Here is a 55,800-nt window from a genome sequence, read left to right on the forward strand (position 1 = left end):
CGTTTCCGCTCGCCGATGCCCGAGCGGCGCACGAACGCGCCGCCCGAGGGCATATCCAAGGCAAGATCGTGCTCACGGTCGCCTAGGAGCGAGCCGTTCGGCCGCGTGGCGAAGGCGGAGGCATCGCTGCTCGGGAGGGGTCCCGGGCGGTCTTGAGCGGGTGGGGTTCACCCGCAAGAGGGTCACCAGGGACGCGGGGCCACCTCGACGCCGACCGGCTGGAGGGCGAGGGCCGGGCGGGGGTGGACGTGGTCCGGGGTGGTCAGCTCCAGCCGGAAGCGGCGCCAGATGTCGGCCACCAGGTGGACGGTCTCGGTGGTGGCCACGGCGGCTCCCACACAGACGCGCGGGCCGAGCCCGAAGGGGAAGTACGAGCCGCGGGGCACCGAGGAGGGGCCGTCGCCCAGCCAGCGCTCGGGGCGGAACGCCTCGGCCTCCTCCCAGAAGCGCGGATCGCGGTGGGCCACCCACTGGCTGACGGTGACGGTGGTCCCGGCGGGGATGAGATAGCCGCCGAAGTCGAGGTCCTCCCTCGCGTCCCGGCTGGTCAGCCAGACCGGCGGGTACAGGCGCAGCGCCTCGCGGACGACGGCGTGGGTGTAGGGCAGGGCCTCCATCCGGGACAGCCCGGCGGGGGTGGTGGCGAAGGCGGCGTCGGCCTCGGCCCGCACCCGCTCGGCGATCCGGGGGTGCCGGGCCAGCAGGACGCTCGTCCAGACCACCGCGTCATTGGTGGTCTCGAAGCCCGCCATGATCAAGGTGGCCAGCTCGTCCCGGAGTTCCTCGGGTGAGGGGGCGGGGGCGCCGTGGACGAGGGCGTGCAGCACGGGAGCGCGCTCCGGGTCGTTCGCGGCGGGGGAGACGGCCAGGGCGTGCAGGGTGCGGTCGATGCGGGCCATCGAGCGGCGGATGCGCAGCTTGCGCGGGGTCGGCACCCACTCGGGCAGCAGCACGGGCGAGGTCGACAGGTCCATGATGGGCGCCACCAGCCGGGCCACTTCGGCGGTGTCCCGATCGCTGAACTCGTCCCCGAACATCAGCTGGGTGACCAGCCGCAGGGTCACCACGGCGATGTCGTCCTGGAGCGTACGGGCCTGGCCGGGGCGCCAGGTGCGCAGCAGCTTCTCGCCCTGGGCGTCGACGATTTCGGCCGCCCGGGTGGACAGCGACCGCCCGAACGCCGGTTGCAGCCGGTGCCGTTTCGCCTTCCACCGGTCGCCGTCGCTGTTCATGGTGGAGTGCGGAAAGCCCTGCCGCCGCGAGCCGCGCCGGGTGTCCGCACTGGCCTTGGAGAACAGGGAGTCCCGGTCGACCAGCATCTTCTCCACGTCGCCGGGGTCGGTCAGCAGCACGTTGTTCTCGCCGAGCCGGACCACGTCGCCGTACCGGCGCGAACAGTCGGTCAGAAAGCTCAGCGGATCGGAGGAGAAGGCGTGCAGATTGCCGAGGTATTTGTCCCCGGCGGGGCCCGGCAGGTCGGTGCGGTAAGGAGCGGCGGTCATGGACGTCCCCTCGGATCGTGGCCGACGGCGGTGGCCGCGGCATCGAACGCCGCGGCCACCGCCTGCTCTCCCGCGCCGGTTTAGTAGTACGAGTAAGGCAGCGTGAGACGGTCCTTACGAGTGAGCCGGGCGAAGAGCGCTCCGGTGAGGATCAGCTTGCGCATGGCGAACACCTCCCTCTCGTTGGGGGCCGGACGCAGTGAGGCCACTGTGCCGACATGCGCTAGACAGTAAATATCCGCCGCAGAACTATCAAGAGTTGACAATTTCCATCAGAAGGTAGTGGATCGCTTAATTCCTTTTACCCGGTGGGTTATCCGCGTTTACCAGTTATCGAAAGGCGCTTCATTGTGTGAGTTCGCTTATGATCACGACGTGTCGCAGAACGACCCGCAGAACGACCTTCAGCGCATCATCGACTTCCGGATCTCCTTCGCCCGCCGACAGGCCGGTGAAGTGCGGGAGGTGCCGGGCGGTTTTCTGGTGCTGCACCGGGAGTACGAACGCTCCCATGAGCACAATCAGCTCCATATCACCGGGCCCGCCGATCCCGAGGGGCTGCCCGCGCTCGCCGATGAGGTCATGGCCTTCCTGCCGCACCGCCGGATCACGGTCCATGACGAGGCCCTGGGCCTGATCGCTGTGCCCGCGCTCGAACGGGCCGGGTACACCCATGTCACCGAGGTGCTGATGGTCCACACCGGGCCGGTGCCGGCGGCCGGGGCGGCCGATGTGGTGGAGCGGGAGCTGGGGCCGGATCCGCACGGGCCGCTGCGGCGGGCGGTGACGGCGCAGCAGTGGCGGTGGATGCCGGACGCGGACGAGAAGACCGTGCACGACCTCGTGGACCGGCGCGCCGCCCGGCGGGCCGGGGCCGAGGAGGTGCTCTTCCTCGCCGCCCATGACGACAGCGGCGAGATCGCCTCCTGGGCCGATCTGTATCTGGAGCCCTCCGCCGGGGTCGCCCAGATCGAGGAGGTGGCGACCGCCGAGCCGTATCTGCGCCGCGGCTACGCCGACGCCGTCCTGGCCGACGCGCTGCGCCGCGCGGCCGCCGCGGGGTGCGCGCTGCGGTTCCTCGTCGCCGACCAGGACGACTGGCCGCTGCGCTGGTACGGCCGCCGCGGGTTCACCGCCGTCGGGCGGGTGCATTCCTTCTCGCGGTTCTGAGGCCCTGGTTCAGCTTGTTACGGCTCCTTGTGCGGCGGGGCCTCCGACTCCGCCGCGATGAGCGCCGGGTCCAGCACCACGTCCTCCTCGCGGGCCTCGAGCGTCGGGTCCTCGGGGAAGTGGCAGGCGGACAGGTGGCCCTCGCGGTTGCCGTCCAGGCGGATGAGCGGCGGCTCCTCCCGCGCGCATTTGTCCTGGGCCTTCCAGCAGCGGGTGCGGAAGCGGCAGCCGGAGGGCGGGTTGATGGGGGAGGGGACGTCCCCGGCGAGCCGGATGCGCTCGCGGCGGGTGGTCCCCGCGGCGTCCGGGCCGTCCTCGGCCTCCTCGGCCATCACCACCGCCGCGTCCGGCACCGCGGACAGCAGTGCGTGGGTGTACGGGTGGCGGGGGCGGTGGTAGATGGACTCGCGGTCGCCCACCTCGACCACCTTGCCCAGGTACATCACGGCGACGCGCTGCGAGAAGTGGCGTACGACGGCGAGGTCATGGGCGATGAACAGGAAGGCGATGCCCAGCTCCCGCTGGAGTTTCTGGAGCAGATTGACGACCTGCGCCTGGATGGAGACGTCCAGTGCCGAGACCGGCTCGTCGGCGACGATCAGCTTGGGCTCCAGGGCGAGCGCGCGGGCCACGCCGATGCGCTGGCGCTGGCCGCCGGAGAACTCGTGCGGGAAGCGGTTGTAGTGCTCGGGGTTGAGGCCCACGATCTCCAGCAGTTCGCGCACCCGGGCCTCGCGGCCGCCCGGCGGATCGATGCCGTTGATCTCCATGGGGCCGGAGATGATGGTGCCGACGGTCTGCCGGGGGTTCAGCGAGGAGTACGGATCCTGGAAGATCATCTGGATCTCGGAGCGGATCGGGGCGAGCTCCTTGCGGCCCGCGCGGGTGATGTCCCGGCCCCGGTAGGTGATGGTGCCGCTGGTGGGTTCCAGCAGCCGGGTCAGCAGCCGGCCCGTGGTGGACTTGCCGCAGCCGGACTCGCCGACCAGCCCGAAGCTCTCCCCGGCGTGCACGGTCAGATCGACCCCGTCCACCGCCTGCACGGCCCCGACCTTCCGTTTGAACGGAAAGCCGCCCATGATCGGGAAGTGTTTGGTCAGCCGCTCGGTGACCAGGAGGGGTTCGGGTGTACCCGACTCGATGCTCATGCGTCAGCGCTCCTAAGCCCTGGTCCCTAGCCCAGCCGGGGCTTGATCTGCTCGGTGAAGAGGGTCTGTTTCCGCTCGGCGCCCAGATGGCAGGCGGCGCCGCGGCCGTCCGGCAGCGACGGCCGCTCGGTGGCGCAGCGGTCGCCCGACACCTGGTCGGTGTAGCGGCACCGCGGGTGGAAGGGGCAGCCCGGCGGGGGGCTGAGCAGGCTCGGCGGGGAGCCGGGGATGGGGCTCAGCGGTTCGTCCACGGCGGAGGTCAGCCGCGGCATGGAGCTCAGCAGCCCCCAGGTGTACGGGTGCTGGGGCGCCCGCAGCACCTCGCGGACCGTACCGCGCTCCACGGCCCGGCCCGCGTACATCACCAGCAGATCGTCGGCGGTGTTGGCCACCACGCCCAGGTCATGGGTGATGAGGATGATCGCGGAGCCGAACTCCTGCTGGAGGTCCTTGAGCAGGTCGAGGATCTGGGCCTGGACGGTGACGTCGAGGGCGGTGGTCGGCTCGTCGGCGATCAGCAGGTCGGGGTCGCAGACCAGCGACATCGCGATCATCGCGCGCTGCCGCATCCCGCCGGAGAACTGGTGCGGATAGTCGTCCACCCGCAGCCGCGGGTTGGGGATGCCGACCTTCTCCAGCATCTGGATCGCCCGGGAGCGGGCCTCGCTCTTGGAGGCGCCGGTGTGCTTGCGGTACGGCTCGGCGATCTGGCGGCCCACGGTGTAGTACGGCGACAGGGCGGTCAGCGGGTCCTGGAAGATCATCGCCATGGTGTTGCCGCGCAGCCGCTCCAGGGTGCGCTCCGGCGCGCCGGTCAGCTCCTGCCCGTCCAGCAGGATCTCGCCGCTGACGGTGGTGGTGCGCGGGTCGTGCAGGCCCAGGACGGTGAGGTTGGTGACGGACTTCCCGGAGCCGGACTCGCCCACGATGCCGAGCGTCCGGCCGCGTTCGAGGTCGAAGGAGAGGCCGTCGACGGCCTTGACGATCCCGTCCTCGGTGGCGAACCGGACGTACAGATCGCGTACGGACAGGAAGGCGCCGCCGCCGGGGGCCGGTGGCGGCGTCGCGCCGTCGTCGGGCTTGGTGAGTGTGGTCATCTCGGCAGCTCCGGGTCTGTCAGGCGAGGCGCACGCGCGGGTCGATGAAGGCGTAGGCGGCGTCGACCAGGATGTTGAACACCACGATGGCCGCGGAGCTGACCAGCATCACGCCCATCAGCATCGGCAGATCGGTGAGCTGGACGGATTCCACCGCCAGCCGTCCGATGCCGTGCAGGGTGAAGGTGTACTCGGTGACCATGGCCCCGCCGAGGAGCGATCCGAGGTCGATGCCGAAGATGGTGATGATGGGGGCGATGGCGCCGCGCCAGGCGTAGCGGAAGAAGACCGTGCGGCTGGAGAGCCCCTTGGCCCTCGCCGTGCGGACATGGTCCTCCTGCAGCTGCTCGACCATCTGGGAGCGGGTCATCCGGCTGTAGTTGGCCATGAAGATCAGCGAGAGCACCACCCAGGGCAGCAGCATCCCGCTGAACCACTTCGCCGGATTCTCGGTGAAGGGGTAGTAGGCGGGCTGGTCCATGATGCCCAGCCCGCTGACGAACCAGGCCAGGGCGAGCACCCCGACGAAGTAGATCTGCATCGATGCGCCGAGCAGCGACAGCGAGCTGAAGAACTTGTCGATCCAGGTGCCGCGCCGCCAGGCCGCGATCATGCCGATGCCGATCCCGCAGACCAGGAAGACGGCGGCGCCGCCGACGGCGAGCGAGAGGGTGGTCGGGAAGCGGTCGACGATGGTGCTCCAGACCGGCTCCTGGCTGACGAAGGAGTAGCCGAAGCAGGGTGCCGCGCAGTGCCCCACGGCGAAGTCCCGCCCGGCGACGATCCCCACCATGAACTTCCAGTACTGGACCGGCACCGGCTGGTCCAGGCCCAGATTCTTGTTGATCATGGCGAGCGAGGTGGGGTCGCAGTTCTTGCCGCAGGCGAGCCGGGCCGGTTCGGCGGGCAGGGCGAAGAAGAGGAAGAACGTGATCGCGCTGATCAGGATCAGGATCACGATCGCGCCGAGGGACCGGCGGGCGAGGAATCTCAACATGACGTCGGTGATCTTCCGCTAGGGGCGGGTCCCGGCCGCGTCCGCCGGAGCGGACGCGGCCGGGTGCCGCGCTGCCTGGGTGCGGCCGCGGCTACGTGGCGAAGACGGCTACTTGATGAAGACGGCCGTCGGGTCCACGGCGCCGTAGACCGTGTTGAACTTCACTCCGCCGATACCCGAGCCCCAGAGGGTGAACAGCCGGTTGTAGAAGGTCGGGACGGCGGGGATGTCATCGGTGAGGATCTTCTCGCTGAGCTTGATCCAATCCGAGGTGGCCCGGCTCAGATCGCTGACCTTCGTGACCTTGCCGATCTCGTCGTTGACCGACGGGACGTTGAGGTGCGAGTAGTTCGCGGAGTCGTCGTAGACGTTCTCGCCGCCGTACACCGGCGGCACCACGGTCGAGGCGGACGGCCAGTCGGCACCCCACGAGGACCGGTACAGGTCGAATTTGTTCTTGACCTTTCCGATCTGGGTGTAATAGGTCGACTGGTCGATCTCCTTCTTCTGCACCTTGAACCCGGCCCGCTCCAGGGCCTGCTGGACGACCACCGAGGCGTCCTGGTGGGTGTCGCCGTTGCCGTAGGCGTAGACGAGCTCGTAGTTCTCCTTGCCCGCCTCCTTCAGCAGCTCCCTGGCCTTCTTGGCGTTGCCGCCGGGGTACTTCTTCTTCTGGAACGGGTCGAACTTGGGGTCGTAGCCCTTGAGCGTGGGGCCGACCAGCCCGCCGCCGATCTCACCGGCCTTCGGACCGCCGAACTGCTGGAGGTACTGACCGCTGGGGAAGGCCCAGGCGATCGCCTCGCGCACCTTCTTGTCCTTGACCCGATCGGTGTTGATCGAGACGACATCCACATAGGGCTGCGTTTCGGTCAGCGACCGGGACATCGCCTCCTTGTCCTTGAGGACCGTGGAGATCTGCGAGGGGTCCACCGCGTTGGTGAACGTCATCCCGGTCCGGTCGGCCCCCTTGTTCGCCTGGAGCCGGCGGGTGGAGTCCACCCACTGATGGCCGAAGGAGACGTCGAAGGTGTTCACGTACTGATGGCGTATCGAGTCGGTCTTGGGGTCCCACTGGTCGTTCTTGACGAACTGGATGCCCTTGCCCGGCTTGAAGTTCCGGATCTTGTACGGGCCGGAGGCCAGCGGGGCCTTGTCGTACTTCTGCTTGGTGTCCTTGCCCGGCGGCACCGCGCCGATGTTCGGCATGGCGACCGCGAACGGCACCTCGGCGCGCGGCTGGTCGAAGTGGAAGACGATGGTCTTGTCGTCCGGGGTGTCCAGCACCGACTTGGGCAGGTGCTTGCCCTTGTAGGGGCCGTCCGGAAGCGCCTTGCGGTACTTCTGGCCCTCACCGGAGAGCCACTGCTGGAGATAGGTCGGCCCGGCGGCCTCGAACGGCGCGTAAAGCCGCTCGACGGCGTGCCGGACGTCCTTGGAGGTGATGGGCGAGCCGTCCTCGAACTTCAGCCCGTCCTTGAGGGTGTACGTCCAGGTGCGGCCGCCGTCGGAGGACTTGCCGGTGTCGGTGGCGAGGTCGCCGACCAGCTTGGCCTTGCCCGTCTTGTCGTCGAACTGGTAGTTCGTCAGCGTCCGGTTGAAGAGCGTCTGCATGATCAGCTCATCGCTGACATAGATCTGCCCCGGGTCCAGATGCTCGAAGGCGTCCCGCTGCAGCACCGTGACGGTGCCGCCCTTCTTGGCGCCCGGCAGGTCCTTGGCCGGTCCGGTGGAGTCGGCGGCGGTGCCGAGGGTGATGTCCTGGGACTCCATCTTGGGCTCGTTCGAATCCTTGGGGTTCGAGCCACCGCCACCGCTGCTGCACCCCGCGAGCGCCAGGGCCCCCGCGGCCAGGGCGACGGCGTAGGTACGGGCTCTGCGACTCTTCTTCGACCGTTCTTCGATGTTCACGTTGCCACTGCACCTGCCTCATCGGACGGAAGACTTGCCGTTCACTGCCTTGGGCCCGCCGGCCCCCCGGTCACCGCGTGGTCTTGGGGTCCATCGCGTCCCGGACCGAGTCCCCGAGCAGGTTGAAGGCGACCACGAAGACCACCATGGCGATGCCGGGGAAGAACATGTAGGTGATGTCGCCCTCGTAGAAGTTCGCGCCCTTGGCGAACATCCGGCCCCAGTCGGGGGTCGGCTCCACCACGCCGACACCGAGGAAGGACAGCGCCGCCTCCGTCGTCACGAAGTTCGGCAGCATCAGCGTGGACTGCACCAGGATGGGCGTGACCAGGTTGGGCAGCAGCTCCTTGCGGACGATCCGCCACGGCGAGGCGCCGGTCACCCTGGCGGCCTCGACGAACTCACGCTCCCTCAGGGACAGCACCTGGCCGCGCAGCAGCCGGGCCAGCTGCATCCAGCCCAGCAGCCACAACACCATCACCAGGGCCGTCACCCGGAAATAGGTGGGCGTCTCCTTCTGCGGGCTGACGAACAGCGCGGTGACCACCGGCATGAAGGCGACGAAGAACAGCTGCTGCGGAAAGGACAGCAGCAGATCGATGAGGCGGCCGAGGAAGTAGTCGGTGCGGCCGCCCGTATAGCCCGCCACCACGCCGATCACGATGCCGGTGAGCGTGGACAGCACGGTCGCGGCCAGCCCGATCAGCAGCGAGGTGCGGATGCCGTAGACGAGCTGGGTCAGCACATCGCGGCCCAGCTTGGGCTCGACGCCGAACCAGAACTCGCCGTCGATGCCGCCGTTGGGCTTCATCGGATAGCCGGTGAGGGGGTCCAGCAGCTCGGGCCGGTCCAGTCCGTAGGTGGTGTACGGATCCTTGCCGTACAGCCAGGCGATCACCGGCGCCAGCACGGCGACGGCGAAGAAGAAAACCACCACGCACGCGGAGATCACACCGGTGCGGTCGCGTCTGAAGCGCCGCCACATCAGCTGGCGGGGCGCCAGACCGGCCGGCGCCTCGCCCTCCGTGCCGCCCGGTGCGGTCTTCTCGACCACGCCGGTCTGGGATGGACTCGTCATCGCGTAGCGTCCCCCCGCACTGGTGTCACACCGTCAACTCGCGTTGTCTATGCGCGTCATGCCGCCGCCCGCTCGCCAGGGTGGTGCATGCGTGTCGGGTTGAGCGGACTTTCGCAATCGGGGAACGGCACAGTCAAGGGTCCGGGGAGGGTGGATGTGCCGCTCATTCGAACCTTGAGCGAACATTTGGCAGATCGAGGTCCGGGCGTGCTTGACAGAGATCCCCCATGGGGGACAAAGCGTGGACTATGGGCAGGAATCGCGTTAACACACCGGCAACTCATCTGTCGCAACACCGATATACGGACGCGTCAGGCTGAACTGCGTACGGCCGTGCGGGTGCCGTGGACCGGCCGGGGCGCGCGATGCCGCCCCGGCCGGTCGCACCACTTCGGGGGGTTCGGCCGGTCATGTCTCCCGGCGGTCTCCGGACGGTCACGATCCGCATTTTTCTTCCACGATCCGTATTTTTCTTCGGCCCGCGACGGTTGCCCGGGGTGCGAGGCGGGGGAGACCTACGGCTATGGGGCAGGGACGGATACTCAACAGCGGAGCGCGCGTCTTCGGGGCGCTCGTCTGCGCGGTTCTCGGGCTGATCTCGCTGGGATGGATCATCCACGACCTGGACAAGGCCGATGAGGCGAACCATCTGTGGTGGACCTGGGCGGGGCTGCCGTTCCGGGCCACCGGCGGGATCTTCGGCTCCTCCCTGCTCGACCTCGCGCTGCTGCTGGTCTACGCGGTCGTCGGGATCACCGCCCTGCGCTCACCGGCCGCCGCGGGCGCGCTCGGCGCGGTCGCGGTGGTGACCGTCGCGGTGCGCCTGCCCAGCCTGTGGAACCTGAACTCCGACTGGCTCCAGGGCATCCCCGGCGACCTGAAGACCCGGGCGAATGCCAGCGCCTGGGCGCAGGTGGTGCTCGCGGGGCTGCTGCTGGCCGTCGTGGCCGCCGCCCGCCGCCCCGCCGACCTCGCCGCCGAGCCCGGCCGGCCGGTCTCGCCCGCCGACCGGCCGCCGGGCCGCCCCGCGCCCGGGGCGGCGGTCGTCGGCGCGCTGTTCCTGGGCGCCATCGGGGCCGTCATGGCCGCCTGGCAGATCTACTGGGCCCAGGAGCGCGGCTGGGAGATCTACAAGTACCTGCTCACCGGCAAGCACACGCTGCCCACCCTGCTCTCGGCGCCCGGTGCCTGGGTCGCGTGGGCGGCGGTGGCGCTGTGTCTGGCCGGAGCGGCCGCCGCGCTCGCGCGCGCCCCGCTGGCGCGCCCGCTGGGGATGGTGGCGGCGGCGCTGGTCACGGTCACGGGGATCAGCGAGGCATCGCTCTACATCAAGCTGGACTATGTGGACCACCTCAGCGATCTGCCGACGGTGGGCGTGCTCAGTGTGCTCACCGGCTTCTTCGAGGCGATCGCGGGGCTGATCGCCCTGATCGTGCTGGCGCGGCGGGGCGTGGACGAGGACGCCGCAGGCCTCGGGGGCGCTCCGGCATACGGCGGCGGCTATGGCGGCTACGACGGGAGCTATGACGGGGGCTACGACCCCCAGGGGCCCGGGGGCTACGGGGACGGCTCCGGGGCCGGGGGCTACGGCGGCGGTTACGGCAACAGCGGCTACGGCGGCGGCTATGGCAACAGCGGTTACGGCAGCGGCGGTTACGCCCCGCCGCCGCCCGCCACTCCGCCGCTGGTGCCCCCGCCGCCCGGCACCCCGCCCACCGCACCCCCGCCGCCGCCCGCACCCCCGGCCCCGCCACCGGGCTGGTGACGGCGGTTCGCGCCCCGAAGGGGCGCGGGGCTGTGTCGATGTGCGGCTCCGCCGCGTGGGCGCGACCAGCCACGACGCAGCCGCAGACGATCGACGGCAGGTCGGGGCGTTTCCAGCGCAGCGCCTACCGAAGGCCGAGGGACCGCTTGAGGAAGTCCACCTGAAGCAGGAGCAGATTCTCCGCGACCTGCTCCTGCGGGGTCATATGGGTCACCCCGGACAGCGGCAGCACCTCATGCGGACGGCCCGCGGCCAGCAGCGCCGAGGAGAGCCGCAGGGTGTGCGCGGCCACCACGTTGTCGTCCGCCAGACCGTGAATGATCATCATCGGCCGGACGGTCTCCGCCGCGCCGGACAGCCCCTCGTCGGTCACCAGCGAGTTGGCCGCGTAGACCTCGGGCTGTTCGTCCGGCAGGCCCAGATACCGCTCGGTGTAGTGGGTGTCGTACAGCCGCAAGTCCGTCACCGGGGCGCCCACCACGCCCGCGTGGAAGACATCGGGGCGGCGCAGCACCGCCAGCGCGGCCAGATAGCCGCCGTAGGACCAGCCGCGGATGGCCACCCGGCCGAGGTCCAGCGGATAGCGCCCGGCGAGCGCCGTCACCGCCTCGACCTGGTCCTCCAGCGTGACCGCGGCCAGGTCGTCGCGCACCGCCTTCTCCCAGGCGGGGGAGCGGCCGGGGGTGCCGCGGCCGTCGGCGACGACCACCGCGAAGCCCTGGTCGGCGAACCACTGCGAGGTGAGATGGGCGTTGTGTGAGGCGATCACCCGCTGGCCGTGCGGGCCGCCGTAGGGGTCCATCAGGACCGGCAGCGGTCCGTCGCCCTCCTGATAGCCGCTCGGCAGCAGCACGGCGCACGGGATGTCCCGCTTGCCCGCGAAGACGAGCTCGGGGCGGGCGGTGATGACGGGCCGCTCCGGGTACGCGTCGAGCTCGGCGAGGCGCTCGGCCGCACCGTGGTCGGCGGGCCGGAGGAGCTCCACGCTCACGCCGGGCCGCTCGAGACCCGTGTACGACAGCGCGATCACCTCACCGCCGCGCACGGCGGAGTGGACCGCGGGGAAGGGCCGCTTGCCGACCGGCTCCCAGCCGCCCTGGTCGCCGCTGCCCCGGAACCAGGCGCGGTGGACGGCGATCTCGCCCGGCTGTTCGGGCAGCGGCGCACCGGCCCCGGGGGAGGCGGAGAACAGCACGTCGTCCGTGCCGATGTCGAGGACCGCGCGCACCTGGAGGGCGCTGGAGGTCAGCTTGCGGTCGCCGACCATCAGGACCCGGGCGCCCCCTTCGTCCGCGACGCGGACGAGTCGTCCGTCTTCGGTCCAGGCCGGCACCCCGGGGAAAAGATCCAGCCAAACCGCGTCCTCGTCCACATGGACCGTGCTGGTCCGGCCGCTGTCGGTGTCCACGGCCAGGTAGAGCTGGCTGCGCTGGTCCCTGGCCTGGACCAGAAGCAGCGGCGGACCGTAGGCCGACCAATGCACCCGCGCGAGGTACGGATAGCGCTCCCGGTCCCACTCGATCTCCGTACGGGAGCCGTCCAGACCGAGCAGAACCAGCCGCACCTCCGCGTTGGCGGTGCCCGCGGCGGGATAGGCGACCTCCGCGGGCTCCCGGCCGGGGTGGGCGGGGTCGGCGATCCACCAGCGCCGTACGGGGGACTCGTCGGCCCTGGCGGCCAGCAGGGCGTCGCTCCGCGGCGACCACCAGAAGCCGCGCGAGCGGTCCATCTCCTCGGCCGCGATGAACTCCGCGAGGCCGTAGGTGACGGAGTCCCCCTCCGGCTCGGCGAGCGCCCGGTCCCCCTCGCCGTCCGCGCCGGTGACCCGCAGCGCCCCGCCCGCCGCGTAGGCGATGTGGCGGCCGTCGGGCGAGGGGCGCGGGTCCACGACCGGGCCGGGGACGCGCAGCTCGCGGGTGGTGCCCGTGGGCAGCTCCGTGGTGAACAGCCGCCCGGAGAGGGCGAAGGCGGCCCGCTCGACCGCGGCGTCCACCGCGTAGCCGACCACCCCGGCCGACCCCTCGCGGCTGCGCTCGCGCCGCGCCCGCTCCTCGGGGGACAGCTGCTCGTCGGCGCCGCCGAGCAGCTCGGCCGGGTCGGCGGCGGGGTACTCGCGCCGCTCTGCGAGGTCGTACACCCACAGCAGGCCGGTCCGGTCGGTGCCCGAGCGGGAGCGCAGGAAGGCGACGCGTGAATCGTCGGGGGCCACGGCGAGGGCCCTCGGTGTTCCGAGGGTGAAACGTTGGGTGCGCGCGTGCTGCCGTGGGAACGAGAGCTGTCCGGTCATAGGGGGAGCGTACGGCTGTCGGATCATCGCGAGGGAGGGTACGGACCGGTAGGCCGGGCGGGTGTTGCCCCTGGCACGGTCCGGCCGGGACCGCGCCGGTGCCAAGCGGCCCCGGGCGTTGGCGAGATGGCGCATAACCAACGAGAAGTAGCCCCCGGGGCCGGGAAGTTCGTGCGATCAGGCATGCGCCCCTGTCATGCTCCCGTGCACCGAGTCATGTGCACACCGCCATAGTTATGATCGATTGCGCATAGTGGGTAGCCCCCCTGTGGCATCTATATGTTGTCCGTCCGAGTGCGTGTAACTGGAGGTGAGCCGCTGTGGCGCTCTCGATCTCGGTGTCAGTGCTGCTGCTGATCATCGTCTTCATGCTCGTGAACAAGGCGGGACTGAAGGCGGTTCATGCGGTCGTCTGTGTCCTCCTCGGCTTCTACCTGGCCAGTTCCTCGGTCGCTCCGACGATCGACGACCTCACCACCAACGTGGCGGACATGATCGGCGGCGTGAAGATCTGACCCCGAGCGGGGCCGGGGTGTGCGACCCATGGGCACGTGTGTGCGAATCGTAGGCTGTGCCCATGACCGTTCTTCCCGCCCGTCGTCTGCTGCTCGTGCACGCACATCCGGACGACGAGTCGATCAACAACGGCGCGACCATGGCGAAATATGCCGCCGAGGGCGCACATGTCACCCTGGTGACCTGCACCCTCGGTGAGGAGGGCGAGGTCATCCCGCCTGCCCTCGCGCATCTCGCCGCCGACCGCGACGACGCGCTCGGTCCGCACCGGATCGGCGAACTCGCCGCGGCCATGGACGCCTTGGGGGTCGGGGACCACCGCTTCCTGGGCGGGCCCGGCCGCTATCGCGACTCCGGAATGATGGGCGCCCCGCAGAACGACCGGCCGGACTGCTTCTGGCGGGCCGATCTGGACGAGGCCGCCGGGCATCTGGTGGCCGTGGTCCGCGAGATCCGGCCACAGGTCCTTGTGGCGTACGACACCAATGGGGGCTACGGCCACCCCGACCACATCCAGGCGCACCGCGTGGCGATGCGCGCCGTGGAGCTGGCCGCCGATCCCGGCTTCCGCCCCGACCTCGGCGAGCCGCACGACATCGCGAAGGTCTACTGGAACTGCGTACCGCGCTCGGCCGTCGAGGAGGGCTTCGCCCAGCTGCGGGCCGAGGGCCGTGACTCCCTCTTCCCCGGCGTCGCCACGGTGGACGACATCCCCGGGGTCGTGGACGACGCGGACGTCACCGCGCTCATCGACGGCGTCCCCCACACCGGGGCGAAGGCCGCGGCGATGCGCGCCCACACCAGCCAGATCGCGGTGGACGGCCCCTTCTTCGCGCTCTCCAACGACCTGGTCCAGCCGATGTTCCTGCACGAGCACTATCAGCTCGTCAAGGGCGAGGCCGGGGCGGACCGCGAGGACGACCTGTTCGCGGGGGTGACGGCATGACGGCCCCGCGCCTGGGCGGATACGCCCTGCTCGCCGTGGCCGGGGCGCTGGTCGGCGCCGCGGGCGCGCTGGTCCAAGCGGCGTGGTTCCCCGGCGGGTTGCTGCTCGCGCTGCTCGCGGTCGCGGGGCTGTGCTATGGCGGGGTCAAGGCCATGGGCGCCCGGATGGGCGGCGGAGTGCCCGCGGGGGCCTGGACGGTGGCCGTGTTGCTGCTCACTTCCTCCCGTCCGGAAGGGGATTTCCTTTTCGGCGCCGGGCTGGGGTCGTACGCTTTCCTCCTCGGCGGGATGTTCATCGGTGTGATGTGTGCCACGCTGCCATTGGTGCCGCAACCTCCTGGCCCGCCGGTCCGACTTGGTAAGTGACGTGACGTTTTTGGCACGACGTCCTCGGCACTCGGAGGCCCATCGGACACACGGCGAAGGGTGCGCCTCGGGCGTACCGGTTGCGGTGATCCGGCGGCCGTCAAGTGCGCGTCCGCACCGCCCAGTATGGTGGTGCCGCCGCCGAGCCGCCCGCGCGAGGTCTGACGGGCGGCGGAGCTAACTGGGAGAACCTGCTTTGAGCCGTGAATCTGACAGTTCGTCCTCCGGGCCCCGGGAGGGAAGCGGCGGTGCCGCCTACCCGTCGGGCACCCCGCCGTACGGATCCCGCCAGTACCCCTCGCCGAACCCCACGCAGGAGGCGCCGCAGGGTGCCGCCGAGGATGGGCAGGCGCGTGCCGCGGCCAAGCCGGAGGAGCCGAAGACCGAGACCACGCTGACGACCCGGATCAAGATCAACATTCCGGGGTCGCGGCCCATTCCGCCGGTGGTCATGCGCACGCCCGTCGCGGAGGACGGCGTACCCGCGCCGCGCTCCGGCGGGGACGACGACGCCGCCGAGCGCACCAGCGCCCTGCCCCGGGTCGACTTCACGCCGACCCCCGAGCGCGGTGTGCCGGCCGAGCCCGGCGGGGCGAACGAGCCCACCGAGGGCCGGGAGCGGAAGAGCGGCAAGGGCGACGGCGAGCGGACCAGCGACTGGTTCGCGCCCCGTAGGCCCAGAAGCGGCTCGTCGGCCACCGGCAGCACCCCCAAGCCGACGGTGCCCCCGGCCCCGGACACCACACAAGGGTTCCCGGCCCCGGACACCACCCAGGGATTCCCCGCGCCCGACACCACACAGGGTTTCCCTTCCCCGGAGACCACGCAGGGATTCCCCTCGCCGGAGACGACGCAGGGATTCCCGGCGCCGGACACCACGCAGGGGTTCCCGGTGCCGCAGCAGGGCGGCGGCCCCGTCGCCGATCTGCCGTACTTCACCGACGCCCAGGCGCCGTCCGGCCACCCCGAGCCGACCGGGCCCACCACCGGCCCGGTCACCGGCGACATGTATCTGCCGCCGTCCGGCCCCGGTGCGGGCCCGCACGACAGCGACCTGCTGGCCGCGCCCGGACCGGGCCCCGCGGGCGGCCCGTACGGCGGTGACCCGACGCCCCCGGGCGGAGTGGGCCCGCTGGCCGGCGGAGGCCCGGCCGGTCAGCCGCCGACCCCGCCGGGCGGCTCGCCGCTGTCCGGCAGCCTCGGCGCCACCACCGGCGTGGGCCCGCTGACCGGCCCCGGTGCGGGCCCCGCGGACCGTCCCGGAGCCGATCCGGCCCCTCCGCTGTTCCGCGACCCCGAGCCCACGCCGACCGGCGGCGTGCCGCCGGAGCAGATCTCCAGCGACACGCTGGTCAGCGGGGTGCCCGTGGTGCCCTCGGCCGAAGGCCGGGCCAAGCCGCCGTCCCCGCCCGTTCCGGGCGGCCCGGGGGCCCCGGCGCCCGGCGGCGACAGCGCCCCGGCGCCGTCCGCCCCGAAGGCCGGTAAGTCCAAGAAGAAGAAGGGCCGGTCCAAGGTCGTCATGGCCGGGGGCCTGCTGTTCGTGATCGCGGGCGGGGCCTACGCGGCCGGTCTGGTGATGAACCACGCCGATGTGCCGAACGGCACCACCGTCCTCGGCGTCGACATCGGCGGCACCTCCAAGGAGGTCGCCGTCGACAAGCTGGACACCGCGCTGGGCAAGCGCACCACCGCCCCGCTGACGGTGTCGGTCGACGGCCAGGAGAAGGAGATCAAGCCCTCCGTCGCGGGCCTGGCGCTCGACACCGAGGCCACGGTCCGGGACGTCGCGGGCCGGGACTACAACCCGGTCACCGTGATCGGCTCGCTCTTCGGCGGCACCCATGAGGCCGAACCGGCGGTCACCGTCGACGAGGAGAAGCTGCGGGACGCCCTGGAGCGGCTCGCGGGCGACTCCGGCACGGCCCGCGAGGGCGGCATCAGCTTCACCTCCGGCAAGGCCGTCCCGGTGTACGGCAAGGAGGGCAAGGGGCTGGACGTGGACAAGGCGGTCAAGGCCGTCTCGGACGGGTTCCAGCTGCGCGCCGAGACCGGCCAGAACAAGGCCATCACCCTGCCGGTCACCATCAAGCGCCCCACGGTCAGCAAGGCCGAGGTGGACCGGAAGCTGAAGACCTTCGGCGAGCCCGCGATGTCGGGGCTGGTCACGGTCCAGACGGACGCCCAGCACTCGATCCCGTTCGGCCCGGACAAGTCGCTGCCGAAGATCCTCTCCATGAAGGTGATCGACGGCAAACTGGTGGAGCACTACGACCTGGCCGTCCTCAAGCAGCTCTACGGCAGCACCTTCGACGGCGTTCTGCTCGAGCGGGGCGATGGCTCCAAGAAGCCCGTCACCCCGGAGGACGTGGAGTCGGCGCTGCGCCAGGCGCTGCTCGGCAAGACGCCCAGCGAGCGCATCGGCGTCATCGGCAAGGACAACTGACCGGGCCCGTCACGCGCGGTCGGACGACGCGGCCCCCGCCCGGCACCGGGCGGGGGCCGCGGCATGTCCCGACCTTTTGGGCTCTGTCCCGACCTTTTGGGCTCTGTCCTTTTCCGGGCCGCGTCACGCCCCCACCCATGACATCTGTCATCCCCAGGTCACGACCGCTGACACTGCCGGGCACCCCGGCCCTCGGCCAGTCTTATGGCCATGACCGCAACGACCGCTGTTTCCGCCCCCGGCACCGGGGCCGCCACCACGGGCGCCCCGCCCGTGGTCCGCTTCGAGAAGGTGAACAAGGCCTACGGCAGCGTGCGCGCCGTGACCGATCTCGATCTCACCCTGTACCCGGGGGAGACCGTCGCCCTGCTGGGCCCCAACGGCGCCGGCAAGTCCTCCAGCCTTGATCTGCTGCTCGGCCTGCGCCAGCCCGACTCGGGTCGGGTGGAGGTCTTCGGCACCACCCCGCGCCAGGCCATCGTCCGCGGCCGGGTCGGCGCGATGCTCCAGAGCGGCGCCCTGATGGACGAGGTGACGGTCCGCGAGCTGGTGGGGCTGGCCTGCGATCTGCACCCCAAGGGCCATCCGGTGGACGAGGTGCTGGAGCGGGCCGGGATCGCCGAGATCGCCTCCCGCAAGGTGAACAAGCTCTCCGGCGGCCAGGAGCAGCGGGTGCGCTTCGCGTTCGCCACCGCAGGCGCCTCCGATCTGATCGTGCTGGACGAGCCCACGACCGGTATGGACGTCTCGTCCCGGCAGACCTTCTGGGGCGCGATGCGGGAGCAGACGAGGCAGGGCCGCACCGTCCTGTTCGCCACCCACTACCTCGACGAGGCCGACGCCATCGCCGACCGGGTGGTCGTGTTGCACGGCGGCCGGGTGCTGGCCGACGGCTCGTCCGCCGAGATCAAGGCGATGGCCGGGGCCCGCCGGATCTCCTTCGAGCTGGACGGGCCGGTCGACGAGCCGGCGCTGCGCGCCCTGCCCGCGCTGAGCGGGATCGAGATTTCGGGGCGTACCGTACGGATACGGTCCACCGACGCGGACGCGACCGTTCACGCGGTCTACGGGCTCGGGCTCTATCCGCACGGGCTCGAGGTCACCGGCCTCGGCCTGGAGCAGGCGTTTCTCGCCATCACCGACGCCGCGACGGCAGCTGAGGAGTCCGCACGATGAAGGCGCTGGTCAAGCTGGAGATCGCGCGGACCCTGCGCAATCGCAAGTTCATGTTCTTCACGATCATCTATCCGTCCGTGCTCTTCCTGCTGATCGCGGGCAGCACCGACGCCGACGACCGCGTGCCCGGCACCCGGCTGTCGATGCCGCTCTACTACATGGTCGCGATGGCCTCCTTCGGGGCGCTGACCGCCGGGCTGATGGGCAACGGCGAGCGGATCGCCAAGGAGCGCGAGGGCGGCTGGACCCGGCAGTTGCGGCTCACCCCGCTGCCCGGGCGCGGCTATGTGGCGGCCAAGATCGCCGTGGGGGCGGTGGCCACCCTGCCGTCGATCGTGATCGTCTTCGTGGTGGCCGCGGCCGTCAAGGGCGTACGGCTGGACGCCGTCTGGGAGTGGGCGGCGCTGACCGGCGCCATCTGGGCGGGCTCCCTGGTCTTCGCGGCACTGGGGGTGGCCATCGGCTATCTGGCGACCGGGGACGCGGTACGGCCGCTGACGATGATCATCTACTTCGGTCTGTCGATCCTCGGCGGGCTGTGGATGCCCACCACGTCCTATCCGGAGTGGCTGCGGAACATCGGCGACTATCTGCCCACCCACGCGTACACCGCCCTCGGCCAGGCGATCGAGCTGGGCGGCGCCCCGCACGCCAAGGACGTGGCGCTGCTCATCGGCTACCTCGCGGTCTTCGCGGGCGGCGCGGCATGGCTGTACCGCAAGGACACCCGTAAGGCGTGAGGGATGCGGTACGGCGTGCAGCGCACCCGTAAGGCATGACCGAGGGCGTGGCCCGAGGCGTGATCCGAGGCGTGATCCGAGGAGAGAAGAACCATGGCTGACCGGTCCGAGTGGACCGACGGCGATCCGGAGTGCCGCCCCGGCGGCGATCCGGATCGCCGCCGCGGCGGGCGCCGCCGGCTGACCTGGTGGGCCGACGCTATGGCGTACGACGAGGAGAACGACCGGGTGGCCGCCATCGGCCAGCCCCCCGAGAACCGCAAACAGGCGCTGGTCAAGCTGATGTGGATCGGGATCTGGATGGGCTATATGGGCGCACCGGTGAGCGATCTCGCCGACGGCCACCACACCGCCCTGGGCACCGTGTGCGGCGGGCTCGGCCTGCTGGTCTTCGTCGCCGTCTATCTGGGGCTGGTCTTCCGGCACACCGGGCGGGCGCTGAGCCGGGTCGCGGTCATGGGGGCGCTGGGCATGATCTGCGCGCTCGCCGCCGTGCTCACCCTCACCATGGGCGACGACTGGCTGGTGCTCTCGGTGTATGTGTCCGTCGCCTTCGGGGCGGTGCTGCCGCTGCGGCTGTCGAGCTGGGCGATCCCGCTGAACACGGCGTTCATGGTGGGCATCGGGGTGCTCGTGCGCGGTTCGCACGGGCTGGTGTCCGCCCTGGTGATCCCCTCGCTGCTCGGCGGCTTCGCGATGAGCGCGGTGGGGCAGATGGTCCGCACCACCCGGGCGCTGCGCGCCGCCCGCGCCACCGTGGCCCAGCTCGCCGCCAACGAGGAGCGGCTGCGGCTCGCCCGCGATCTGCACGACCTGCTGGGCCACTCGCTCTCCCTGATCACGCTCAAGAGCGAACTGGCGGGGCGGATGCTGCCCGACAAGCCCGAGCAGGCGGCGCGTCAGGTGGCCGATATCGAACGGGTCAGCCGGCAGGCGCTGGTGGACGTCCGGGAGGCGGTCAGCGGCTTTCGACGCCCCACCCTGGAGGCCGAGGTCGCCGGGGCCCGTACCGCCCTCGCCGCCGGGGGCATCGCCGCCGATCTGAGCCGGGCCGGCATCCACCACCCCGACCTTCCGCCCGACCAGGAGGGCGCGCTGGCCTGGGCGCTGCGCGAGGCGGTCACCAATGTGGTGCGGCACAGCGGGGCCCGCCGCTGTGCGGTGACGCTCGACGAGACGGGCGACGAACTGCGCCTGACCGTCAGCGACGACGGCCGCGGCGCCACCGGCCCGCACGGCAACGGGCTCACCGGGCTGGCCGAGCGGCTCCAGCTGGCCGACGGCCGCCTGGAGACCGGCCCCGGCGAGCGCGGCGGCTTCACCCTCCGCGCCCTGGTCCCGCTCTCCCGCGGCGCCCACGTGGAGCTGCCCTCGCAGGCCGCGCCGTAGCGAAGTCGGGCAGTCCGGCCGGTCCGGCCGGTCCGGCCGGTCCCGAAGTCGAAGCGACCTTGAGTCGGCCTGTCCCGTTCCATTACTTGGGTGACACCCGCTTTGCTGAACAGCCCCCGCACCCCGCACCCCGCGCGGCGACGCGAGCGGCACGGGCGCGTCCAGGCTGGCGCGCCCGCGGCGGCGCCGGCAACTGGCCATGCACCGCCGCCCCTGAGCGCTCGCTGTAGCCCTCTGCCTGCTCCCGCCGGCGCTGTTCGCTGGTCATAGGGTGGCTCCATGGCCGACGCCGACGGACACCGCCCCACAAGATGTATAAGAGTCCTCCTCGCCGAGGACCAGTCCATGGTGCGGGAGGCGCTGGCCGCGCTCCTCGGGCTCGACGACGAGATCGAGGTCGTCGCGCAGGTGGCGCGCGGCGACGAGGTCCTGGACGCCACCCGGACCCATCGCCCCGATGTGGCCCTGCTGGACATCGAGATGCCCGGTATGAGCGGGATCGAGGCCGCCGCCGCGCTGCACCGGGCCGAGCCCGGGATCCGGATCGTGATCCTCACCACCTTCGGCCGCCCCGGCTATCTGCGCCGCGCCATGGAGTCCGGCGCCGACGCCTTCCTGGTCAAGGACGCCCCGGCGGCGCAGCTCGCGGACGCGATACGGCGGGTGCTGCGCGGGGAGCGGGTGATCGACCCCACACTGGCCGCCGCCGCGCTCGTGGACGGGGCCAGCCCGCTGACCGCGCGGGAGCGCGAGGTGCTGCGCGCTTCGGCGGACGGCTCGACCAACGCGGAGCTGGCCCGCGCCCTGAACCTGTCGCCGGGCACGGTCCGCAACTACCTCTCCACGGCCATCCAGAAGACCGCCGCCCGCAATCGCGCCGACGCCGTCCGCATCGCCCGCGACAAGGGCTGGCTGTAAGTCCGGCGGAGCGCTCAGTTCAGCATCGCGCGGGCGGCGCGGGCCTGGCGGCGTATCGTCTCGGCGGCGTCGGGCTCCACCGCCGCCACGACCTCCGCGTAGTCCTCCAGCTCCTTGGCGCCGGTCAGGAACTCGCCCCGTTCCACGAGGAGTTTCGCCCGCTCGTAGCGCAGCTCGGCCGGATGGCTGGGCAGCAGCAGGGACAGCTCCACCGCCCAGAGCCGGACATCGGTGCGCTCGGGGCGGGCGGACGCCCAGGCGCGGATGTTGTTGAGGATCCGCAGCACGATGTCCAGCGGCCCGGCCGGGGTGAGCATCGACGGCGAGAGCGGGGTGCCCGTGGCCCCCGATACCAGCGTCGCCGCGTCCTCGGCGGACAGCGGTCGCCCGCCGTCGAACGGATCGGCCAGCACATGGCCACCGTAAGGATCCCCGAAGCCGACCACGAAGTGGCCCGGCAGCCCCACCCCGTACACCGGCGCGCCCGCCCGCCGCGCCACCTCCATCCACACCACGGACAGCAGGATCGGCAGTCCGCGGCGGCGCCGCAGCACCTGGTGGAGGAGCGAGGACCCCAGCCGCCGGTAGTCGGCCGGGCCGCCCCGGAAGCCATGGCGCCCGCCGAGGAGGCGGGCCAGCGCGGCGGCCCAGTCCTCGGGGCCGCCGGGGGAGAAGGGGAGCTGACCGGCGAGCCGGTCCAGTTCGATCTGCGCTTCGTCGATTCCGGTCTCGTCCAGGCCAGGGTCGGCCTCCATGCCGACCAGCAGGCACAGCAGCGCCAGATCGGGGCGCTCTTCGCGGGCCGCGTCGGCGAACCAGCGGCGGCGGGAGACGTCGTTCATCCGTGGCATAGCCGCCTCGTACCCTGCTCAGCGCGGATCCTGCCCGGACGCGCGCCAGTGATGGTAGCTGTGGTGGACGGTGAAGCCCATGCCCTCGTAGAGGGCGTGCGCCCCGCCATTGTCCGTCTCCACCTGGAGATACGCGGCCGAGGCGCCCTCGTCGAGCGCCTTGCGGGCCAGCGCCGTCATCACGGCCTTGGCCAGGCCCTGGCGCCGCCGCTCCGGGGCGACCTCCACGGCGGTGAACCCGGCCCAGCGGCCGTCCACCACACAGCGCCCGATCGCGGCCGGGACGCCGCCCCCTTCCGCCGCTATGGTCGCGAACCACACCGACGGGCCGCCCGACAGCACCGTCCGCGCCTCGGGCGAGGGCTCGCCGGACGACCGCTGGTAGCGGGTCAGCCAGGCGTCGTCGAGCCGAGCGGAGAGCGTCACCGCCGAGGTGTCGGCGTCCAGGTCCCCGATGGGGGCGAGCGCCGCGATCTCCACCCGCGAGGAGACCTCACGTATCCAGCCACGGCTCTCCAGCTCCGCGGCGAGCAACTCCTGGGTGGCCTCGGCGCCCGTGCTGACCTGCATGTACGCGGGCAGCTCCCGAGCCGCGTACCATTCGGTCACCCGGCGCAGCGCCGCGTCGAGCCCCATCCCGGGGTCGCCGAGGGGCAGCACCGAATTGGCGCGCCGGGTGAATCCGCCGGAGGCGCGCAGCGTCCACTCGCCCAGTGGTTCGCTGGTCACCGGCGGCCAGGCCCGGGCGGCGACCCGGTCCAGCTCGGGCGCGCTCGCGGCGGGGCCGCGGCGGCGGGCCGGAGCGGCGGGCACCACCTTCCCGGCCACCAGGGACGACTCGGCGATCCGTACCGGTTCACCGGTGCGCCGGGTGATGGAGAGCGTGCCCTCGGTCCACGATGTGAGAACCCCGACCACGTCGGTGAAGGTCGCGCCGGGCTTACGATCTTCGGTCATAAGCCTGACCGAGACGCGTTTCCCCACGTCATCCGGGGTGATCCGGACTTCGAGACGTCCGCCAGTGGTGAAATCCACAGTCCTGTCAGCCCCTCATGTGCGATCGGTGCCCAAGAACGGAGATACTAGGTGCGGGCATCGACGACGCCGCGCTCCCGCGCGATAGCAGCCCTAACGAGGAGGAACGACAGCGTGACCTACGTCATCGCGCAGCCTTGTGTCGACCTGAAGGACAAGGCGTGCATCGAGGAGTGCCCCGTCGACTGTATCTACGAGGGCCAGCGGTCCTTGTACATCCACCCGGACGAATGCGTCGACTGCGGGGCCTGTGAGCCGGTCTGCCCGGTTGAGGCGATCTTCTACGAGGACGACACTCCCGAGGAGTGGAAGGACTACTACAAGGCGAACGTCGAGTTCTTCGACGAGCTCGGTTCGCCCGGTGGCGCGAGCAAGCTCGGCCTGATCGAGCGGGACCACCCCTTCATCGCCGCGCTTCCGCCGCAGGAGCACGACGAGTAACCCCTGCCCCGGCGCCAGCGCCCGGAAGCAGTCGGCGGTCCCGTATGGCCTGTGGCCTGCGGGACCGGGCTGTTTCCCGGGCCTCGCTGGCGCTCCCGCGGGTTTCCCGCTCCCGCGGTTTCCCCGGCGCTCCCGCGGGTTTCCCCGGGCCCCTCGGCCCGGGGCAGTTCCGAAGAAAGCGAGCCACCCCGTGCCACCCGTCTCCGCCCGCCTCCCGGTCTTCCCCTGGGACCGGCTCGAACCGTTCAAGGCGACCGCCGCGGCCCACCCCGACGGCATTGTCGACCTCTCGGTGGGCACCCCCGTCGACCCGGTCCCCGAGCTGATCCGCGCGGCGCTCGCCGACGCCTCGGACAGCCCCGGCTATCCGACCGTCTGGGGCACGGCCGCGCTGCGTGACGCCCTCACCGGCTGGGTGGAGCGGCGGCTGGGGGCGGCCGGGGTGACCCACACCCAGGTGCTGCCGGTGGTCGGCTCCAAGGAGCTGGTGGCCTCGCTGCCGACGCAGCTGGGCCTGGGCCCCGGCGACCGGGTCGCCTTCCCTCGGCTCGCCTACCCGACGTACGAGGTGGGCGCGCGGCTGGCGGGCGCCGAGCCGGTGCCGTACGACGAACCTACGGAGCTCGACCCGGCCGGGCTGAAGCTGCTGTGGCTCAACTCCCCGTCCAACCCCACCGGCCGGGTGCTGTCCAAGGACGAGCTGCGCACCGCGGTCGCCTGGGCCCGTGCCCACGGGGTGCTGGTGGTCAGCGACGAGTGCTATCTGGAGCTGGGCTGGGAGGCGGACCCGGTCTCGGTGCTCCACCCGGAGATCTCCGGCGGCTCCTTCGAGGGCCTGGTGGCGGTCCACTCGCTCTCCAAGCGGTCCAATCTGGCCGGCTACCGGGCGGCCTTCCTCGCCGGTGACGAGGCGGTGCTGGGCGAGCTGCTGAAGATCCGCAAGCACGGCGGGATGATGGTCCCCGCACCCGTGCAGGCCGCCACGGTCGCGGCGCTCGGCGACGACAAGCATGTGACGGAGCAGCGCGAGCGCTACGAACGGCGCCGGGCCGCGCTGCGGTCGGCGCTGGCGGGCCACGGCTTCCGCATCGAGCACAGCGAGGCGTCGCTGTACCTGTGGGCGACGCGGGACGAGCCGTGCTGGGACACCGTGGGCGCTCTCGCCGAGCTGGGCATCCTGGTGGCCCCTGGCGAGTTCTACGGCGCGGCGGGGGAGCGGCACGTCCGGGTCGCGTTCACGGCGACCGACGAGCGCGTGGCAGCGGCGGTGCGCCGACTGGCGGGCTGAGAAGCTGAAGCTGGCTGGGGCCAGCGGATCGCGCCGCCTGCGGCGGGCTGCTCCCCTCCCCGCCCCTTCCCGAAACTGGGGCTCCGCCCCAGACCCCGCTCCTCAATCGCCGGAGGGGCTGGAAGGCGGGGCTCCGCCCCTTCCGGGGGCATCGATATGCGGCTTCGCCGCGTGGTGGGGCTCTGCCCCGGGCCCCGCGCCCGGGGTCCAGGGGCGGAGCCCTTGGTATCGGGAAGGGGCGGGGAGGGGAAAGCCTCGGTATGCGGTCGCCGCGTGATCCGCCGGACCCCCGTAGCGAGCTGATGGACCTGAAGGGGTCCGGGGAGTACGAGTTACTCCCCGGGCCCCTTCGTACGTCCGGCGGACGATCAGCCGAGCAGCGGCAGGCCCTTGATCGGCAGGCCCTTGACCGGGAGGTCCGGGCCCTGCGGGGCGCTGGGCGCGGGGGCCTGCGGGGCGGCGGCCGGGGCTGCGGGGGCGGGCTGCGCGGGCCGCACCGCCTTGCCCTTGGCGTGGGCGCCGCCCTTGCCCTTCCCGTGCCCGAGGGCCCGGGTCTCGCCCTTACCGGCGGCCTTCGCGTGGGCGGCCCTGGCGTGGGCGGCCCTGGCCGGGGTGCTCTTGGCCGCCTTGTGGGACTTGGCGGCCTTCACACCCTTCGCCGGCTTGGCGGCCTTGGCGGCCTTGGCGGGCTTGGCCGGATCGGCGGGTTTGGCGGGCTTGGCCGGGGTCACGTTCGCCGGGGCGGCCCTGCCCGGCAGGATCCCCTTGACGGTCCCGCCGGCCTTGCCGCTGACGTCACCCGCCGTGCTCCCGACCTGCTGCGAGGCGACGTCGGCGACCTCACCGACCGAGGCGGCGTCCAGCGAGGACAGCCCCAGGTTGGAGGCCTGCGGCTGGGCCGGCTCCGCCGCACTCGCGGCGCCGGCGGCGCCGACGACGGGAGCCGCGCTCGCCGCGACCAGTAGCGCCGCGCGGGCGATCCGACGGGTGAGAGGGAGGGACATGGTGCTCCTTTGACGAGGGGACAATTGGCGTCTGTGTCCGGCGATTCGGACGCTGTGAATACCGCGTGAACCTCGCGAAGGTTGCGGTGCCCCAAGGCAAAGAGTTGGCAATGCGTCGCATTATCCGTTTCTGCGCGTAATACGCCCGGACCATTCCGCCGGGCGTGCCACGCAATCCACCGTCAGCCGCTCTGAACTGCGGTGATCCCATGCGCTATCGCATGGTGTCGATCCGTACTTCCGCCCCGGAAATCCCCTTGGCGGGACGCCAACCCGCCCCGGAATTCCGCGCGTTCCATTCGCGCTCGCCGTAAGAGACACGTTCGATACGCAACTCGTCCGAGTGGGCCACCGCCCAATGCGCGATCTCCCAGCCGCGCTGCCCGGCACGTCCCGGGGCCGCCGCCTTGGGCACCGGAACCAGCACCGTGTGCGGCGAGGGGGCGGCCTGCTGACCGCCGCCGTGCCCGGCCAGGGCCGGCCGCGCCTCCGTCTCCGGGCCGAACTCCCGCTTCAGCGCGGCCCGCACCCGCAACGGATCGCCCGCCTCGCCGTCGTCCGGCGGCCCCGGGCAGCTGAGGGCCGCCCCGGAGCGCCCGGTGAGGGCGCCGGTCAGCACCACCGCTTCGGTCTCGTGCTTCGCGTATGCCTGCGGGAAGCCGCTGCGCTGCACCCGCTGCGCCGCCACCGTCAGCGGCAGCCGCGAATAGCCGGGCAACCGCACCAGGTCGTCGTAGAACTGCCCGGCGGCGTAGACCGGATCGCGGATCTGCCGCACAGTTCCCCAGCCCTGGGAGGGGCGTTGCTGGAACAGCCCCTGCGAATCCCGGTCGCCGTGGCGGATGTTGCGCAGCCCCGACTCCTGGAGGGCGGTGGCCAGCGCGATGGTGACGGCCCGCTCGGGCAGTCCGCGGGAGGCGGCCACGGCCTCGATCGTGGCGGCGTTCACGGTCTGTTCGGGGGAGAGCCGCACCTGGACGCCGCCCGCCCGTACGACGCAGCGCGGCGGTCCCACACCGCCCGTCACCAGCTGCGCCGCGAGATATCCGGCCAGGCCCAGCAGTACGGCGCAGGCGACCGCGGCCCGCAGCAGCCGGGCGCGGTGGGAGAAGACGGACAGGGGCACGGGCCACACGGTACTGGAGCCGCACGCGGCCTGTTTCCGGTTCCCGGGCGCGGGGTGGGGAACGCCACGTTCGCGCCCGGGGGCTGGGCCCGGCGGCCGGGAGCCGGGGCCGCCGGGCGCGCGGGCCGACCGGCTAGGGTCGCGGGTATGGCGCACCCAGCACTCGACCTGTCCCTGGACGCGGCCCGGCTCACCGCCCGGCTCGTCGACTTCCCCTCGGTCAGCGGTGAGGAGAAGGCGCTCGCCGACGCCGTGGAGCAGGCCCTGCGGGCCCTGCCCCAGCTGACCGTCGACCGGGACGGGGACGCCGTCGTGGCCCGCACGAACCTGGGCCGGGACGAGCGGGTCGTGCTGGCGGGCCATCTGGACACCGTGCCCATCGCCGACAACGTGCCCTCGCGCCTCGACGACGACGGCGTGCTGTGGGGCTGCGGCACCTCCGACATGAAGTCCGGCGTCGCCGTACAACTGCGCATGGCCGCCACCGTGCCCGCGCCCAACCGCGACCTCACCTTCGTCTTCTACGACCACGAGGAGGTCGCCGCCGAGCTCAACGGGCTGGGGCGGCTGGCCAGGAACCACCCCGAGTGGCTGGCCGGGGACTTCGCCGTGCTGCTGGAGCCCACCGACGGCAAGGTCGAGGGCGGCTGCCAGGGCACGCTGCGGGTACGGGTGAGCACCCAGGGGCGGCGCGCCCACTCCGCGCGCAGCTGGCTCGGCGAGAACGCCATCCACAAGGCCGCGCCGATCCTGGACCGGCTGGCCGGTTACGTGCCCCGGCGGGCGGAGATCGACGGGCTCACCTACCGCGAGGGCCTCAACGCCGTGACGATCGAGGGCGGCCACGCGACCAATGTCATCCCCGACTTCTGCACGGTGACGGTGAACTTCCGCTTCGCCCCGGACCGCTCCGAGGACGAGGCGCTCGCCCACGTCCGCGAGGTCTTCACCGGCTTCGAGGTCGAGCTCACCGACAGCGCGCCCGGCGCCCTGCCCGGTCTGGCCCATCCGTCGGCCGCCGCCCTCGTGGCGACGCTCGGGGTGGAGGTGGCGCCCAAGGACGCCTGGACCGATGTGGCCCGCTTCTCGGCGCTCGGCGTGCCCGCCGTGAACTACGGCCCCGGCGATCCGAAGCTGGCCCACACCCGCGAGGAGCACGTCTCGGTCGCCGCCGTCCTGGAGGCCGAGGAACGACTGCGGACCTGGCTGACCCGCTAGGGGATGTCCGGCGGAGCGTGCGCCTGCGACGGGCTTGCTCCCCTCCCCGCCCCTTCCCGAAACCGGGGCTCCGCCCCAGCCCCCGAGACCGGGGCTGCGCCCCAGGCCCCCGAGACCGGGGCTGCGCCCCAGGCCCCCGAGACCGGGGCTGCGCCCCAGGCCCCCGAGACCGGGGCTGCGCCCCAGGCTCCGGGCAGGGCTCTGTTCCTCCCCGTGGCTTCGCTATGCGGCTTCGCCGCGTGGCAGGGGCTCCGCCCCGGGCCTTGGGGGGTCCGGCCTCGGGGTCCAGGGGCGGAGCCCCTGGTAGCGGGAAGGGGCGGGGAGGGGAAAGACCCGCTATGCGGCTCCACCGCGTCCGATGGACTCGCGTGGCCCGCCGGGTACCCCCTAGCGGTGCTAGCTGACCGTACCCCTGTGTGATCAGCGGTTCGGTGGGTGAGCGTGGCCCGGATTTCGGCTGTTTGCCGTCCGAGGGGCCTACCCTGAAGCACAGATCTTTGACCAGATCTTGGTCTTGGCGAAGGGAGCACTCAGTGGGCAACGCCGAAGAAGAGCGAGCGCTGCGGGAGCAGCGTCTGGGCCCGGTCGTGCGCCGCCGCCATCAGATGCGACCCGAGACGACCGACCAGCGGCTCCTGGACACCCAGGGGGCCACCCACTGGGTGCACGAGGACCCGTTCCGGGTGATGCGCATCCAGTCGGAGTTCGTCGAGGGCTTCGGCACCCTGGCGGAGCTGGGCCGGGCGATCAGCGTGTTCGGTTCCGCCCGTACGCCCGAGGGGTCTCCGGAGTACGAGGCGGGGGTGCGGATCGGCCGGGCCCTCGCGGAGGCGGGCTTCGGGGTGATCACCGGCGGCGGCCCCGGTGCGATGGAGGCGGCCAACCGCGGCGCGACCGAGGCGGGCGGTGTCTCGGTCGGCCTGGGCATCGAGCTGCCGTTCGAGCAGGGCCTGAACCCGTACGTCGACATCGGGGTCAACTTCCGCTACTTCTTCGTGCGAAAAACGATGTTCGTGAAGTACGCCCAGGGGTTCGTGGTGCTGCCCGGCGGGCTCGGCACGCTCGACGAGTGCTTCGAGGCGCTCACCCTCGTCCAGACCAAGAAGGTCACCCGCTTCCCGATCGTCCTCTTCGGCAGCGCCTACTGGAAGGGCCTGGTCGACTGGCTCACCAACACCCTTATCGCCGAGGGCAAGGCGTCCCCGCACGACCTGGACCTGTTCCACCTCACCGATGACATCGACGAGGTGATCGACCTGGTGACCAAGGAGTCCGGCCCCTGACCGCCGCGTCTCCTCGACCGCCCGCGTCTCCTCGACCGCGCGCGTCTCCTTACGGTCCACTCAGGATCCTTACGGTCCACTGGTCCGCTCAGGCCAGTCCCCGGCGGGCGACCGCCGGGGGCCGGTGGCCCGCGATGGACGACACCATGTCCAGCACCTGACGGGTCTCCGCCACCTCGTGGACCCGGTAGATCCGGGCCCCCAGCCAGGCCGATACGGCGGTCGTCGCGAGCGTGCCGATCAGCCGCTCCTTGACCGGACGGTCCAGGCTCTCGCCGACGAAGTCCTTGTTGGACAGCGAGACCAGGACGGGCCAGCCCGTCTCCGTCAGCTCGCCCAGCCGGCGCGTCGCCTCCAGTGAGTGGCGGGTGTTCTTACCGAAGTCATGGCCCGGGTCGATCATGATCCCGTCGCGCCGCACCCCCAGCTCGACGGCGCGCTCCGCGAGCTCCAGGGTGACCCGCAGGATGTCCTCCACCACATCGTCGTAGCCGATCCGGTGCGGGCGGGTGCGCGGCCGGGCGCCGCCCGCGTGGGTGCACACCAGCCCGGCGCCGTAGCGGGCGGCGACCTCGGCCAGCTTGGGGTCGACCCCGCCCCAGGCGTCGTTGAGCACATCCGCGCCCGCGGCGCAGACCGCCTCGCCGACCTCATGGCGCCAGGTGTCCACGCTGATCACCACGTCCGGATGGCGCCTGCGCACCTCGGCCACGAAGCCCACCGTGCGGCGCGCCTCCTCCTCGGCGCTCACCTCGTCGCCCGGACCGGCCTTGACGCCGCCGACGTCGATGATCGCGGCGCCGTCCGCGACCGCCTGCTCCACCCGGGTCAGGGCGGGCTCGTCGCGGAAGGTCGCACCCTGGTCGTAGAAGGAATCCGGCGTCCGGTTCACGATCGCCATGATCACCCGGTCGTTCTCGCCGAACTCACGTCGTCCCAGCCGCAGCATCGAACTTCCCTCACGTCTTCTTCCAGGTTGCGGGCAGCGACGATAACTGTCCGAGGCGCATGGCACGATCGGAGCAGACAGTTATCGAGGCCGACGGACACAGACTCAACCATGCATCTGACGGGGAGACGATCACCGTGTTCTTGTTCTTGCTGATCGCGCTGGTCGTTGTGGTCGGCGGGGTCACGCTCGCCGTCGTCGGCGGCGGTGACGGCCCGCTCACCGACGTGCCCCCCGACCGGCTGGACGATCCGCTGCCCGCCGACCGGCCGCTGGCGCGCGCCGATGTGGAGTCGCTGCGGCTCCCCATGACGCTGCGGGGCTACCGGATGGCGGACGTGGACGATGTGCTGGGCCGTCTCGGCGCCGAGCTCGCCGAGCGCGACGCCCGGATCGCCGAGCTGGAGACGGCGCTCACCGGTCCGCGCCCGAAGCCCTTGTCGTCCTCCGGGCCCGGCCCCGATCCGCTGTCGGCCCCGGAGAGCGACCATGGCTTCGGGCCGGGCGGCCTCGAGGGGCCCGGCATCGAGGGTCCCGGCCCCGAGCGGCGCGGCCTCGAGGACGGCGGCTTCGAGGACGGCGGTTTCGAGGGCAGGAGCTTCGACGCCTTCGGGCGGCGCGGTTTCGACGGGAGCGGCTTCGAGGGCCGCGGTTACGAAGGGCATGGCGCATGAGCGAGCAGGGTGTGGTCGAGGGGCCGGACGGTCTGCCGCGCTGTCCCTGGGGCCTGGAGAGCGAGACCATGGCCGACTACCGCGTCTACCACGACACGGAGTGGGGCCGCCCGGTCCACGGCGATGACGCGCTCTATGAGCGGGTCTCCCTGGAGGCGTTCCAGTCCGGGCTGTCCTGGCTGACGATCCTGCGCCGCAGGGAGGGGTTCCGGGCCGCCTTCGCCGACTTCTCGATCAAGAAGGTCGCGGAGTTCACCGAGGCCGACGAGGAGCGGCTGCTCGCCGACCCCGGCATCATCCGCAACCGCGCCAAGATCGCCGCCACGATCGCCAACGCCCGCGCCGCGGCGGCCCTGGCCCCCGGTGAGCTGAGCGAGCTGATCTGGTCCCACGCCCCGGCGTCCGACGGCCGCCCGGTCCCGCGGACCTTCGCCGATGTCCCCGCGATCACCCCGGAGTCCACGGCCCTCAGCCGCGACCTCAAGAAGCACGGCTTCCGCTTCGTCGGCCCCACCACGGCCTACGCGCTGATGCAGGCATGCGGCCTGGTCAACGACCATCTGGCCGACTGCCACATCCGCGACGCGGTCTGACGCCCCGGCCACCGACGCCCCGGCCGCCGACGCCCCGGCCGCCGACGGCCGGTGGCCGAGGCCGGGGCGGGGTCCCGTCAGCGGCCGGTGAACCTCGGCTTCTCCTTGTTCACGAACGCGTTCACCGCGATCGCGTGGTCGTCCGACGCCCCCGCGCGGCGCTGCAGCTCGTCCTCCATGGCCAGGGCCTCGGTGAGGGTGTGGCCCGCGGCGAAGGCCAGGGACTCCTTGATCGCGGCATAGGCCGCGGTGGGGCCCTCGGCCAGCCGCCGGGCGACCGCCGCCGCCTCGGAGGCCAGCTCCTCTGCCGGGACCACCCGGTGGGCGATGCCCAGGCCGAGCGCCTCCTGGGCGTCGATGGTGCGCGGGAAGAGCAGCAGATCCGCTGCCCGGCCGTAGCCGATCAGCCGCTGAAGGGTCCAGGAGACGCCCGAGTCGGCGGTCAGCGCGACCCCGGCGAAGGAGGTGTTGAAGGAGGCGGTGTCGGCGACGATCCGGTAGTCGGCGGCGAAGGCGAAGCCCGCCCCGGCGCCCGCCGCGACGCCGTTGACCGCGGCGACCACCGGCTTCGGCATCCCGGCGATCGCGGTGACGATCGGGTTGTAGTGCAGCGCCACCGTGTTCATGGTCGAGCCCTCGCCGCTGCCGTCGCGGTCGGCGGCCAGCAGGCCGATGTGCTCCTTGAGGTCCTGGCCGACGCAGAAGGCGCGCGACCCGGAGCCGGTGAGCAGCACGGCCCGTACCGCCGGGCTCTCCGCGGCCTGCAGCAGCGCCTCGCGCAGCGCCTCCTTGGTGTCGATGTTCAGGGCGTTCATCGCGTCGGAACGATTCAGCGTGATCGTCGCGAGACCCTCGGTGAGGTCGTAGAGCACGGTGTCGGCCATGGCGGTCCTCCGGCGGTGGGGCGAGGCGGGTGGGCGGCTCGGGCTGCGGCCGCACCGGCGGGCCCGGAAGGGGCCTGCCGCGGCGGTCAGCGCACAGCATGCCGGAGATCATGACCGACCGACATGTGACCTGCGTCAAAGAACCGACCCTTCGTTCGGTGACGGCGGGCGTACGCTACCGCGATCCCCTCCCCGAATTGGGTGGTTTTGGGGGAACGCCTCGCACAGGCGTTGCCGACCGATGTTGGTCATCGGGTCGTGCCATGCGGGATAATGAGGGGGAAGCAACGTGTTCGATGCCGGTGACACCTGGGTTGTCGGCTGCGATGAGCTGGTTTCAGGAAGGGGAACGAGCATGGCGGCCATGAAGCCGCGGACGGGCGACGGCCCGCTCGAGGTGACCAAGGAGGGGCGGGGCATCGTCATGCGCGTTCCGCTCGAAGGCGGCGGTCGGCTCGTCGTCGAGCTGACACCGGACGAGGCCGATGCCCTCGGCGATGCCCTGAAGAAGGTTGTCGGCTGACGGCTTGCGGCCCACCATCACCCGCGCGCTGCCCCGGCGGCCGGTACGTCAGGTACCGACCGCCGGGGCAGCGCTTGTACGGGGTTCCGCCGGAGGCGGCGGACGGCCGTTCCCGACTTCCGGCCGTTTCCGACTTTCGACCGTTTCCGACGTCCAGCCGCTCCGGCCGCTCCCGACTTCGGCCGTTCCCGATTTCTGACCGTGAGGATTCAGCTCCGTCCGCCCGCGAGGATTCAGCCCCGCTTGACCGCGCAGAGCAGGCCGTCGCCGACCGGCAGCAGCGACGACTGGAGCACGGTGGACTCCCGTACGGTCCGCAGCAGCTCGCGCACCCGCAGCACCTCCGTGGGCTGGGCCGTGGAGTCCACGGTCCGCCCGTTGGTGAAGACCCCCTCGAAGCAGACCAGCCCGCCGGGTCGCAGCAGCCGCAACGATTCGGCGAGGTAGTCCAGGACCTCCAGCCGGTCGCCGTCGCAGAAGACCAGGTCGTATCCGCCGTCGGCCAGCCGGGGCAGCACGTCGAGGGCGCGGCCGGGGATGAAGCGGGCCCGGTTCCCGGTGAACCCGGCCTCGCGGAACGCCTGCCGGGCGAACTGCTGCATCTCCGGTTCGGTGTCCACGGTGGTCAGCACGCCGTCCGGGCGCATTCCGCGCAGCAGGTGGATTCCGGAGACGCCCGTTCCGGTGCCGATCTCGGCGACGACCTTGGCGTCTGCGGTGGCAGCGAGCAGCCGCAGCGCGGCGCCGGTGCCCGCCGACACCGAGCGCAGCCCTGCTTCCCGGGCCCGGTCACGGGCCCAGTGAAGGGCTTCGTCCTCGGCGACGAACGCGTCGGCGAACGCCCAGCTCGTCTGCCGGTTGCCGGTAATGACCCTCTCCTGTCCCCGTAGTTGGCGCAACGGTGACTGTATCCGCTGCGCACGGGAACCCGCAGATGGGACCAGGCGTTGTAGAAGCCGGGGGGACCGTATGGATCACGACCAAATGCAGGTCAAAAATGCTTATCCGGAGCTAACGGGCGAGGTGGATATGGTAGGGGCTCTACTGGACACCACCAGAGCCGACAGGGGAGGTGCGGCTGCGGCCGGTGACCGGAGAGTGCTGAAGCGCTTTCGCAGGTCAGTGGGCGAGCCGAAATCCGTGACCAACACCGCTGACCGTTCCCACCCCCGTAGCCCGAAGGGCACGGGAGGTGCGCCCCTCGCCGAGTCCGCCACCACCGCGACCTTCGCCACGGATGCGGACGCGACGTGGACGCCTCCTACCTGGGAGGAGATCGTCAGCACTCACAGCGCACGGGTCTACCGCCTCGCCTATCGGCTCACCGGTAACCAGCACGATGCCGAGGATCTCACCCAGGAAGTGTTCGTCCGCGTCTTCCGCTCGCTGTCGACGTACACCCCGGGCACCTTCGAGGGCTGGCTGCACCGCATCACCACCAATCTCTTCCTCGACATGGTCCGCCGCCGGCAGCGCATCCGCTTCGACGCGCTCGGCGAGGACGCGGCGGAGCGGCTCCCCAGCCGCGAGCCCTCTCCCCAGCAGCACTTCAACGACACCCACTTCGACGCGGATGTGCAGCAGGCGCTGGACACCCTCGCCCCGGAGTTCCGCGCCGCCGTGGTGCTCTGTGACATCGAGGGGCTGTCGTACGAGGAGATCGCGGCCACTCTGGGCGTCAAGCTGGGCACCGTGCGCAGCCGCATCCACCGCGGCCGCTCGCATCTGCGCAAGGCGCTGCAGCACCGCGCCCCCGCGGCGCGGACCGGGCAGCAGCATGAGGTCGCCGCGGTGGCGCCGGGTGTCACGGCCCCCCGGCTGAGCGGGGAGGTCGGAATCGCGTGACCCGATCAGGCGGTCCGTCCCCCGCCGAGCAGCATCTCGGCGACCGCCTTGCGGCTCTGGTCGACGGTGAGCTGGGGCATGACGCGCGGGAGCGCGTCCTCGCCCATCTCGCCACCTGCTGCAAGTGCAAGGCGGAGGCCGATGCTCAGCGTCGGCTGAAAAACGTGTTCGCCCAGACGGCGCCCCCGGCACCGTCGGAGGGCTTTCTGGCCCGTCTCCAGGGCCTGCCGGCCGCGGGCGGCGATGACGGTATGGGTGGCTCCCCGTTCGGGGGCTCGGGCGTCTTCGGCCCGCGCGATCTGCGCGGTGGGTCGCGGGACGTGCGCGAGCTGCGTGATGTGCGGGAGCCGGAGGAGAGACGGGAGCGGGCGTTCGCCTTCGTGCCCGCGATGCCCCCGGGCACCGCGATCGCACCGGCGGCGTCGGCCCGTGCCTCGCGTCAGCGCGGCTTCCGGATCCATGAGGTCGAGCGCCCCGCCCCGCGCCGCAGGTTCGCCTTCGCGGCGGCCGGAGCGGTCTCCCTGGCGGCCTTCGCGCTCGGCGCGGCCCTGCCGCTGGACGCGGCGGTCGACCCCCCGGGCAGTTCGGCCGACGGCGCCGACACCGCGGTCTCCCCGATGAGCGCCGACACCGCCGTGAACGCGGGCGTGCGGGAGCGCACCCGCCAGGAGGTGGGCCTGCTGGCCACCACGGACACCAGGACGGTCGCCCCGTCCCCGACGGCCACCCCGTCCCCACCGTCCCTGCGCCAGCCCGTGGCGGCGCTGAATCCGCTGATACAGCCGATTCTGTCGGTCACGGAGCTGCTGCGGGCGTCGAACTCCACGCCCCCGGCCCCCCGGCCGACCCAGCTGGAGGTCCCGTCCGGGCCCGCGTCGGGCGGCTCGCCGTACCTCGGGGTCAGCGCACCCCCGAAGTAGCGCGGAAGCGGTACGACGGCGATCACGGCGCCCAGTCTCCGGCCGTCCGTGTCGTTGCCGATGTCTTTGCCGATCATGACAAGGTCTTTTCGTCCGCCCTGCGCGAGCGCCGACGGACCTGATTGAATCGCCTCCGGGCAGCGCGACCCGGAGGCGGCGATGTATGCCCCGGACGGGTGCGGTCCCTGCCTGTCTGCGGGAACTTGGGGAGATCATGGACGAGCCGATGGCCGAGGCCCCTGGGCCCAAGCCGAAGCCGAGGTGGTGGAGCCGCCCGGCCGCCGCGCGACCCGGCGACCGGCCGAACGACGCGGTCGACGCGGCGGAGGGCGCCGAGGAGCGTACGGAGGCGGCCGCCGCGCAGGTGGCGCCGGAGCCGGTGGACGCCCCGGTGGAGGGCCCAGCGCCCGAGGAGCGGGCGCCCCGGCCGTTGCATGAGCCCGACCCGTACAGCACCCCGCCCTACGGCGGCCCGGGGCCGTGGGCCCCGGCCCCGCCCGTACAGCACCCGGTGGCGACCCCCGCGCAGGGCACGCATGTCCCGCCCGGGATGGCCCAGGCGCCGCCCCAGACGCCTCCCCAGGCGCCCGGGATGACCCCGCCGCACGGCACGCCGGTGCCGTCCGCCGTAGGGCCCGTACCGGGCCAGAGCGCGCCCCCGCCCATGCCGCACCACCCCGGGATGACCCCGCCGCACGGCACACAGCTGCCTCCGGGCTCCGGAGAGCCTCTCCAGGGCCACCAGAGCCACCAGGGCGTCCCCATGGCGCAGCCCGCCCAGGGCGCCCAGTGGGGCGGCTACGACCCCTGGACCGTGGTTCCGCCGCCCGCAGAGCGCGAGCGGAAGACCGTCTCCCGCCGCGGCGCCTGGATCGCCGTTCTGCTGATCGCCCTGGTCGCGGGGTGCCTCGGCGGCGGTATCGGCGCCTACGCGGAGCGGGACCGCGCCTCCGGGGGCGTCGATGTGAAGCTGCCGCAGGCCCCGGTCGAGAAGGAGGCCAGGTCCCCGGGCAGCGTCGCCGGGATCGCCGCCAGGTCGCTGCCCGGCGTGGTGACCATCCATGTGCGGGGCAGCGCGGAGGAGGGCACCGGCACCGGCTTCGTCCTCGACAAGCAGGGCCACATCCTCACCAACAACCACGTCGTCCAGCCCGCCGGCACGGACGGCGAGATATCGGTGACCTTCAACGGTGGCCAGGACGCCAAGGCCGAGGTGATCGGCCGGGACACCGGGTACGACCTCGCGGTGATCAAGGTGGACCGAGTCTCCGGGCTCACCCCGCTGCCGCTGGGCAACTCCGACTCGGTGCGCGTCGGCGACCCCGTCGTGGCCATCGGCGCCCCCTTCGACCTGGCGGGCACGGTCACCTCCGGGATCATCAGCGCCAAGGAGCGTCCCATCACGGCGGGTGGCGAGAAGGAGGACGGCAGCGACGTCAGCTATGTCGACGCGCTGCAGACCGACGCCCCGATCAACCCGGGCAACTCCGGCGGCCCCCTGGTCGACCGCAAGGCGCGGGTCATCGGGATCAACAGCGCGATCCGGGCGGCCGACGACGGCTCGGGCCTCGGCGGCGGCCAGGGCGGCAGCATCGGCCTGGGCTTCGCCATCCCGATCAACCAGGGCAAGCGGGTCGCCGAGGAGCTGATCAACACCGGGAAGGCCACCCATCCGGTCATCGGCGTCACCCTCGACATGGGCTACACGGGCGACGGCGCCCGGGTGAACACCAAGGGCGCCGGCGGCGGCGCGCCGGTCACCGCGGGCGGCCCCGGCGACAAGGCGGGGATCGAGCCCGGCGACGTGATCACGGAGGTGGACGGCGTCCGGGTGCACAGCGGCCAGGAGCTGATCGTGAAGATCCGCAGCCACCGCCCCGGGGACCGGCTCGGACTCACCGTCAGGCGCGACGGCAAGGAGCGTGCCGCGGAGCTGACCCTGGGCTCGGCGAGTAGCGGCTGACGCCCGTTGTTGGCCCGGCCGTCTCCCGCGCCGCCCCCACCGCCAGGTACGGTATTGAGTGGCCCAGGCCGGGGCCCAGACGTCTTGAGGAGCTGCAAGGTGTTGGACATAGGACCTCTCGAGCTTGTCGCGCTCGTTGTCCTTGCGGTGCTCGTCTTCGGCCCGGACAAGCTCCCGAAGGTGATTCGGGACGTGACGCAGTTCATCCGGAAGATCCGGGAGTTCTCCGACAGCGCCAAGGAGGACATCCGCTCCGAGCTGGGGCCGGAGTTCAAGGACTTCGAGTTCGAGGACCTCAACCCCAAGACCTTCGTGCGCAAGCACGTGATGGACTCCGATGAGTTCGGCCTGAAGGAGATCCGTAACGGCTTCGACCTCCGCAAGGAGATGGCGGAGGTCGCCGACGCGGTGCACGGCCGGGAGAGTGATCCGCCGCAGGGCTCTTCAGGGGCTTCCGACACCACCCCGCTGTCCCTGTCCAAGGACGACTCCAGCACGCCTGACCTGCTGCGCAAGCGCGAGGAGCCGGGGCGCGAGGAGCGCCCGCCGTTCGACTCCGACGCCACTTGATCCCCCCGTATGCCCGGCCTGGTTGACCCGTATGGCTATCCTCCCTTTGTCCGGGGTGAGGGTCGCCCGAGGGGGGCGGGCCGCCCACGACGCAGGGCAAACGAGGAGGCCGCGCGCACATGGAGACCACGGGTCGGCTAGGGGAACGAGGGGTGGCAGCGGCCGCGCAGGGGATGCCGGCCGACGCCCGGCGGAGTGTCGACGGCTATCTGATGGCCGCCTTCCCCTGGTACGGGCTTGACGAGGCGTTCACCGGCCCCCGCTGGCTGATGCAGGTGGGCGCGGCCGCGGACGGCATCGTCGAGTACGGCTCGACCGGCCATGGCGAGGAGCCGTCCCTGAAGGTCGAGACCGATATGGACCAGCAGCGCTTCACGGTGGTCGTCACCGTGGCCAGCCGCCCGGGGCGGGACAGCGCCGACGGTACCGGCAAGCTGGAGGCCACCTCGGTCTCCTCGGCCGCCTGGCTGGCCGGCTCCGGTCTGTTGTCGTGCACCTGGCCGACCCGCATGGAGCGGGCGCTGCGCCAGGACTGGCTGGACCAGCAGACCGCGATCGCCTGGGAGCTGGCGGACGACCTGGAGGGCGAGAGCTGGTCGCAGCTGTCGCTCCCGGTGGACGGGGTGCCGACCGACTTCCACTACCGCGAGTCGGAGTACGGCTGGGTGCTGGCCGGTACGGCGAACGAGGACGTGCACATCGGGGCGTACGGGCGCGGGATGAGCGCCTACGGCCTGGGCTTCGCCGTCGTGAAGGACATCGCCCGCTACGACGGGTAGGGGCCGTACCGCCGCTACGACGGGTAGGGGCGTACCGCACCCATGGCTCGGGGGCGGTTTCCCCAGGGAAACCGCCCCCGAGCCATGGGCCGTGGCCGAGCGCGCCCGCTCAGAACTTGTTGCGCGGGGTGACGCCCAGCGACATGCCCGCGAGGCCGCGCTGGCGGCCGCCGATCTTGCCCGCGATCGCCTTGAGCGCGCTGCCCGCCGGGGAGTCGGGGTCGGTCAGCACGACCGGCTTGCCCTCGTCGCCGCCCTCGCGCAGCCGTACGTCGATCGGGATGGAGCCCAGCACCGGCACCGTCGTCCCGGTGGTCCGGCTGAGTCCGTCGGCGACCACCTGGCCACCGCCGGTGCCGAAGACGTCGACCATCTCGTCGCAGTGCGGGCAGGGCAGCCCGGACATGTTCTCCACCACGCCGACGATCTTCTGATGGGTCTGGACGGCGATGGCGCCGGCCCGCTCGGCGACCTCGGCCGCGGCCTGCTGCGGCGTGGTCACCACCAGGATCTCGGCGTTGGGCACCAGCTGGGCGACGGAGATCGCGATGTCGCCGGTGCCCGGGGGGAGGTCGAGCAGCAGCACATCGAGGTCGCCCCAGTAGACATCGGCCAGGAACTGCTGGAGCGCGCGGTGCAGCATCGGCCCGCGCCAGACCACCGGGGCGTTCCCCGGGGTGAACATCCCGATCGAGATCACCTTCACGCCGTTCGCCGACGGCGGCATGATCATGTTCTCGACCTGGGTGGGCCGCCCGTCGGCGCCCAGCATGCGCGGCACCGAGTGGCCGTAGATGTCGGCGTCCACCACGCCGACCTTGAGCCCGTCCGCGGCCAGCGCGGCGGCCAGGTTGACCGTCACCGAGGACTTGCCGACCCCGCCCTTGCCGGAGGCCACCGCGTACACCCGGGTCAGCGAGCCGGGCTTGGCGAAGGGCACCTCGCGCTCGGCCTGGCCGCCGCGCAGCGAGGCGGCCAGCTCACGCCGCTGCTCGTCGCTCATCACCTCGAGGTCGACCGTGACTCCGGTCACACCCTCGACCCCGGCGACCGCCGTCCGCACATTGCTGGTGATCGTGTCCCGCATCGGACAGCCGGAGACCGTGAGATAGACCACCACGGCGACCGAGCCATCCGCCGCGATCTCGACGGATTTGACCATGCCGAGTTCGGTGATCGGCTTGTGGATCTCCGGGTCGTTGACCGTCGCGAGCGCGGCGCGTACCGCGTCTTCGCTCGGCGCTGGGAGGGTGTCGGTAGCCATACGGAGATGGTACGGCGCCGTGGGTGGGGCGCGGACGGCCGTCAGCGGTCGTGTTCCTCACTCGGCCGGGGTTCGCCGTGGCCGCCCGGCCGCGGGGCGCTCCGGCCGCCGTCCGGCCCCTGGCGCAGGTCCGCCAGCTGGTCGCGGAGCCAGTCGCGGGTGGCCACCTCGCCCAGGCCCGTGCGCAGCGCCGCAATCTCCCGGGTGAGGAACTCGGTGTCGGCGATGGACCGTTCGTTCTGCTTGCGGTCCTGTTCGAGATTGACCCGGTCCCGGTCGGCCTGCCGGTACTGGGCCAGCAGGATCAGCGGGGCGGAGTACGACGCCTGGAGCGAGAGCATCAGCGTCAGGAAGATGAACGGGAACGGGTCGAACCGCAGCCGCGGCGGCGCCAGGATGTTCCAGAGCAGCCATAAGGCCACGAAGACCGTCATCCAGGCGATGAACCGCCCGGTGCCCAGGAAGCGCGCGATCCGCTCCGACGCCTTGCCGAACGCCTCGGGGTCCCAGCGCGGCAGCGGGCTGCGGCGCCGCGCCCTGGGCCGGTCCAGACGGCCGCCGTCACCGTCCATCGGCGGCCTCCGGCAGGGCCATCCCGCCGTGCAGCTCGCGCTCCCGCCAGTCGGACGGCAGCAGATGGTCCAGGACGTCGTCGACCGTCACCGCGCCGAGCAGCGAGCCGGTCTCGTCCACGACGGGCGCCGCGAGCAGGTTGTACGTGGCCAGATGGCCGGCGACGACGGGCAGCGGGGTGTCCGGCGGCAGCGTCGGCAGATCGGCGTCGACGGCCGCGCCGACGAGGGTGAACGGCGGGTCGCGCAGCAGCCGTTGGAAGTGGATGATGCCCAGATAGCGCCCGGTGGGCGTCTGGTCGGGCGGGCGGCAGACATAGACCTGGGCGGCGAGCGCGGGGGTCAGGTCCTGGTCGCGCACCCGGGCGAGCGCGTCCGCGACGGTGGCGTCCGGGCGCAGCACGATCGGCTCGGTCGTCATCAGACCGCCCGCCGACCCCTCCTCGTACGACATCAGCCGCCGCATGTCCGCCGCGTCCCGGGGGCGCATCAGGTCCAGCAGCCGCTCCTTGTCGGGCTCGGGGAGTTCGGAGAGCAGATCGGCCGCGTCATCGGGGTCCATGGCCTCCAGGACGTCGGCCGCGCGCTCCTCCTTGAGCTTGCCGAGGATCTCCACCTGATCGTCGTCGGGCAGCTCCTCCAGGACGTCCGCGAGCCGCTCGTCGTCCAGGGCGGCCGCCACCTCGCCCCGGCGCTTGGCGGACAGGTGGTGCAGCACATTGGCCAGGTCGGCGGGGCGCAGCTGCTCGAAGGTGGCCAGCAGGTTCTCCGCGCCCTGCCCCTGCTCCTCCAGCGAGAAGCCGGTGACCGCCGACCAGTCCACGGTCAGCGCCTCGCCGCGGCGGCCCAGCGCGCGGGTCCTGCCGCGGCGGACGAAGACCTTGTCGACCTCCCAGTCCCGGCGCGCGGGCAGCTGGCTCATCGCCACGTCCAGGACCGTCACCGGGTCACCGGTCTCGACCAGCCGCACCGTGCGGTCGAGCAGTTCGCCGAGGACCAGGGTCTCGGTGGGGCGCTGTTCGAAGCGGCGCATGTTGAGCACGCCGGTGGTGATGACCTGGCCGGACTCCACACCGGTCACCCGGGTCATGGGCAGGAAGATCCGGCGGCGGCCGATCACCTCGACCACCAGGCCGAGCACCCGCGGCGGGCGGCCGGCCAGCCGCAGCATCGCCACGACATCGCGCACCCGCCCCACCTGGTCGCCGTTCGGGTCGAAGACGGCGACGCCCGCGAGATGCGAGACGAAGACCCGGGGGGTGCCTGTCGGCATGCCCTGCCTCCCCTCGTATCTGGGGCTTCCGTATCTGGGGCTTCCTTGTCAGGTTTCGTGGTCATTCAAGGCAATGATCCGCTCTTCACCGGGTTCAGGCTAACGTGCCCGCACCTGCCCTGCCGCCGGGCGAGGGCACCGCGGGACCCTGCGGACACCGCGGGACGGCACCGGTACGCTGCCCTACTGCACCGGCATCAGGAGGCAGAGCGGACGTGCGCACCCGGAACAGGGCTGTCGTTGCGGCGATGTGCGCGGGGTTGGCCGCCACGCTCGCCGCGTGTGGCGGCGGCGGTGGGGAGAAGGACCCCGACGCGGGGACCAACGGTGTGGGAAAGCTCCCCGCCACGAAGATCGAGAGCAGGGCCCGTCAGGCGGCCGCCGGCGCGCAGTCGGTGCGGCTCTCCGGCAGCCTCGTCACCAGCGGAGCCACCTACAAGCTGGACATGCGGCTCAAGGCCGACGGCGGCGCGGGCCAGGTCTCCACCAAGGGCTCCAGCTTCGAGCTGCTGCGCGTCGGCAAGGAGCTCTATCTCAAGGCCGACGCGGGCTTCTGGTCGCACGACGGCAAGGGTGAGGACCACAGCGGCGTGGGCAACGCGGCCGGCAAGCTGGACAACAAATATGTGAAGGTCCCCTCCGGCGACCCCTCCTACCAGCGGCTCAGCGGTTTCACCGATATGAAGCTGCTGCTCGACGGATTGCTCGGAATGCACGGCAAGATCGCCACAGGCGACCACGGGCAGGTGGACGGCGTGCGGACGATCAACATCAGCGCCGGCAAGGCCGGTGAGGGCGGCTCGCTCGACGTCTCCCTGGAGGGAAGGCCCTATCCGCTGCGGCTGCAGCGGGCGGGCGGTGCGGGCGTGATCCGGCTCGCGGACTGGAACAAGGGCTTCAAGCTCACCGCCCCGGAGAAGGGCCATGTGCTCGACTACGGACAGCAGATCCCGGAGACGCCGTAGACGCGAATGCGCCTGTGAGGCTCCAAGGACGCGTCCTTACGATGGTCGGGCAGCCGGGACGCGTCCTTACGGTCGTCAGCCGGCTAAACAGCTCAGAGGACGTCCGCCACGGGTTGGGCAGCGCCCCGAAGGGGCGCGGGGCTGTGTCGATGTGCGGCTCCGCCGCGTGGGCGCGACCAGCCACGACGGCGCCGCAGTCGGCCGACGACGCATCGCGACACTTCCAGCGGAGCGCTTAGGACGCGTCCTTACGGGCGTCACGGGCCCGCTTCTTGCGGCGGGTCAGGAGCTTGGGGAGCGCCGCCGGGATCGGGTGGCGGGTGGTCGCCGGGGACGGCAGCGGGGCCGCCGCCAGGGACCCGGTGGGGTGCTCGGCGAGCGCCCCGGGCGCGGGCTCCAGCCGCAGCACCCGGCATTCACGGGCCCAGCGCTCCGCGATGTGGTCGGCGTCGGCCGCGTTCAGCCGCTTGCCCTTGAGCTCGTCGACCGCCGCGGTCCACGCCTCGCCGCCCGGGGCCAGCTCGACCACCCGCGCGGACCAGCCCACCAGGCGCCCGCCCTTGTCCTTGCTGCGCACGGTCACGGTCGCGCTGCCGCCGTCGGCCAGCCCGAGGTCCTTCAGGGGCTGCTCGGCGGGCCCGTCCCCGACGAGACAGACCGCGCCCTCGTGCCAGATGTGCCACAGGGCGCGCGGGGCACCCTCGGTGCCCTGGACCCAGATGAGGGCGGACTTCTTGGCCGCCTCCTCGACAAGGGCACGGTCCATCGGCGTCTGCGTCATGCCGACAGCCTAGGCCAGCCACGCCACGTCCCAGCCCGTGAAATGTCAGTTCCGTAACAGGGCCACGCGCCTTACTCTGGCCGCGTGCCCACCGCCCGTGCAGCCCGCGCCTCAGCCTCCACCGCCACGCCCACCGCACCCGGTGACGGTGGCCGCTTCCACAGCGGTCCTGTGGACGTCGCGCTCCTTACGGTCGCCATCGCCGGGGTCTCGCTCTCCGCGCCGCTGGCCGCCGCGACGGTGGCGCCCGCGCTCGCCATCGCCTTCTGGCGCAACGCCATGGCGGTGGGCGCGCTCACCCCGTTCGCCCTGTGGCGCCACCGGGGCGAGCTGCGCGGGATGGGCCGCCGGACGGCGCTGCTGTCGGTCGGGGCGGGGGCGCTGCTCGCGGTGCACTTCGGGGCCTGGCTGCCGAGCCTGCACATGACCTCCGTGGCCTCCTCGACCGCGCTGGTGACCACCACCCCCATCTGGACGGCGCTGCTGCTGCGGCTGCGCGGCCACCGCCCGCCCACGCTCGCCTGGCTGGGCATGGGGCTGGCGATCCTCGGTGTGGTGATCCTCACCGGGGTCGATCTGTCCGCCTCGCCGCGCGCTCTGCTGGGCGACGGGCTCGCGCTGCTGGGCGGAATCGCGGCGGCCGGGTACGTGCTGCTCGGGGCGGAGGTGCGCCGTTCGGTGAGCACCACCGCGTACGCCTACGTCTGCTACACCACCACCAGCGTGCTCCTGCTGCTGACCTGCCTGGTGGCGGGCGCGGAGCTCGGCGGCTACAGCGGCACCACCTGGCTGCGGCTGGCCGCGCTGACGGTCACCGCGCAGCTGCTGGGGCACACCCTCATCAACCGGGTGGTCAAGGGCCTCGGCCCGTCCGTCACCTCGACCGCGATCCTGCTGGAGACGCCGGGGGCGGCCCTGATCGCGGCCCTGTGGCTGGGCCAGATGCCGCCCGTGGCCGCCTACCCGGCGCTCGCGGTGATCCTCGTCGGACTCGGGCTGGTCATCATGGCGGACGGGAAGGGCGCGTCGAACGAACCCGGCTGATGAGTGCGAGCCCAACCCGGCTGATGAGCGCGGGCCCGACCCGGCTGATGAGCGCGGGCCCGACCCGGCTGATGACGCGGGCTCGCCCGGCTGACGAGCGAAGGCCCGACCCGGCCGCCGAGGGCTCGACCCGGCCGATGAGGGCCCGCCCGCCGTCCGGCCCTACAGCCAGCCGTTGCGCTTGAAGCCGCGGTGGATCACGAAGCAGATGCCCACCGTGACGACGAGCACGGTCGGGTAGCCGAACTTCCAGCGCAGCTCCGGCATGTAGTCGAAGTTCATGCCGTAGATCCCCGCGATCATCGTCGGCACGGCGAAGATCGCCGCCCAGGACGTGATCTTCCGCATGTCCTCGTTCTGCGCGACCGTGGCCTGCGCCAGATTGGCCTGGAGGATCGAGTTCAGCAGGTCGTCGAAGGCCAGCACCTGCTCGTTGACCCGCGCGAGATGGTCCGCGACATCCCGGAAGTACTTCTGGATGTCCGGGTCCACCAGCCGCATCGGACGCTCGCTCAGCAGCTGCATCGGCCGCAGCAGCGGCGAGACGGCCCGCTTGAACTCCAGGACCTCGCGCTTGAGCTGGTAGATCCGGCCCGCGTCGCCGCCCCGCCGGGAGGTCGCGGCGGAGAAGACGTCGATCTCGACCTCGTCGATGTCGTCCTGGACCGCGTCGGCGACCGCGAGATAGCCGTCGACCACCTGGTCGGCGATGGCGTGCAGCACCGCCGAGGGGCCCTTGGCGAGCAGCTCCGGGTCCTGCTGGAGCCGGTGGCGCAGGGCGCGCAGCGAGCCCTGACCGCCGTGCCGGACGGTCACGATGAAGTTCCGGCCGGTGAAGCACATCACCTCACCGGTCTCCACGACCTCGCTGGTCGAGGTGAGTTCGGCGTGCTCCACGTAGTGGATGGTCTTGAAGACGGTGAAGAGGGTGTCGTCGTACCGCTCCAGCTTGGGCCGCTGGTGCGCCTGCACCGCGTCCTCGACCGCCAGCGGGTGCAGCCCGAACTCCTGGGCGATCCCCGCGAACTCGCGCTCGGTCGGCTCGTGCAGCCCGATCCAGGCGAACCCGCCCTCGTCGCGGACCCGCTCCATGGCCTTCGCCGGGCTCACGTGGTCGCTGACCCGCTTGCCGTCGCGGTAGACCCCGCAGTCGACCACGGCGCTGGTGACCGACGGGTCACGCGTCGCGTCGTAGTCGCTGGCGGTACGGGAACGGCGCAGGGCGGGCCGAACGGCTGCACGCAGGTCACGGATCATCGACATGACGGGCTCCTTCACAGGCCGGCCGTCAGCGGCGGGCGCGCGGCGCAGCGCGGCGCCCGGAAGGTGGACGTACGACATCCCGTGTCCGTACGTCCGCAAAGCGGGCGGCGCTCCGTGCGATGGCGCTGACGGAAGGTTCTTCGGAACTGAACAAAGCGGTACGAAGGCGCTCTACCGTCAGATGCCCTGGATGCGAGTGGGCTTCGCGTGTTTCACCGCCCAGCGGCGGGGTACGGAAGGCTCAGATCATGAAGTCGCATACCAAGGGGAAATGGCGGGAGAACTATCGGTACTGCACGGTCGACTAGGATCCACCGCAGCCCCACCTCCTCCGGCCGGTCCCCCGTGGGGGACGATCTGTAACTCCCTGGGCAGGGATTAAGGCTATCAGTCGGCAGAACCGTTACGTCGCCGCTTTGCCTGTTCGATACGCGATCTATGCTCACCGCATGTCAGACGTTCTTCAGCTGGTCGAGGCCCGGTTGATCACCGCGCTGGGCGAGCCGGACGCCCGCGCCGCCGTCACATTCGTCGGTACCGACCGCATTGAGGTGCTGCGATTCCGCGATGAGAGCGATGTGATCCGCTACGCCACCCTCGGCATGTCGGACCATCCGATGACCAGCCCGACCGCCGCCGTCGCCGACCCGCTGCGCGGGCCGCGCGCCGAGCTGGTGCTGACCGTAAGGACGGGCGGTTCCGGTCCCGACCTCTCCGTCCTCGACGAGGTGCTCCGCCCGCTCGCCGTGCTGGCCGCCTCGCCCCAGGTCGAGGGGGTCGTGGTGACCCCCGGCGCGTCGCTGGACCTCGGCGGGCCGCTGTGGCCCGGGGCGCCCTTCAGCTCCGTCCTGGTCGCCGAACCGGGCGGCCTGGTCGAGGACTTGGAGCTGCTGGAGCCCCTGGAGCCGGTGCGCTTCCTGCCGATGCTGCCGATGACCACGAACGAGGCGGCGTGGAAGCGGGTGCACGGCGCCGGCGCCCTCCAGGACCGCTGGCTGCGGCACGGCACGGATCTGCGCGACCCGGTGCGGACCGGGGTGCCGCTGTCGGGCTGAGACGGGGTGCCGCTGTCGGGCTGAGATCCGTACGGAAGCCCCGCAACGCCCCCGGGCGCGGGGCCGGGGGTGCCGCGGCGGGGTCGGACCGGTACCGCGGCGGGGCCGGACGGGAACTGGTGCGGGAAGTGACCTCCGGACGGGTGATCGTCCTTGACGCGGCGACGACCGGGGAGGACCGTGGGGCCCTATGAGGGGCGAACCCAGTTGCCCGAAGTGCGGTGGCCGGGTGCGAGCGCCCGGTCTATTCGCCGACTCCTGGCAGTGCGGTGTGCACGGCATGGTGCACCCCCTCCAGCCGGTCGTCCCGCCGAGCGTCGAAGCACTCGTGGTCGTCACCAACCGTGCCCGGGTGCCCGTATGGATGCCGTGGCCATTGCCCGTGGGCTGGCTGTTCACCGGTGTGGCCTGCGCCGGGGACGATCGCAGCGGTGGCCGCGCCACCGCCGTGGCCTGCTCCGGCCCCGGACCGCTGGGCGGCCCGGGTGAGCTGCTGCTGATCGCCGAGGAGCTGGGCGTCGGCCTCGGTGCGCGTTTCGCGGGCCTCCCGGGGCCCGATCCGGGGCCGGGGATGCGGGTGGACAAGCCGCCGCACGTCAAGGTGCTGGCCGCCGGTCGGCCCACCCCGCTGTGGCATGTCGAGGGCACCCCGGACGACCGCGCGGTCTTCGCGGGCGAGGCCTGCGGGCTGTGGCTGTGGGCGGTTGTCTGGCCCGAGCAGACCGGGCTGCTGATGTACGACGAGATGGTGCTCACCGATCTGCGGGACGCGGGGGCCGAGGTCGATCTGGTGCCCTGCGGGGCGCTCTCCCCGAGGCTGCTCTCGCCCTGAGCCCGTTCGCCTCTGGGCCGGCACGTCATGCATGTGCTGGTACGTCATGCACAGGTCAGGGCCCGCCGACGCGGGCAGGCGCGGGCGTGGTTATGCTGGGGCGTCCCCTCGGTCCATCCCGAACGCAGCTTGGAGCCCGTGCCGTGCGCATCGATCTGCACACCCACTCCACTGCGTCGGACGGTACGGACACCCCCGCCGAGCTGGTACGGAACGCCGCAGCCCAGGGTCTGGACGTCGTCGCGCTCACGGACCACGACACCGTCGGCGGCTATGAGGAGGCGACGAAGGCGCTGCCCTCCGGGCTGACGCTGGTCACCGGCGCCGAGCTGTCCTGCCGTCTGAACGGGGTGAGCCTGCACATGCTGGCGTACCTCTTCGACCCGGCCGAGCCCGAGCTGGCGCGCGAGCGCGAGCTGGTGCGCGACGACAGGGTGCCCCGGGCCCGCGCGATGGTCGTGAAGCTGCGCGAGCTGGACGTGCCGATCACCTGGGAGCGGGTGGCGGAGATCGCCGGGGACGGGGCCGTCGGACGGCCGCACATCGCCACCGCGCTGGTCGAGCTGGGCGTCGTGGAGAGCGTCTCGGACGCCTTCACCCAGGACTGGCTGGCCGACGGCGGCCGGGCGCATGTGGAGAAGCACGAGCTGGACCCCTTCGAGGCCATCCGGCTGGTCAAGGGCGCCGGCGGGGTCGCGGTCTTCGCGCATCCGCTGGCCGTCAAGCGTGGCCAGTGCGTACCGGAGAGCGCGATCGGCGAGCTGGCAGCGGCGGGCCTCGACGGTATCGAGGTCGACCATATGGACCACGCCGAGGACACCCGGGCGCGGCTGCGCGGTCTCGCCGCTGAGCTCGGCGTGCTCACCACCGGCTCCAGCGACTATCACGGCAGCCGTAAGACCTGCCGGCTCGGCGAGTACACGACCGACCCCGAGATCTACGGGGAGATCGTGCGCCGGGCGACCGGGGCCTTCCCGGTGCCGGGCACGGGTGGCTGAGCCCCCGCTCTTCCCGCTGCTTCTCCCTCCACTCCGTCTTTCCTCCGTTTCCCTTACCGCGTCAGCACCGCACCGCTGCTCGTCCACGCAAGGCCATTCACCGTGTTCGACTCCGCCGTCTTCGGCTCCCTCTTCCTCACCCTGTTCGTGATCATGGACCCGCCGGGTATCACGCCCATCTTCCTGGCGCTGACCTCGGGCCGCCCGGCCAAGGTGCAGCGCAGGATGGCGGGCCAGGCGGCGGCCGTCGCCTTCAGTGTCATCGCCGTCTTCGGCATCGGGGGTCAGCAGATCCTCGACTATCTGCATGTCTCGGTTCCCGCGCTGATGATCGCGGGCGGGCTGCTGCTCCTGCTGATCGCGCTCGATCTGCTCACCGGTAAGAACGACGAGCCGACCCAGACCAAGGACGTCAATGTCGCCCTCGTCCCGCTCGGCATGCCGCTGCTGGCCGGGCCGGGCGCGATCGTCTCGGTGATCCTCGCCGTCCAGCACGCCCATGGGATCGGCGATCAGGTGGCGGTGTGGACCGCGATCGCGGCCATGCATGTCGTGCTGTGGGTCACCATGCGCTACTCGCTGCTGATCATCCGCGTGATCAAGGAAGGGGGAGTGGTGCTGGTCACCCGGCTGTCCGGCATGATGCTCTCCGCCATCGCGGTCCAGCAGATCATCAACGGCGTCATCCAGGTGGCCCACACCGCCTGACACGCGCGAGCGCCCCCGTACCGTCTGTACGGGGGCGCTCGGCGCTCTGTGCTGCTGGGAGGGCCTTACGGCACTACCGGGCGGCGGTGTCGGCTGGACGGATGTAGATGCGCTGGCCGATTGCGGCGGCCTGCTGCACGATCCGGTTGACGGAGGCGGCGTCTACGACGGTGCTCTCGATGGCGCTGCCATCGATGTCGTCCAGGCGCATGATCTCGAAGCGCAAGGCTTCTCCCTTCGTCTGATCCTCCTGAAGGAGAACTGATGTGTACGGAGTCGCGCAGCGTCGCTGCCGCGCCCTCCTGTACGTGTTCAACCAGAGGGTCCCCCGAAAACATTCCCTACGCTAATAAAAATTTTTCGCAGCCTAAGTATCCGCTGGTAGCCGGGGCAGGGTCCGGTTGTGCCCCTCACGGAGCCGCCCGGAGAATGAACCGCGTATGAGTGAAGCCATGCCTCCGGGCCAACAAGACCTCGCCTCGATCGTCGCGGGCATCGAACGCACGAACGAGCTGCTGCAGCGCGTACTCGCCGAGGTCGCGACCACCCCCTCGACTCACGCGATCTTCGTGGACGCGGGGTATGTCTACGCGGCCGCCGGGCGGCTGGTCGCGGGCACGGAGGACCGCCGGGCGTTCGAGCTGGACGCCGAGGGGATCATCGAGGCGTTCATCGACAAGGCGCGCATGATCTTCCCGGACAGCCGGCTGTTGCGCGTCTACTGGTTCGACGGCGCCCGGCGCCGGATCCACACCCCGGAGCAGCAGGGCATCGCGGAGCTGCCCGATGTCAAGGTCCGGCTCGGCAACCTCAACGCCAACAACCAGCAGAAGGGCGTCGATTCGCTCATCCGCTCCGACCTGGAGTCCCTCGCCCGCCACCGCGCCATCGGCGACGCCGTGCTGATCGGCGGCGACGAGGACCTCGTCTCCGCCGTCGAGGCGGCCCAGGGCTACGGGGCACGCGTCCACCTCTGGGGCATCGAGGCCCTCGACGGTCGCAACCAGGCCGAGCCGCTGCTGTGGGAGGTCGACAGCCAGCGCACCTTCGACCTCGACTTCTGCAAGCCGTATGTCACCCGGCGCGCCACCGGTTACGAGCCGAACGGCGACGCGCCCCTGTGCGGGCCCGCCCCGACCCGGGACGAGGTGCGCTTCGTCGGGGCGCAGATCGCCGCCCAGTGGCTGTCCTCACGCGGCCGTGAGACCCTCGCCGAGCTGTTGCCGGGCCATCCGTATCTGCCCGGCTCCGTGGACCAGGAGCTGCTGATCGACGCGGAGGGGCTGCTGCGGCTCTCGCTGCGCGCCCACGCCGATCTGCGGCGCGCGCTGCGGGACGGCTTCTGGGAGCATCTGCAGGCGCAGTACTGAGCCTGCGGGGTTTTGCGGGGTTTTGGGTGGGCTTCGGGCTCGGCCGACGCCTTAGTTCTCATGAGTTGTCATGAGTTCTCAGCCGATGTCGCGCCAGAAGGAGATCAGGGCGTCGGCGGTGGGATGGGCCCGCTCGGCGTTGGGGGAGTGCCCGGCCCCGTCGATCACGGTCCGGCGGGCGGCCAGTCGTCCGGCCATCTCGTCCATCAGCGGCACCGGCCAGGCGTAGTCCGCCTCGCCCGACAGCACATGGACGCGCAGCCGCAGCGCCGCCAGCTCATCGACCCGGTCCGGCTCGTCGGACAGCTGCCGCCCGGTGACGATTAGCTGCTCCGGTACGGTCCCGAGCCAGCGCTGGTGCAGGAACTCCGCCACCCCGGGCGGTGTCGACTCATCGGCGGCCTCGGGCGGATCCAGCTCGCGCATCGCCTGCCATACGGACTCCATGTCCATCACGGTCAGCGCGTCGATCAGCAGCTTGATCCGGGCGCGCTGCGGGGCGGAGATGGCCGCCGGGCCGGAACTCATGATCGTCAGCGAGGCGAACGCCCCCGGGTCGCGCAGCGCGGCGGTCCGCGAGATCAGCCCGCCGAGCGAATGCCCGAGCACATGGACGGGGTCCTCGGTCGCCGCGCTCAGGGCGGTGACCTGCGCGAGCAGGTCCTGCGCCAGCTCGTCCTGGGCGTACACGGCCTCCTTACGGGGGCCAGGGCTCTCGTGCTGCCCCCGGCCGTCGACGGCGACGGCCCGGAAACCGGCCGCGGCGAGCGGCTCCAGCAGCGCGATGAAGTCCTCCTTGCTCCCGGTGAACCCCGGGACCAGCAGGACGGTCCCGCGCGCCGCCGAGGCGGGCCGCGCGTCATGGACGGCGAACTCGCCGCGCGCGGTCCGGAGACGGTACGCGCGGGCGCTCGCGGGCAGTGTGAGAAAGGGCGGCCTGCTCATGGGACGAGGCTATACAGCCCGCGGGAAACGGCACATGAACGCCCAGGGGCCCGTACCGCGGTGTCGCGGTACGGGCCCCTGGGCGTGTTGCCGCGGCGTAGTGCCGTAGCGCCGTGGTGCCGTTGTGCCGGATCAGCTCTCGACCGTGGCCTCGACGGTCTCGGCCGCCTTGGCACGCGTACGGCGCCGGGGCTTGGCGGGCGCGGCCTCGGCCTCGGCCTCGTCCACCGCCGGTGCCGCCGTGGCGGCCTTGGCGCGCGTACGACGCCGCGGCTTGGTGGCCTCGTCGCCGTCGGCGGCCTCGGTGGTGCCTTCGGCGCTCGCGACAGCGGCCTCCGCGGCCTTCGTCGCCTTGGCGCGGGTGCGCCGCGGCTTGGCGGGAGCCTCGGCGGCATCCGCCTCCGGCTCCGGCTGCGCGTCGGCGGTGTCGGCCTTGGCGGCGGCGCGAGTGCGACGTCGGGGCTTGGCCTCCTCCGTCGTCCCTTCGGCCGTCTCGACGGCGGTCTCGGCCGTCTCGGTGGCCTTACGGGTGCGGCGCCGGGGCTTGGTCGCCTCGGTGGTGCCCTCGGCCGTCTCGACGGCGGCTTCCGCTGCCTCGGCGGCCTTACGGGTGCGACGGCGCGGCTTGGCAGGGGCCTCGGCGGTCTCGGTGGCGTCCACCGTGTCCGTCGTCCCTTCGGCCGTCTCGACGGCGGCTTCCGCCGTTTCGGTGGCCTTACGGGTGCGGCGCCGGGGCTTGGCCTCCTCCGTCGTCCCTTCGGCCGTCTCGACGGCGGCTTCCGCCGCTTCGATGGCCTTACGGGTGCGGCCGCGCGGCTTGGCGGCTTCGGCGGCCTCGGTGGTGCCCTCGGTGCCCTCGGCCGTCTCGACGGCCTCCGCGGCCTTGGCGCGGGTCCGGCGGCGCGGCTTCGCGGGGGCCTCCACGGCCTCCGGAGCCTCCACCGTCGTCACAGCCGTCACTGCGGCTTCCGCCGCTTCCGCCGCTTCCGCCGCCTCGGCGGCGTGCGCGTCATCCGTGGACTCGGCCATGCCGCTCTCGGCCGCCTCGGTGGCCCTCGCGCTCCGCGTACGGCGGCGGCGCGGCTTGGCGGCGGCCTCGGCGGGCTCCGCCTCCGGCTGGGCCGCCTCCGCCGTGTCGACGGCGGCCGTGGCCGCCTCGGAGCCGGCCGTCGCCGTGCCGCCGCGCGTACGGCGGCGTCGGCGGGGCCGACGGGGCTCGGTGGCACCCTCGGCGGTGTCGGAGGCGGCCTCGGCCGCCTCCGCGCTCTCCGGGGCGCCCGCGCCGTCCTGGGTCACACCGCCACGGGTGCGGCGCCGGACCCGGCGGTTGCGCGCGGGGCGCTCCTCCGCGGCCGGGGCGGCGGCGGCCCGGCGGCCGCGGCCGCCACGGCCACCGGTCTCGCCCAGGTCCTCGACCTCCTCGGCGGCGAGCCCGGCCCGGGTGCGCTCGGCGCGCGGGAGCACACCGGTGATGCCCTGGGGGATGCTCAGCAGCTCGAAGAGGTGGTCGGAGGTGGAGTACGTCTCCTCCGGGTCGTTGAACGGCAGGTCCAGCGCCTTGTTGATCAGCTGCCAGCGCGGGATGTCGTCCCAGTCGACGAGCGTGATCGCGATGCCCGAGGCGCCCGCGCGACCCGTACGGCCGATGCGGTGCAGATAGGTCTTCTCGTCCTCGGGCGACTGGTAGTTGATCACATGCGTGACGCCCTCGACGTCGATGCCGCGCGCGGCGACGTCGGTGCACACCAGCACATCGACCTTGCCGTTGCGGAAGGCGCGCAGCGCCTGCTCGCGCGCCCCCTGGCCGAGGTCGCCGTGGACCGCGCCGGAGGCGAAACCACGGCGCGCGAGCTGATCGGCGATGTCGGCGGCGGTGCGCTTCGTACGGCAGAAGATCATCGCGAGGCCGCGGCCATCGGCCTGCAGCACTCGCGCCACGACCTCCGGCTTGTCCATGGAGTGGGCGCGGAAGACATGCTGGGTGATGTTGGCCACGGTGGCGCCCTCGTCGTCCGGCGCGGTGGCACGGATGTGCGTGGGCTGCGACATGTAGCGCCGGGCCAGCGAGATGACCTGGCCCGGCATGGTGGCCGAGAAGAGCATCGTCTGGCGTTTGGCGGGCAGCAGCTGGATGATCTTCTCGACGTCGGGCAGGAAGCCCAGATCGAGCATTTCATCGGCCTCGTCCAGGACGAGCGCCTTGACGGAGGAGAGCCGCAGCTTCTTCTGGCCCGCCAGGTCCAGCAGTCGGCCCGGGGTGCCGACGACCACGTCGACGCCCTTCTTCAGGGCCTCGACCTGCGGTTCGTAGGCGCGGCCGCCGTAGATCGACAGGACGCGGACGGCGCGGACCTTACCGGCGGTCAGCAGGTCGTTGGTCACCTGCTGACACAGCTCGCGGGTGGGGACGACCACGAGCGCCTGCGGGGCGTCGGTCAGCTGCTCGGGCTTGGCCCGGCCGGCCTCGACGTCCGCGGGGACGATGACGCGCTCCAGCAGGGGGAGGCCGAAGCCCAGCGTCTTGCCGGTGCCGGTCTTGGCCTGGCCGATGACGTCGGTGCCGGAAAGGGCGACCGGAAGCGTCATCTCCTGGATGGGGAACGGGGACGTGATGCCGACGGCTTCCAGGGCCTCGGCAGTCTCGGGGAGGATCCCGAGTTCTCGGAAGGTGGTCAGGATGCTTGCCTCTTCTGTGAGCGCGGCGGGAGGCGGCGAAGGGGGTCGCACGGCGCCCGGGTGCACCGGCCTTGGGGACGGCCGATTCGGCGCGGGACCACGGCCTTCGCTCGAGCGCACACGCCGCGAGCGGGTCCCTCCTGCCATGCGCACAAGTGATGTGCGCCGCGCGGAGGGCGGTCGGGTTTGGAGCCGATCGGGCCACCGACCGGGCATCCGCATTCGTGGAACAACCCGCCGATACTCGACGGGCGCATTTATCACTGTACCCCGTAAGCGCGCATCTGTGACCGGGCTGTCCGATGCGGGGCCTCCGTGGGCATGGCTGACCAGGGCCTTCCCCGGGGCGCGGAGCGGGCTATTGTGCGCTTCATGGAGACGCCTGACACGCCTGAGACGCCCGCCGCGACCACCGGGGACCGCGCCGGGGACGACGCAGCTCCGGGGAAGGGCGACGGGGAGAAGGCCCCGGAGCCCACCGGGATCGCCGCCCAGGACTGGGACACGGCGGCCGCCGATCCGCAGTACCGGGCCGCCGTGGTGGATCTGCTCGGCGCCCTCGCCTACGGCGAGCTGGCCGCCTTCGAGCGGCTGGCGGAGGACGCGAAGCTGGCGCCCACCCTCGAGGACAAGGCGGAGCTGGCGAAGATGGCGTCCGCC

The 55,800-nt window shown here is 72.0% G+C and carries 53 protein-coding genes and 1 pseudogene (2 of these 54 cut by a window edge); 31 read left to right on the top strand and 23 right to left on the bottom strand.

The window, feature by feature from the left end; all coding sequences use genetic code 11:
* A protein-coding gene (locus tag JK364_RS34140) for an NADP-dependent oxidoreductase (protein WP_201855232.1) crosses the window boundary here: on the top strand, positions 1–86 show its 3' portion. It extends 928 nt beyond the left edge of the window; the window shows 86 of its 1,014 coding nt (coding positions 929–1,014); its start codon lies beyond the left edge, outside the window; it ends in the stop codon at positions 84–86.
* 96 nt (positions 87–182) lie between these two features.
* Here JK364_RS34140 and JK364_RS34145 read toward each other — a convergent pair whose 3' ends face one another.
* Together JK364_RS34145 and JK364_RS55750 are read right to left on the bottom strand one after the other, a co-directional pair.
* Entirely contained in the window at positions 183–1,502 is a 1,320-nt protein-coding gene (locus tag JK364_RS34145) for a cytochrome P450 (RefSeq protein ID WP_201855233.1), read from the bottom strand.
* 80 nt (positions 1,503–1,582) lie between these two features.
* Entirely contained in the window at positions 1,583–1,711 is a 129-nt protein-coding gene (locus JK364_RS55750; RefSeq protein ID WP_230992907.1) for a cittilin family RiPP precursor, read from the bottom strand.
* Positions 1,712–1,877: 166 nt separating this feature from the next.
* Here JK364_RS55750 and JK364_RS34150 point away from each other — a divergent pair, with 166 nt between their 5' ends.
* The gene (locus tag JK364_RS34150; RefSeq protein WP_307841458.1) at positions 1,878–2,672 is read left to right on the top strand and encodes a GNAT family N-acetyltransferase; all 795 of its coding nucleotides are present in this window, start codon (positions 1,878–1,880) and stop codon (positions 2,670–2,672) included.
* 17 nt (positions 2,673–2,689) lie between these two features.
* Here JK364_RS34150 and JK364_RS34155 read toward each other — a convergent pair whose 3' ends face one another.
* The 5 genes from JK364_RS34155 to JK364_RS34175 all read right to left on the bottom strand — a co-directional run bounded on the left by JK364_RS34155 (position 2,690) and on the right by JK364_RS34175 (position 8,903).
* Positions 2,690–3,820: an ABC transporter ATP-binding protein gene (locus JK364_RS34155; protein ID WP_201855234.1), complete on the bottom strand. Its 1,131-nt coding sequence runs from the start codon at positions 3,818–3,820 to the stop codon at positions 2,690–2,692.
* Between the two features lie 26 nt (positions 3,821–3,846).
* Positions 3,847–4,917: an ABC transporter ATP-binding protein gene (locus JK364_RS34160; RefSeq protein WP_201855235.1), complete on the bottom strand. Its 1,071-nt coding sequence runs from the start codon at positions 4,915–4,917 to the stop codon at positions 3,847–3,849.
* A 19-nt stretch (positions 4,918–4,936) separates the two neighbouring features.
* Positions 4,937–5,914, bottom strand: a complete 978-nt coding sequence (locus JK364_RS34165) for an ABC transporter permease (protein ID WP_201855236.1) — start codon at positions 5,912–5,914, stop codon at positions 4,937–4,939.
* Between the two features lie 108 nt (positions 5,915–6,022).
* A complete protein-coding gene (locus JK364_RS34170) occupies positions 6,023–7,825 on the bottom strand; it encodes an ABC transporter substrate-binding protein (protein WP_307841459.1) in 1,803 nt (600 codons plus the stop codon).
* A gap of 70 nt (positions 7,826–7,895) precedes the next feature.
* Positions 7,896–8,903 (bottom strand): ABC transporter permease, encoded by a 1,008-nt coding sequence (locus tag JK364_RS34175; protein ID WP_121824778.1) that lies wholly within the window; start codon positions 8,901–8,903, stop codon positions 7,896–7,898.
* A gap of 523 nt (positions 8,904–9,426) precedes the next feature.
* Between JK364_RS34175 and JK364_RS34180 the strand changes: the two genes are divergently transcribed.
* Entirely contained in the window at positions 9,427–10,668 is a 1,242-nt protein-coding gene (locus JK364_RS34180) for a hypothetical protein (protein ID WP_201855237.1), read from the top strand.
* A gap of 124 nt (positions 10,669–10,792) precedes the next feature.
* Here the strand turns inward: JK364_RS34180 and JK364_RS34185 are convergent, their stop codons facing one another.
* Positions 10,793–12,955, bottom strand: coding sequence for a prolyl oligopeptidase family serine peptidase (locus tag JK364_RS34185; protein WP_201855238.1), 2,163 nt, complete (start codon positions 12,953–12,955; stop codon positions 10,793–10,795).
* A gap of 320 nt (positions 12,956–13,275) precedes the next feature.
* Here JK364_RS34185 and JK364_RS34190 point away from each other — a divergent pair, with 320 nt between their 5' ends.
* From JK364_RS34190 to JK364_RS34225, 8 genes are all read left to right on the top strand, one after another.
* Positions 13,276–13,470 (top strand): hypothetical protein, encoded by a 195-nt coding sequence (locus JK364_RS34190; RefSeq protein ID WP_014054695.1) that lies wholly within the window; start codon positions 13,276–13,278, stop codon positions 13,468–13,470.
* Positions 13,471–13,532: 62 nt separating this feature from the next.
* Positions 13,533–14,417, top strand: coding sequence for an N-acetyl-1-D-myo-inositol-2-amino-2-deoxy-alpha-D-glucopyranoside deacetylase (gene mshB / locus JK364_RS34195; protein WP_201855239.1), 885 nt, complete (start codon positions 13,533–13,535; stop codon positions 14,415–14,417).
* Positions 14,414–14,782, top strand: coding sequence for a DUF6113 family protein (locus tag JK364_RS34200; RefSeq protein ID WP_201855240.1), 369 nt, complete (start codon positions 14,414–14,416; stop codon positions 14,780–14,782). Before mshB ends, JK364_RS34200 begins: the two co-directional genes overlap by 4 nt.
* Before the next feature lie 196 nt (positions 14,783–14,978).
* A complete protein-coding gene (locus JK364_RS34205) occupies positions 14,979–17,225 on the top strand; it encodes a peptidoglycan binding domain-containing protein (RefSeq protein WP_201855241.1) in 2,247 nt (748 codons plus the stop codon).
* A gap of 210 nt (positions 17,226–17,435) precedes the next feature.
* Positions 17,436–18,401, top strand: coding sequence for an ABC transporter ATP-binding protein (locus JK364_RS34210; RefSeq protein ID WP_201855242.1), 966 nt, complete (start codon positions 17,436–17,438; stop codon positions 18,399–18,401).
* Positions 18,398–19,141 carry an ABC transporter permease gene (locus JK364_RS34215; RefSeq protein WP_201855243.1) on the top strand — a complete coding sequence of 248 codons (744 nt, stop codon included), beginning with the start codon at positions 18,398–18,400 and terminating at the stop codon, positions 19,139–19,141. Before JK364_RS34210 ends, JK364_RS34215 begins: the two co-directional genes overlap by 4 nt.
* 93 nt (positions 19,142–19,234) lie before the next feature.
* Positions 19,235–20,530, top strand: coding sequence for a sensor histidine kinase (locus JK364_RS34220; protein ID WP_201855244.1), 1,296 nt, complete (start codon positions 19,235–19,237; stop codon positions 20,528–20,530).
* A 279-nt stretch (positions 20,531–20,809) separates the two neighbouring features.
* Positions 20,810–21,448, top strand: a complete 639-nt coding sequence (locus tag JK364_RS34225) for a response regulator transcription factor (RefSeq protein WP_201855245.1) — start codon at positions 20,810–20,812, stop codon at positions 21,446–21,448.
* Between the two features lie 14 nt (positions 21,449–21,462).
* Here JK364_RS34225 and JK364_RS34230 read toward each other — a convergent pair whose 3' ends face one another.
* Positions 21,463–22,299, bottom strand: coding sequence for a SirB1 family protein (locus tag JK364_RS34230; RefSeq protein ID WP_201855246.1), 837 nt, complete (start codon positions 22,297–22,299; stop codon positions 21,463–21,465).
* An 18-nt stretch (positions 22,300–22,317) separates the two neighbouring features.
* Complete coding sequence (locus JK364_RS34235) at positions 22,318–23,334, bottom strand: GNAT family N-acetyltransferase (protein WP_201855247.1); 1,017 nt, start codon at positions 23,332–23,334, stop codon at positions 22,318–22,320.
* 114 nt (positions 23,335–23,448) lie between these two features.
* Between JK364_RS34235 and fdxA the strand changes: the two genes are divergently transcribed.
* Together fdxA and dapC are read left to right on the top strand one after the other, a co-directional pair.
* Positions 23,449–23,775: a ferredoxin gene (gene fdxA, locus JK364_RS34240; RefSeq protein WP_014054705.1), complete on the top strand. Its 327-nt coding sequence runs from the start codon at positions 23,449–23,451 to the stop codon at positions 23,773–23,775.
* Positions 23,776–23,965: 190 nt separating this feature from the next.
* Positions 23,966–25,063 (top strand): succinyldiaminopimelate transaminase, encoded by a 1,098-nt coding sequence (dapC, locus tag JK364_RS34245; RefSeq protein ID WP_201855248.1) that lies wholly within the window; start codon positions 23,966–23,968, stop codon positions 25,061–25,063.
* A 368-nt stretch (positions 25,064–25,431) separates the two neighbouring features.
* Here the strand turns inward: dapC and JK364_RS58175 are convergent, their stop codons facing one another.
* The gene (locus JK364_RS58175) at positions 25,432–26,067 is read right to left on the bottom strand and encodes an ATP-binding protein (protein WP_372462037.1); all 636 of its coding nucleotides are present in this window, start codon (positions 26,065–26,067) and stop codon (positions 25,432–25,434) included.
* A gap of 214 nt (positions 26,068–26,281) precedes the next feature.
* On the bottom strand, positions 26,282–27,202 hold the full coding sequence (locus JK364_RS34255; protein WP_201855249.1) for a VldE C-terminal domain-containing protein: 921 nt from the start codon (positions 27,200–27,202) through the stop codon (positions 26,282–26,284).
* Positions 27,203–27,340: 138 nt separating this feature from the next.
* Between JK364_RS34255 and dapE the strand changes: the two genes are divergently transcribed.
* Positions 27,341–28,411: a succinyl-diaminopimelate desuccinylase gene (gene dapE, locus JK364_RS34260; RefSeq protein ID WP_201855250.1), complete on the top strand. Its 1,071-nt coding sequence runs from the start codon at positions 27,341–27,343 to the stop codon at positions 28,409–28,411.
* 533 nt (positions 28,412–28,944) lie between these two features.
* Entirely contained in the window at positions 28,945–29,694 is a 750-nt protein-coding gene (locus tag JK364_RS34265; protein WP_201855251.1) for an LOG family protein, read from the top strand.
* A gap of 88 nt (positions 29,695–29,782) precedes the next feature.
* Here the strand turns inward: JK364_RS34265 and folP are convergent, their stop codons facing one another.
* Positions 29,783–30,643 (bottom strand): dihydropteroate synthase, encoded by an 861-nt coding sequence (gene folP / locus JK364_RS34270; RefSeq protein WP_020868626.1) that lies wholly within the window; start codon positions 30,641–30,643, stop codon positions 29,783–29,785.
* Between the two features lie 137 nt (positions 30,644–30,780).
* Here folP and JK364_RS34275 point away from each other — a divergent pair.
* Positions 30,781–31,161, top strand: a pseudogene (locus tag JK364_RS34275) (DivIVA domain-containing protein); the annotation flags it as partial.
* Between the two features lie 152 nt (positions 31,162–31,313).
* Positions 31,314–31,910 carry a DNA-3-methyladenine glycosylase I gene (locus JK364_RS34280; protein WP_201855253.1) on the top strand — a complete coding sequence of 199 codons (597 nt, stop codon included), beginning with the start codon at positions 31,314–31,316 and terminating at the stop codon, positions 31,908–31,910.
* A 77-nt stretch (positions 31,911–31,987) separates the two neighbouring features.
* Here JK364_RS34280 and chcB read toward each other — a convergent pair whose 3' ends face one another.
* Entirely contained in the window at positions 31,988–32,794 is an 807-nt protein-coding gene (gene chcB, locus JK364_RS34285; protein ID WP_201855254.1) for a 2-cyclohexenylcarbonyl CoA isomerase, read from the bottom strand.
* A gap of 355 nt (positions 32,795–33,149) precedes the next feature.
* Here chcB and JK364_RS34290 point away from each other — a divergent pair, with 355 nt between their 5' ends.
* Entirely contained in the window at positions 33,150–33,317 is a 168-nt protein-coding gene (locus tag JK364_RS34290) for a DUF3117 domain-containing protein (protein WP_003966491.1), read from the top strand.
* A gap of 233 nt (positions 33,318–33,550) precedes the next feature.
* Here the strand turns inward: JK364_RS34290 and JK364_RS34295 are convergent, their stop codons facing one another.
* Positions 33,551–34,216 (bottom strand): O-methyltransferase, encoded by a 666-nt coding sequence (locus JK364_RS34295; RefSeq protein WP_201855255.1) that lies wholly within the window; start codon positions 34,214–34,216, stop codon positions 33,551–33,553.
* A gap of 130 nt (positions 34,217–34,346) precedes the next feature.
* Here JK364_RS34295 and sigE point away from each other — a divergent pair, with 130 nt between their 5' ends.
* The 5 genes from sigE to JK364_RS34320 all read left to right on the top strand — a co-directional run bounded on the left by sigE (position 34,347) and on the right by JK364_RS34320 (position 39,394).
* Positions 34,347–35,162 carry an RNA polymerase sigma factor SigE gene (sigE, locus tag JK364_RS34300; RefSeq protein WP_201855256.1) on the top strand — a complete coding sequence of 272 codons (816 nt, stop codon included), beginning with the start codon at positions 34,347–34,349 and terminating at the stop codon, positions 35,160–35,162.
* Entirely contained in the window at positions 35,159–36,082 is a 924-nt protein-coding gene (locus tag JK364_RS34305) for an anti-sigma factor family protein (protein ID WP_201855257.1), read from the top strand. The genes sigE and JK364_RS34305 overlap by 4 nt, the downstream gene beginning before the upstream one ends.
* Positions 36,083–36,296: 214 nt before the next feature.
* On the top strand, positions 36,297–38,045 hold the full coding sequence (locus JK364_RS34310; RefSeq protein WP_201855258.1) for a trypsin-like peptidase domain-containing protein: 1,749 nt from the start codon (positions 36,297–36,299) through the stop codon (positions 38,043–38,045).
* Positions 38,046–38,144: 99 nt separating this feature from the next.
* Positions 38,145–38,615 carry a sec-independent translocase gene (locus JK364_RS34315; protein ID WP_201855259.1) on the top strand — a complete coding sequence of 157 codons (471 nt, stop codon included), beginning with the start codon at positions 38,145–38,147 and terminating at the stop codon, positions 38,613–38,615.
* A 119-nt stretch (positions 38,616–38,734) separates the two neighbouring features.
* Positions 38,735–39,394, top strand: coding sequence for a hypothetical protein (locus JK364_RS34320; protein ID WP_201855260.1), 660 nt, complete (start codon positions 38,735–38,737; stop codon positions 39,392–39,394).
* A gap of 109 nt (positions 39,395–39,503) precedes the next feature.
* Here the strand turns inward: JK364_RS34320 and JK364_RS34325 are convergent, their stop codons facing one another.
* The 3 genes from JK364_RS34325 to JK364_RS34335 are packed head-to-tail and all read right to left on the bottom strand — an operon-like array spanning position 39,504 to position 42,503.
* The gene (locus JK364_RS34325) at positions 39,504–40,658 is read right to left on the bottom strand and encodes an Mrp/NBP35 family ATP-binding protein (RefSeq protein ID WP_201855261.1); all 1,155 of its coding nucleotides are present in this window, start codon (positions 40,656–40,658) and stop codon (positions 39,504–39,506) included.
* Positions 40,659–40,699: 41 nt separating this feature from the next.
* Positions 40,700–41,230 (bottom strand): DUF1003 domain-containing protein, encoded by a 531-nt coding sequence (locus JK364_RS34330; RefSeq protein WP_201855262.1) that lies wholly within the window; start codon positions 41,228–41,230, stop codon positions 40,700–40,702.
* Complete coding sequence (locus tag JK364_RS34335; RefSeq protein ID WP_201855263.1) at positions 41,220–42,503, bottom strand: magnesium transporter MgtE N-terminal domain-containing protein; 1,284 nt, start codon at positions 42,501–42,503, stop codon at positions 41,220–41,222. Before JK364_RS34335 ends, JK364_RS34330 begins: the two co-directional genes overlap by 11 nt.
* Positions 42,504–42,718: 215 nt before the next feature.
* Here JK364_RS34335 and JK364_RS34340 point away from each other — a divergent pair, with 215 nt between their 5' ends.
* Entirely contained in the window at positions 42,719–43,468 is a 750-nt protein-coding gene (locus JK364_RS34340) for a hypothetical protein (protein WP_201855264.1), read from the top strand.
* 235 nt (positions 43,469–43,703) lie between these two features.
* Here JK364_RS34340 and JK364_RS34345 read toward each other — a convergent pair whose 3' ends face one another.
* Positions 43,704–44,249, bottom strand: a complete 546-nt coding sequence (locus JK364_RS34345; RefSeq protein WP_201855265.1) for a hypothetical protein — start codon at positions 44,247–44,249, stop codon at positions 43,704–43,706.
* A gap of 84 nt (positions 44,250–44,333) precedes the next feature.
* Here JK364_RS34345 and JK364_RS34350 point away from each other — a divergent pair, with 84 nt between their 5' ends.
* Complete coding sequence (locus JK364_RS34350; RefSeq protein ID WP_201855266.1) at positions 44,334–45,293, top strand: DMT family transporter; 960 nt, start codon at positions 44,334–44,336, stop codon at positions 45,291–45,293.
* 162 nt (positions 45,294–45,455) lie between these two features.
* Here JK364_RS34350 and corA read toward each other — a convergent pair whose 3' ends face one another.
* Positions 45,456–46,556, bottom strand: coding sequence for a magnesium/cobalt transporter CorA (gene corA, locus JK364_RS34355; RefSeq protein WP_201855267.1), 1,101 nt, complete (start codon positions 46,554–46,556; stop codon positions 45,456–45,458).
* A gap of 449 nt (positions 46,557–47,005) precedes the next feature.
* Here corA and JK364_RS34360 point away from each other — a divergent pair, with 449 nt between their 5' ends.
* The 4 genes from JK364_RS34360 (at position 47,006) to JK364_RS34375 (ending at position 50,149) form a co-directional block, all read left to right on the top strand.
* Positions 47,006–47,611 carry a suppressor of fused domain protein gene (locus tag JK364_RS34360; RefSeq protein WP_201855268.1) on the top strand — a complete coding sequence of 202 codons (606 nt, stop codon included), beginning with the start codon at positions 47,006–47,008 and terminating at the stop codon, positions 47,609–47,611.
* A gap of 190 nt (positions 47,612–47,801) precedes the next feature.
* On the top strand, positions 47,802–48,443 hold the full coding sequence (locus tag JK364_RS34365; protein WP_201855269.1) for a DUF6758 family protein: 642 nt from the start codon (positions 47,802–47,804) through the stop codon (positions 48,441–48,443).
* A 143-nt stretch (positions 48,444–48,586) separates the two neighbouring features.
* Positions 48,587–49,441, top strand: a complete 855-nt coding sequence (locus JK364_RS34370) for a PHP domain-containing protein (RefSeq protein ID WP_201855270.1) — start codon at positions 48,587–48,589, stop codon at positions 49,439–49,441.
* Positions 49,442–49,543: 102 nt separating this feature from the next.
* Positions 49,544–50,149, top strand: a complete 606-nt coding sequence (locus tag JK364_RS34375; RefSeq protein ID WP_201855271.1) for a MarC family protein — start codon at positions 49,544–49,546, stop codon at positions 50,147–50,149.
* 73 nt (positions 50,150–50,222) lie between these two features.
* Here JK364_RS34375 and JK364_RS34380 read toward each other — a convergent pair whose 3' ends face one another.
* Positions 50,223–50,375: a DUF8834 family protein gene (locus JK364_RS34380; protein ID WP_020868604.1), complete on the bottom strand. Its 153-nt coding sequence runs from the start codon at positions 50,373–50,375 to the stop codon at positions 50,223–50,225.
* A 214-nt stretch (positions 50,376–50,589) separates the two neighbouring features.
* Between JK364_RS34380 and JK364_RS34385 the strand changes: the two genes are divergently transcribed.
* Positions 50,590–51,519 carry an NYN domain-containing protein gene (locus JK364_RS34385; protein ID WP_201855272.1) on the top strand — a complete coding sequence of 310 codons (930 nt, stop codon included), beginning with the start codon at positions 50,590–50,592 and terminating at the stop codon, positions 51,517–51,519.
* A 78-nt stretch (positions 51,520–51,597) separates the two neighbouring features.
* On the opposite strand, the gene JK364_RS34390 is transcribed toward JK364_RS34385, so the two are convergent.
* Both JK364_RS34390 and JK364_RS34395 read right to left on the bottom strand, forming a co-directional pair.
* Positions 51,598–52,464, bottom strand: coding sequence for an alpha/beta fold hydrolase (locus JK364_RS34390; RefSeq protein ID WP_201855273.1), 867 nt, complete (start codon positions 52,462–52,464; stop codon positions 51,598–51,600).
* A 132-nt stretch (positions 52,465–52,596) separates the two neighbouring features.
* A complete protein-coding gene (locus tag JK364_RS34395) occupies positions 52,597–55,050 on the bottom strand; it encodes a DEAD/DEAH box helicase (protein ID WP_201855329.1) in 2,454 nt (817 codons plus the stop codon).
* A gap of 453 nt (positions 55,051–55,503) precedes the next feature.
* On the opposite strand from JK364_RS34395, the gene JK364_RS34400 reads away from it, so the two are divergent.
* On the top strand, positions 55,504–55,800 hold the 5' end (the start) of the coding sequence (locus JK364_RS34400) for a ferritin-like fold-containing protein (protein ID WP_201855274.1). Its footprint extends 513 nt past the window's final position; 297 of the gene's 810 nt are visible here — the first part of the coding sequence; its start codon is at positions 55,504–55,506; its stop codon lies off the right edge, out of view.

This window comes from Streptomyces endocoffeicus (assembly GCF_016741935.1).
GTDB lineage: Bacteria > Actinomycetota > Actinomycetes > Streptomycetales > Streptomycetaceae > Streptomyces > Streptomyces endocoffeicus.

Excerpts from the sequence above, each read along its gene's own strand:
- JK364_RS34145 (WP_201855233.1), bottom strand. The coding sequence starts at position 1,502 with ATGACCGCCGCTCCTTACCGCACCGACCTGCCGGGCCCCGCCGGGGAC.
- JK364_RS34155 (WP_201855234.1), bottom strand. The coding sequence starts at position 3,820 with ATGAGCATCGAGTCGGGTACACCCGAACCCCTCCTGGTCACCGAGCGG.
- JK364_RS34160 (WP_201855235.1), bottom strand. The coding sequence starts at position 4,917 with ATGACCACACTCACCAAGCCCGACGACGGCGCGACGCCGCCACCGGCC.
- JK364_RS34165 (WP_201855236.1), bottom strand. The coding sequence starts at position 5,914 with ATGTTGAGATTCCTCGCCCGCCGGTCCCTCGGCGCGATCGTGATCCTG.
- JK364_RS34175 (WP_121824778.1), bottom strand. The coding sequence starts at position 8,903 with ATGACGAGTCCATCCCAGACCGGCGTGGTCGAGAAGACCGCACCGGGC.
- JK364_RS34180 (WP_201855237.1), top strand. The coding sequence starts at position 9,427 with ATGGGGCAGGGACGGATACTCAACAGCGGAGCGCGCGTCTTCGGGGCG.
- JK364_RS34185 (WP_201855238.1), bottom strand. The coding sequence starts at position 12,955 with ATGACCGGACAGCTCTCGTTCCCACGGCAGCACGCGCGCACCCAACGT.
- mshB (WP_201855239.1), top strand. The coding sequence starts at position 13,533 with ATGACCGTTCTTCCCGCCCGTCGTCTGCTGCTCGTGCACGCACATCCG.
- JK364_RS34200 (WP_201855240.1), top strand. The coding sequence starts at position 14,414 with ATGACGGCCCCGCGCCTGGGCGGATACGCCCTGCTCGCCGTGGCCGGG.
- JK364_RS34210 (WP_201855242.1), top strand. The coding sequence starts at position 17,436 with ATGACCGCAACGACCGCTGTTTCCGCCCCCGGCACCGGGGCCGCCACC.
- JK364_RS34215 (WP_201855243.1), top strand. The coding sequence starts at position 18,398 with ATGAAGGCGCTGGTCAAGCTGGAGATCGCGCGGACCCTGCGCAATCGC.
- JK364_RS34220 (WP_201855244.1), top strand. The coding sequence starts at position 19,235 with ATGGCTGACCGGTCCGAGTGGACCGACGGCGATCCGGAGTGCCGCCCC.
- JK364_RS34225 (WP_201855245.1), top strand. The coding sequence starts at position 20,810 with ATGGCCGACGCCGACGGACACCGCCCCACAAGATGTATAAGAGTCCTC.
- JK364_RS34230 (WP_201855246.1), bottom strand. The coding sequence starts at position 22,299 with ATGCCACGGATGAACGACGTCTCCCGCCGCCGCTGGTTCGCCGACGCG.
- JK364_RS58175 (WP_372462037.1), bottom strand. The coding sequence starts at position 26,067 with ATGTCCCTCCCTCTCACCCGTCGGATCGCCCGCGCGGCGCTACTGGTC.
- dapE (WP_201855250.1), top strand. The coding sequence starts at position 27,341 with ATGGCGCACCCAGCACTCGACCTGTCCCTGGACGCGGCCCGGCTCACC.
- folP (WP_020868626.1), bottom strand. The coding sequence starts at position 30,643 with ATGCTGCGGCTGGGACGACGTGAGTTCGGCGAGAACGACCGGGTGATC.
- JK364_RS34280 (WP_201855253.1), top strand. The coding sequence starts at position 31,314 with ATGAGCGAGCAGGGTGTGGTCGAGGGGCCGGACGGTCTGCCGCGCTGT.
- chcB (WP_201855254.1), bottom strand. The coding sequence starts at position 32,794 with ATGGCCGACACCGTGCTCTACGACCTCACCGAGGGTCTCGCGACGATC.
- JK364_RS34290 (WP_003966491.1), top strand. The coding sequence starts at position 33,150 with ATGGCGGCCATGAAGCCGCGGACGGGCGACGGCCCGCTCGAGGTGACC.
- sigE (WP_201855256.1), top strand. The coding sequence starts at position 34,347 with ATGGTAGGGGCTCTACTGGACACCACCAGAGCCGACAGGGGAGGTGCG.
- JK364_RS34310 (WP_201855258.1), top strand. The coding sequence starts at position 36,297 with ATGGACGAGCCGATGGCCGAGGCCCCTGGGCCCAAGCCGAAGCCGAGG.
- JK364_RS34320 (WP_201855260.1), top strand. The coding sequence starts at position 38,735 with ATGGAGACCACGGGTCGGCTAGGGGAACGAGGGGTGGCAGCGGCCGCG.
- JK364_RS34325 (WP_201855261.1), bottom strand. The coding sequence starts at position 40,658 with ATGGCTACCGACACCCTCCCAGCGCCGAGCGAAGACGCGGTACGCGCC.
- JK364_RS34330 (WP_201855262.1), bottom strand. The coding sequence starts at position 41,230 with ATGGACGGTGACGGCGGCCGTCTGGACCGGCCCAGGGCGCGGCGCCGC.
- JK364_RS34335 (WP_201855263.1), bottom strand. The coding sequence starts at position 42,503 with ATGCCGACAGGCACCCCCCGGGTCTTCGTCTCGCATCTCGCGGGCGTC.
- JK364_RS34345 (WP_201855265.1), bottom strand. The coding sequence starts at position 44,249 with ATGACGCAGACGCCGATGGACCGTGCCCTTGTCGAGGAGGCGGCCAAG.
- corA (WP_201855267.1), bottom strand. The coding sequence starts at position 46,556 with ATGTCGATGATCCGTGACCTGCGTGCAGCCGTTCGGCCCGCCCTGCGC.
- JK364_RS34360 (WP_201855268.1), top strand. The coding sequence starts at position 47,006 with ATGTCAGACGTTCTTCAGCTGGTCGAGGCCCGGTTGATCACCGCGCTG.
- JK364_RS34365 (WP_201855269.1), top strand. The coding sequence starts at position 47,802 with ATGAGGGGCGAACCCAGTTGCCCGAAGTGCGGTGGCCGGGTGCGAGCG.
- JK364_RS34385 (WP_201855272.1), top strand. The coding sequence starts at position 50,590 with ATGAGTGAAGCCATGCCTCCGGGCCAACAAGACCTCGCCTCGATCGTC.
- JK364_RS34390 (WP_201855273.1), bottom strand. The coding sequence starts at position 52,464 with ATGAGCAGGCCGCCCTTTCTCACACTGCCCGCGAGCGCCCGCGCGTAC.
- JK364_RS34395 (WP_201855329.1), bottom strand. The coding sequence starts at position 55,050 with ATGACGCTTCCGGTCGCCCTTTCCGGCACCGACGTCATCGGCCAGGCC.